The sequence below is a fragment of the Clostridium sp. Cult2 genome (assembly GCF_021655075.1).
Classification (GTDB): domain Bacteria; phylum Bacillota; class Clostridia; order Tissierellales; family Tepidimicrobiaceae; genus Schnuerera.
The window spans coordinates 1-46163 of the sequence record NZ_PPXX01000006.1 but is presented as its reverse complement, the minus strand read 5'-3'; the positions used below and the strand labels follow the sequence as shown (position 1 = coordinate 46163).

40 protein-coding genes and 1 CRISPR repeat array are annotated in these 46163 nt (G+C 30.8%); of the genes, 32 read left to right on the top strand and 8 right to left on the bottom strand.

Going from position 1 to position 46163, the window contains the following annotated elements; translation table 11 throughout:
• The 3 genes from C3E90_RS01125 to C3E90_RS01115 form a co-directional block, all read left to right on the top strand.
• Nucleotides 1-815, top strand: an 815-nt coding sequence (locus C3E90_RS01125) for a flavodoxin domain-containing protein (RefSeq protein ID WP_236913711.1), incomplete at its 5' end; no start/stop codon positions are given.
• 102 nt (nucleotides 816-917) lie between these two features.
• Entirely contained in the window at nucleotides 918-1460 is a 543-nt protein-coding gene (locus tag C3E90_RS01120; RefSeq protein WP_236913710.1) for a LysM peptidoglycan-binding domain-containing protein, read from the top strand.
• Between the two features lie 108 nt (nucleotides 1461-1568).
• On the top strand, nucleotides 1569-2309 hold the full coding sequence (locus C3E90_RS01115; RefSeq protein ID WP_236913709.1) for a LysM peptidoglycan-binding domain-containing protein: 741 nt from the start codon (nucleotides 1569-1571) through the stop codon (nucleotides 2307-2309).
• Between the two features lie 41 nt (nucleotides 2310-2350).
• Here the strand turns inward: C3E90_RS01115 and C3E90_RS01110 are convergent, their stop codons facing one another.
• Entirely contained in the window at nucleotides 2351-3835 is a 1485-nt protein-coding gene (locus tag C3E90_RS01110) for a 4Fe-4S binding protein (RefSeq protein WP_236913708.1), read from the bottom strand.
• Between the two features lie 115 nt (nucleotides 3836-3950).
• Nucleotides 3951-4823, bottom strand: coding sequence for a CPBP family intramembrane glutamic endopeptidase (locus C3E90_RS01105; RefSeq protein ID WP_236913707.1), 873 nt, complete (start codon nucleotides 4821-4823; stop codon nucleotides 3951-3953).
• A 293-nt stretch (nucleotides 4824-5116) separates the two neighbouring features.
• Here C3E90_RS01105 and C3E90_RS01100 point away from each other — a divergent pair, with 293 nt between their 5' ends.
• From C3E90_RS01100 to fni, 6 genes are all read left to right on the top strand, one after another.
• Nucleotides 5117-9382 (top strand): 2-hydroxyacyl-CoA dehydratase, encoded by a 4266-nt coding sequence (locus C3E90_RS01100; RefSeq protein WP_236913706.1) that lies wholly within the window; start codon nucleotides 5117-5119, stop codon nucleotides 9380-9382.
• Between the two features lie 210 nt (nucleotides 9383-9592).
• On the top strand, nucleotides 9593-10582 hold the full coding sequence (locus C3E90_RS01095; protein ID WP_236913705.1) for a hypothetical protein: 990 nt from the start codon (nucleotides 9593-9595) through the stop codon (nucleotides 10580-10582).
• 136 nt (nucleotides 10583-10718) lie between these two features.
• Nucleotides 10719-11294, top strand: a complete 576-nt coding sequence (locus C3E90_RS01090; protein ID WP_236913704.1) for a DJ-1 family glyoxalase III — start codon at nucleotides 10719-10721, stop codon at nucleotides 11292-11294.
• Nucleotides 11295-11390: 96 nt separating this feature from the next.
• On the top strand, nucleotides 11391-11999 hold the full coding sequence (locus C3E90_RS01085) for a DNA-3-methyladenine glycosylase (RefSeq protein ID WP_236913703.1): 609 nt from the start codon (nucleotides 11391-11393) through the stop codon (nucleotides 11997-11999).
• A gap of 76 nt (nucleotides 12000-12075) precedes the next feature.
• Complete coding sequence (locus tag C3E90_RS01080) at nucleotides 12076-13047, top strand: LCP family protein (protein ID WP_236913702.1); 972 nt, start codon at nucleotides 12076-12078, stop codon at nucleotides 13045-13047.
• 12 nt (nucleotides 13048-13059) lie between these two features.
• Nucleotides 13060-14088 (top strand): type 2 isopentenyl-diphosphate Delta-isomerase, encoded by a 1029-nt coding sequence (gene fni / locus C3E90_RS01075; protein ID WP_236913701.1) that lies wholly within the window; start codon nucleotides 13060-13062, stop codon nucleotides 14086-14088.
• A 47-nt stretch (nucleotides 14089-14135) separates the two neighbouring features.
• On the opposite strand, the gene C3E90_RS01070 is transcribed toward fni, so the two are convergent.
• Nucleotides 14136-15929, bottom strand: coding sequence for a DUF2207 family protein (locus C3E90_RS01070; RefSeq protein WP_236913700.1), 1794 nt, complete (start codon nucleotides 15927-15929; stop codon nucleotides 14136-14138).
• 151 nt (nucleotides 15930-16080) lie between these two features.
• Here C3E90_RS01070 and C3E90_RS01065 point away from each other — a divergent pair, with 151 nt between their 5' ends.
• Both C3E90_RS01065 and C3E90_RS01060 read left to right on the top strand, forming a co-directional pair.
• Nucleotides 16081-17064 carry a biotin--[acetyl-CoA-carboxylase] ligase gene (locus tag C3E90_RS01065; RefSeq protein ID WP_236913699.1) on the top strand — a complete coding sequence of 328 codons (984 nt, stop codon included), beginning with the start codon at nucleotides 16081-16083 and terminating at the stop codon, nucleotides 17062-17064.
• Nucleotides 17065-17182: 118 nt separating this feature from the next.
• On the top strand, nucleotides 17183-18220 hold the full coding sequence (locus C3E90_RS01060; RefSeq protein WP_236913698.1) for an HD-GYP domain-containing protein: 1038 nt from the start codon (nucleotides 17183-17185) through the stop codon (nucleotides 18218-18220).
• Nucleotides 18221-18246: 26 nt separating this feature from the next.
• On the opposite strand, the gene C3E90_RS01055 is transcribed toward C3E90_RS01060, so the two are convergent.
• Nucleotides 18247-18801: a biotin transporter BioY gene (locus C3E90_RS01055; RefSeq protein WP_236913697.1), complete on the bottom strand. Its 555-nt coding sequence runs from the start codon at nucleotides 18799-18801 to the stop codon at nucleotides 18247-18249.
• A gap of 233 nt (nucleotides 18802-19034) precedes the next feature.
• Here C3E90_RS01055 and C3E90_RS01050 point away from each other — a divergent pair, with 233 nt between their 5' ends.
• From C3E90_RS01050 to C3E90_RS01035, 4 genes are read left to right on the top strand one after another with little or no spacing between them, the layout of a single operon-like run.
• Complete coding sequence (locus C3E90_RS01050) at nucleotides 19035-19409, top strand: GntR family transcriptional regulator (RefSeq protein ID WP_236913696.1); 375 nt, start codon at nucleotides 19035-19037, stop codon at nucleotides 19407-19409.
• A gap of 2 nt (nucleotides 19410-19411) precedes the next feature.
• Entirely contained in the window at nucleotides 19412-20266 is an 855-nt protein-coding gene (locus C3E90_RS01045) for an ABC transporter ATP-binding protein (RefSeq protein WP_236913695.1), read from the top strand.
• A gap of 4 nt (nucleotides 20267-20270) precedes the next feature.
• On the top strand, nucleotides 20271-20906 hold the full coding sequence (locus C3E90_RS01040) for an ABC-2 transporter permease (RefSeq protein WP_236913694.1): 636 nt from the start codon (nucleotides 20271-20273) through the stop codon (nucleotides 20904-20906).
• Nucleotides 20907-20919: 13 nt separating this feature from the next.
• Nucleotides 20920-21582, top strand: a complete 663-nt coding sequence (locus tag C3E90_RS01035) for an ABC-2 transporter permease (RefSeq protein ID WP_236913693.1) — start codon at nucleotides 20920-20922, stop codon at nucleotides 21580-21582.
• A gap of 27 nt (nucleotides 21583-21609) precedes the next feature.
• Here C3E90_RS01035 and C3E90_RS01030 read toward each other — a convergent pair whose 3' ends face one another.
• Both C3E90_RS01030 and C3E90_RS01025 read right to left on the bottom strand, forming a co-directional pair.
• Nucleotides 21610-22086, bottom strand: a complete 477-nt coding sequence (locus tag C3E90_RS01030; RefSeq protein ID WP_236913692.1) for a DsrE/DsrF/DrsH-like family protein — start codon at nucleotides 22084-22086, stop codon at nucleotides 21610-21612.
• Nucleotides 22087-22104: 18 nt separating this feature from the next.
• Nucleotides 22105-23424: an aminotransferase class V-fold PLP-dependent enzyme gene (locus tag C3E90_RS01025; RefSeq protein ID WP_236913691.1), complete on the bottom strand. Its 1320-nt coding sequence runs from the start codon at nucleotides 23422-23424 to the stop codon at nucleotides 22105-22107.
• Nucleotides 23425-23556: 132 nt separating this feature from the next.
• Between C3E90_RS01025 and C3E90_RS01020 the strand changes: the two genes are divergently transcribed.
• The 4 genes from C3E90_RS01020 (at nucleotide 23557) to C3E90_RS01005 (ending at nucleotide 28049) form a co-directional block, all read left to right on the top strand.
• On the top strand, nucleotides 23557-24468 hold the full coding sequence (locus tag C3E90_RS01020) for a DMT family transporter (protein WP_236913690.1): 912 nt from the start codon (nucleotides 23557-23559) through the stop codon (nucleotides 24466-24468).
• A gap of 8 nt (nucleotides 24469-24476) precedes the next feature.
• A complete protein-coding gene (locus C3E90_RS01015; RefSeq protein WP_236913689.1) occupies nucleotides 24477-25745 on the top strand; it encodes an ATP-binding protein in 1269 nt (422 codons plus the stop codon).
• Entirely contained in the window at nucleotides 25742-26584 is an 843-nt protein-coding gene (locus C3E90_RS01010; RefSeq protein ID WP_236913688.1) for a DNA-binding domain-containing protein, read from the top strand. Before C3E90_RS01015 ends, C3E90_RS01010 begins: the two co-directional genes overlap by 4 nt.
• Before the next feature lie 88 nt (nucleotides 26585-26672).
• Complete coding sequence (locus C3E90_RS01005; RefSeq protein WP_236913687.1) at nucleotides 26673-28049, top strand: alanine/glycine:cation symporter family protein; 1377 nt, start codon at nucleotides 26673-26675, stop codon at nucleotides 28047-28049.
• Nucleotides 28050-28079: 30 nt separating this feature from the next.
• Here the strand turns inward: C3E90_RS01005 and C3E90_RS01000 are convergent, their stop codons facing one another.
• A complete protein-coding gene (locus tag C3E90_RS01000; RefSeq protein ID WP_236913686.1) occupies nucleotides 28080-28763 on the bottom strand; it encodes a hydrolase in 684 nt (227 codons plus the stop codon).
• 179 nt (nucleotides 28764-28942) lie between these two features.
• Here C3E90_RS01000 and C3E90_RS00995 point away from each other — a divergent pair, with 179 nt between their 5' ends.
• The 5 genes from C3E90_RS00995 (at nucleotide 28943) to C3E90_RS00975 (ending at nucleotide 32576) form a co-directional block, all read left to right on the top strand.
• Nucleotides 28943-29644: a DUF1538 domain-containing protein gene (locus C3E90_RS00995; protein ID WP_236913685.1), complete on the top strand. Its 702-nt coding sequence runs from the start codon at nucleotides 28943-28945 to the stop codon at nucleotides 29642-29644.
• Nucleotides 29645-29656: 12 nt separating this feature from the next.
• Nucleotides 29657-29983 (top strand): P-II family nitrogen regulator, encoded by a 327-nt coding sequence (locus C3E90_RS00990; RefSeq protein WP_236913684.1) that lies wholly within the window; start codon nucleotides 29657-29659, stop codon nucleotides 29981-29983.
• 42 nt (nucleotides 29984-30025) lie between these two features.
• The gene (locus C3E90_RS00985; RefSeq protein ID WP_236913683.1) at nucleotides 30026-30439 is read left to right on the top strand and encodes a bacteriohemerythrin; all 414 of its coding nucleotides are present in this window, start codon (nucleotides 30026-30028) and stop codon (nucleotides 30437-30439) included.
• A gap of 35 nt (nucleotides 30440-30474) precedes the next feature.
• Nucleotides 30475-31905, top strand: coding sequence for an MATE family efflux transporter (locus C3E90_RS00980; protein WP_336512987.1), 1431 nt, complete (start codon nucleotides 30475-30477; stop codon nucleotides 31903-31905).
• 179 nt (nucleotides 31906-32084) lie between these two features.
• Nucleotides 32085-32576, top strand: a complete 492-nt coding sequence (locus tag C3E90_RS00975; protein ID WP_236913681.1) for an ECF transporter S component — start codon at nucleotides 32085-32087, stop codon at nucleotides 32574-32576.
• 33 nt (nucleotides 32577-32609) lie between these two features.
• Here the strand turns inward: C3E90_RS00975 and C3E90_RS00970 are convergent, their stop codons facing one another.
• Nucleotides 32610-33845, bottom strand: coding sequence for an aminopeptidase (locus C3E90_RS00970; protein ID WP_236913680.1), 1236 nt, complete (start codon nucleotides 33843-33845; stop codon nucleotides 32610-32612).
• A 257-nt stretch (nucleotides 33846-34102) separates the two neighbouring features.
• On the opposite strand from C3E90_RS00970, the gene cas6 reads away from it, so the two are divergent.
• Genes cas6 through cas2 form a run of 8 tightly spaced genes read left to right on the top strand, consistent with a single transcriptional unit; the run spans nucleotide 34103 to nucleotide 42505 of the window.
• The gene (gene cas6, locus C3E90_RS00965) at nucleotides 34103-34843 is read left to right on the top strand and encodes a CRISPR-associated endoribonuclease Cas6 (RefSeq protein WP_236913679.1); all 741 of its coding nucleotides are present in this window, start codon (nucleotides 34103-34105) and stop codon (nucleotides 34841-34843) included.
• 15 nt (nucleotides 34844-34858) lie between these two features.
• The gene (locus tag C3E90_RS00960; RefSeq protein ID WP_236913678.1) at nucleotides 34859-36793 is read left to right on the top strand and encodes a TIGR02556 family CRISPR-associated protein; all 1935 of its coding nucleotides are present in this window, start codon (nucleotides 34859-34861) and stop codon (nucleotides 36791-36793) included.
• Complete coding sequence (gene cas7b, locus C3E90_RS00955; protein ID WP_236913677.1) at nucleotides 36783-37658, top strand: type I-B CRISPR-associated protein Cas7/Csh2; 876 nt, start codon at nucleotides 36783-36785, stop codon at nucleotides 37656-37658. The genes C3E90_RS00960 and cas7b overlap by 11 nt, the downstream gene beginning before the upstream one ends.
• A 4-nt stretch (nucleotides 37659-37662) precedes the next feature.
• Nucleotides 37663-38385: a type I-B CRISPR-associated protein Cas5b gene (cas5b, locus tag C3E90_RS00950; RefSeq protein ID WP_236913676.1), complete on the top strand. Its 723-nt coding sequence runs from the start codon at nucleotides 37663-37665 to the stop codon at nucleotides 38383-38385.
• Between the two features lie 15 nt (nucleotides 38386-38400).
• Entirely contained in the window at nucleotides 38401-40713 is a 2313-nt protein-coding gene (cas3, locus tag C3E90_RS00945) for a CRISPR-associated helicase Cas3' (protein ID WP_236913675.1), read from the top strand.
• A gap of 10 nt (nucleotides 40714-40723) precedes the next feature.
• On the top strand, nucleotides 40724-41224 hold the full coding sequence (gene cas4, locus C3E90_RS00940; protein WP_236913674.1) for a CRISPR-associated protein Cas4: 501 nt from the start codon (nucleotides 40724-40726) through the stop codon (nucleotides 41222-41224).
• 16 nt (nucleotides 41225-41240) lie between these two features.
• The gene (cas1b, locus tag C3E90_RS00935) at nucleotides 41241-42233 is read left to right on the top strand and encodes a type I-B CRISPR-associated endonuclease Cas1b (protein WP_236913712.1); all 993 of its coding nucleotides are present in this window, start codon (nucleotides 41241-41243) and stop codon (nucleotides 42231-42233) included.
• Between the two features lie 8 nt (nucleotides 42234-42241).
• Nucleotides 42242-42505, top strand: a complete 264-nt coding sequence (gene cas2 / locus C3E90_RS00930; RefSeq protein WP_236913673.1) for a CRISPR-associated endonuclease Cas2 — start codon at nucleotides 42242-42244, stop codon at nucleotides 42503-42505.
• 193 nt (nucleotides 42506-42698) lie between these two features.
• A CRISPR array of direct repeats spans nucleotides 42699-46050; the repeat unit is 30 nt; unit sequence GTTTATAGTCTACCTATAAGGAATTGAAAC.
• Nucleotides 46051-46163: the final 113 nt, after the last annotated feature.

Genomic DNA, 46163 nt, shown 5'->3' with positions numbered 1-46163 from the left:
GAGATGAATTGGAGATTGGAGAAAACAATAAATTAATATTTATTGAAGCTCGAATGTTACATTGGCCAGATAGTATGTTTACCTATATGACTGGAGAAAATATCCTATTTAGTAATGATGCCTTTGGGCAACACTATGCTTCAAACTTACTTTATAATGATTTAGTAGATCAGGCTGAATTATATCAAGAAGCAATAAAATACTATGCAAATATTTTGACTCCCTTTAGCTCTCTTGTAACCAATAAAATAAAAGAAGTATTAGGATTTAATTTGTCTGTAGATGTTATAGCTACCAGCCATGGAATCATTTGGCGGGATAATCCAGCTCAGATTATAGAAAAATATTTAGAATGGGCAGATGCCTATCAGGAAAATCAGATTACCATAGTATATGATACTATGTGGAATGCTACTAGAAAGATGGCTGAGGCAATTGCAGAAGGTATTAAATCTGTAGACAAGGATGTAACGGTTAAACTGTTTAATGCTGCCAATTCTGATAAAAATGATGTAATTACAGAATTGTTTAAATCAAAGGCAATGCTATTTGGGTCCTCTACTGTAAATAAGAGTATAATGCATGCAACTGGCGGTATACTTGATATGATAAAAGGCATAGGGTTTAAGAATAAAAAAGGTGCAGCTTTTGGTTCTTATGGTTGGTCAGGAGAATCTGTAGCCATTTTAGAGGAAAGACTGAAAAATGCAAAGATAGAAATAGTACAAGAAGGAATAAAAGAACTCTGGAACCCAGATGAAGAATCTATAGATAGATGTGTTGAATTTGGTAAAGAGTTTGTAGGTAAATTATAACATAAATTCTTATCAAGGATTAAAAGGCGAATAATTTTCACAGCCTACACCTTTCTAGCATATTATATATTGCATAAAAATAAATTAAGAAAGGTGATTAATATGGATAGTCGTCATGAAACAATGCAGGTCTGCCCTTCTGGGAGCTTTGCTTATACTATAAGATCTGGAGATACCTTCTTTTTATTAGCTCGCAGATTCAATACAACAGTTGAGGCTATAATTAGAATAAATCCAGGGGTTGATCCAAATAGACTTCAAATAGGCCAAAGAATATGTATACCAGGAGTTATGCCACCTCCGGCACCACCATGCCCAAATGGGTTCCTATATACTATAAAGCCAGGGGATACATTCTTTAGACTTAGCCAACAATTTGGGGTTAGTGTAGATGCAATAATTAGGGCTAATCCAGGGGTAGATCCAAATAGACTTCAAATAGGACAAATGATATGTATACCAAGTGCAGTAACCCCAACCCCACCATGTCCGAATGGTTTCCTTTATGTAGTAAGGGCGGGAGACACGTTCTTTAGACTTAGCCAACAATTTGGGGTTAGTGTAGATGCAATAATTAGAGCTAATCCAGGGGTAGATCCAAACAGCTTACAAATAGGTCAAGTAATATGTATACCAACTTTCTAATGAAAAGGAGCTTAAGCTCCTTTTTCTTTTGCTTAAATTATTAACATCTATTATCTTATTTGCATATTATATAGTGCAAATAATTATATGAGGGAAAGGTGATTATGTATGAAAGAAAAACATGAAATAGAACAAAGATGTCCCGCTGGAAGTTTTGCATATACCATTAAATCTGGGGATACTCTTTATGCATTAGCTCGTAAATATAATACTACCGTAGAAGCAATTATTGAAATAAACCCAGGAATTGATCCAAATAATTTACAGATAGGTCAAATAATATGTATACCACAGATGGCGCCACCATTACCACCATGTCCAAATGGATTTTATTATACTATAAGACCAGGAGACACATTCTATAAACTTAGTCAACAATTTGGAGTAAGTGTGGAAGCTATTATGAGAGCCAATCCAGGAGTAGATCCAAATAATTTACAAATAGGCCAAGTAATATGTATACCACAGATGGCACCACCAGTACCACCATGCCCTAATGGATTTTACTATACCATAAGACCAGGAGATACCATATTTGCACTTAGCCAACGATTTGGCGTATCAGTTCAAGCGATAATAAATGCCAACCCAGGAATCGATCCAAATAATTTACAAATAGGTCAAGTAATATGTATACCACAAATGGCACCACCAATACCACCTCTACCACCATGTCCAAATGGATTTTATTACACTATAAGGCCTGGGGATACCTTATTTACAATTGGTCAAAGGTTTAATGTACCAGTTCAAGAGATTATAAATGCAAATCCTGGAATAGATCCAAACAATCTACAAATAGGGCAGGTAATATGTATTCCTAGAAGATGCGTTGTATTTTGCTTCTAAAAAGTTTAAAAAGCCCAAGTTTTTTGGGCTTTTTAAACTTTTTAATTGTTTATTGAGATTTTTTCTTCACTTTCATAGAATATATCTTCTTCTTTAACTCCTCTATCCAGTAAAATATTATAACTATCTATAATCATATTCTTAGATCCACACAAATACACTTTATATCCTTCTAAATCCATGTCTCTTAATACATGGGTTACATAACCTTTTCTTAAGGAACTATTTTTATCTCGAGATACAACAGGAGTATATTGGAATCTATCTTCTTTTTTATCCAAGGATTCAAAATAATCCCTATATAAAAATTCATCTTCATATCTTTGACCATCTAAAAGTTTTACATCTTTTAATGATGGATTATTTATTAGAATATCTCTAGTTAAACCGATAAATGGAGTAATACCTATTCCATTTCCAACAAATAATATCTTCTCAGCTGAATAATCTACCACTAATTCATCTCCAAGAGGACCTTCCAATTCAACCATATCTCCTAACCTAAAATCATTAAATATAATGTTTGTTCCATATCCTTTTTCGACTTTTTTAATTATGACACTTAGTTTAGTATTATCTTCATTGAAAGATGAGATAGTATAGGCTCGAAAGGCTTTTGGTTTATCTTGGATTTTGATTAGGATGAATTGACCTGCTTTATATTCCACTATATTAGGAGATATGAAGGAAAATGTATATTCCTTTATGTTTTTCCCTAAATCCTTAATATCTGTAATTTGTGCTTTTATACTTTGGCCATTTTCATATCCTTTGATAGAGGTACTGTTCATTAACTCAATAGCTTCTTCTTCTGTTCTTAGAGATAATATGTTTGCTGGACAATTTTCAACACAGGTAGAACATTTAATGCAGTTAATACTATCAAATTGATTTTTTTCCGAAAACTCTAAATAAGGAGTCAACTGAAAGGGACATACTCTAGAACATTTTCCACAAGTATGGCATTTGTCCAAACTTTCTATGGTAACCTTTTTTTCAGTTTTTTCAGCGATGCCTATTGTTCTACCTAATTTATGAGATAATTTTTGTATTGTACCCATTGGGCAAAACTGACACCAAGTTCTTGGATTTATCAATACAGCAAACAAACCTCCAGCAATTAAAACCATTAAATAGGTAGTAACAAAAACAAACCCTAATTTATCTAGAAAATCATAGGTTCCCCAAAAATTTGAAACTTTGATTATTTTTTTTGAGAAATTGTACATAAAGAATGCAAAAAAACCTATCATCATAGGTGTAGATTTCATAAATTTAGGGATTTTTTTGTTTAAACTAATAGGCATAGTTATCCTATCAAATAAGGAACCATGGGGACAAAAGTTGCCACACCAATATCTACCTGAAAAAAATGAAGTAGTTGTTAAACCAGCCATAATAAAAATGACTAGCAAACCTAATTTAGGTTTCCACAAGCCCCCTATAGCTACTAAAAGTGTAAATATCCAGGCATTTTTTCTAATGTTAGTAAAAGTCCTATTGGTCTTAATGTAATAATTCTCCATCTAATACCTCCTATGAATTAATATATACCACTGGGGGGTACACTGGTATTATAACCGGTGATGGAGCATTTGTAAAGGGGAAAAATGAAAATACTATAGAAAAATCGAAAACTCCCTAGCTGGGAGTTTTCGATATCAAAGTTATCAATAATATGCTGAATAGAATGAACAAAATAATGCTGATTATTAAAGATGCATTAATAATCTTTTCATCAGATATGTTTTTTTTCTTTTTAAGGTTTACGCCATTAACCTTAGCTAACAAACCTATGAGCATGTATATGACAGCAACGGAAAAGACTACGGACACAAAACAGCTGCTAAAGTTTGGGTTAGAGGCATAACCTATATTTGGATCTGGTGGATATAAATAGTCAATAATTATAGGGAATCCATTATTGATGAAATGGATTATCATTCCAGCGTATATAGAATTTGTGGCAAATACCAGATAACTAGCAATAAAGCCAGCTATGAAGGTATGGAAGAATTGAAAGAAATTTAAATGAAGCATTCCGAATAACAAACCATTCATTAAAGCAGCAACAAAATAACTTTTATTCCTATATCCATCTAATATTATACCTCTCATAAGGATTTCCTCAAATATGGCTGGAGTCACGGCAGTAAATATTATGCTACCTACGAAAGTATTATGGTAATCATAGGCTATAATATCTGCCAATGTACTTCCAAAAAACTTAGTATATAAAGCAACTATAGATACTAGAATTGGCAACATACAAAACCAAATGGCAAATATGATTATTGTGCTTTTAAAATCTAATACATTAGGTTTTAAAATTCTTTCCGCCTTTTCTCTATTGATGAATAAATATATGCTAATAGGTATTAAAAAGGACACATATTGATAAGCATTAAAAGGAATAGGCAAAAACTGCACTATTATAGACCATATGATTACATATAGATAGAAACGGTTGACTTTATGTATTATCCGTTCTTGTTTTAATACTTTACCTTCCATAAATATCTCCTTTAAGTCTTATACTATTATTATACAATAAATATGCTTATTCTCAAACCAAATAAAACATGTAGTATAATATACATAAAAGATATATAATCATACTAATAACTATTAATAGATATAAATACTCAGTTTATTGAAAGATTATATGTATTATCAAGGGATTAACAATATTTGTAATTGAGAATTAACTATGCTATAATTCATTTAATCTATTTTGTAATGTAAATATTAGTTGTTGCTGCTGTGCATATTAAAGACAAGGGGGTAGAGCAGTTAACTGCGAAAACATGATAAATTTACGTTTAGGTTTAGATGTTGGTTCCACTACTGTAAAGTTAGTGGTCTTAAATTCATCTTATGATATTGTTTATAGTACTTATAGGAGACACTATTCTGATGTTAGAAATAGTGTAAAAGACGTAATATTAGATGCTTATAAAAGATTTAAAAATGAAATTGTAACGATTATGGTAACGGGTTCAGGAGGACTCTCTGTTCACAAATGGTTAGGCATTCCCTTTATTCAGGAAGTTGTTGCTTCTACTACTGGTATTAGAAAATTTATTCCACAAACGGATGTAGCTATTGAACTAGGTGGAGAAGATGCAAAGATTACTTATTTAGATGGGAATGTTGAACAGAGGATGAATAGCATCTGTGCTGGTGGAACTGGTGCATTTATAGATCAAATGGCATCATTAATTGAAACAGATGCTCAGGGATTGAATGAATTGGCAGAGAGGCACAAAACCATATATTCTATTGCTTCCAGATGTGGAGTATTTGCCAAAACTGATATTCAAGCATTAATTAACCAAGGGGTATCAAAGGAAGATATAGCAGCATCTGTATTCCAATCTGTGGTAAATCAAACCATTTCTAATCTTGCCTGTGGTAGACCTATTAAGGGAAAGGTTGCTTTTTTAGGAGGACCTTTACATTTCTTACCAGAATTAAGGAAAAGATATGTGGAAACATTGAATTTATCCGAAGATGAGATAATATTTCCAGAAAACTCTCAATTGTTTGTAGCAATAGGGGCAGCAGTTGCTTCTATGGAAGAGAAGGTTATTAGTTTCGAGGAATTAAAGAACAGGTCACTAGACTCAAAAGTGCAAATGGAATCAGAAATTAGAAATTTAAGGCCACTATTTAAAAATGAAGAAGAATTAAAGGAGTTTAAAGAAAATCATATAACTCATAAGATGAAATATAAGAATATTGAAATTCATAGTGGAAAGTGCTATCTTGGAATAGATGCAGGTTCTACCACTACTAAAGCTATTCTAATAGATGAAGATAACAATATTCTATATTCATACTATGGGAATAACAAAGGGAAACCTTTAGATTTAACGATAGAAATTTTAAAGGAGATTTATGACAAGCTCCCAGAAGGAGAGAAAATTAGCTATTCTACTGTTACTGGTTATGGGGAAGAGTTTATTAAAGCTGCATTAAATATAGATGTAGGGGAAGTAGAAACTATGGCTCATTATAAGGCAGCCCTTTTTTTCCAACCTAAGGTAGATTTTATCCTGGACATTGGTGGCCAGGATATGAAATGTATGAAAACAAAGGACGGAGTAATAGATAGTATACTCTTAAATGAGGCATGTTCTTCAGGTTGTGGCTCCTTTTTGGAGACCTTTGCCCATTCGTTAAATATGTCTGTAGAGGATTTCTTAAATGAGGGATTACTAGCTGAGAATCCAGTAGATTTAGGCTCTAGATGTACTGTATTTATGAATTCTAAAGTCAAACAAGCTCAAAAAGAAGGAGCTACCGTTGGCGATATTGCAGCAGGACTTTCTTACTCGGTAATTAAAAATGCAATTCAAAAGGTAATTAAGGTAAGAGACCCAAAGGAATTAGGAGAGAATATAGTAGTTCAAGGGGGAACCTTTTATGGAGATGCAATATTAAGGTCCTTTGAGTTGGTATCAAAAAGAGATGTAGTAAGACCTGATATACCTGGGCTTATGGGGGCTTTAGGTGCAGCATTAATAGCTAAAGAAAGATATGAAGAAGGAATAGAGTCTAATATACTTTTAAAAGAGGAATTGAACAATTTTAGCTATAAGACCAAAAGAGCAAACTGTGGAAGATGTGGTAATAATTGTTCCTTAACTATAAATATATTTTCCGACGGAAAAAGATATATTACAGGAAATAGGTGTGAAAAGGGAGCAGGAATAACAAAGAGCACTAAAAAGATACCGAATCTATATGAATATAAATATAATAGAACCTTTGGATATGAACCTTTGTCTAAAGGAGAAGCTAAAAGGGGCACAGTAGGAATCCCAAGGGTGTTAAATATCTATGAAAATTATCCCTTCTGGTATACTTTCTTTACAGATTTAGGTTTTAGGGTTCAATTATCTACTGAATCCAATAGGGAAGTATATGAGAAAGGTATAAGCTCTATACCAAGTGAAACCGCTTGTTATCCAGCCAAAATATCCCACGGTCATATAATGGATTTAATAGAAAAGGATATAGATTTCATATTTTACCCTGCAGTATTTTATGAACATAAGGAAGATAAAGAGGTAGATAATCACGTAAACTGTCCTGTTGTAATTGGTTACTCTGAGGTTATTAAGCATAATGTAGATGAAGTAATGCATAAGGATGTATTATTTTTAAATCCATTTATATCCTTTGATAGCAAATTAGGATTGAAGAAAAGGTTAAAAGATGAACTAAAGGATTTCGATATACCTTATAGAGAGATAAGGCAGGCTGTAGATAAGGCTTGGGATGAATTGATGGCCTATAAGAAGGATATAGAAAGAAAAGGCGAGGAAACTTTAAAGATCATGGAAGGAGAAGGCATAAAAGGGATAGTACTAGCAGGAAGGCCTTATCATATAGATCCTGAGATTAACCATGGTATACCAGAATTAGTTACATCCTTGGGCATGGCTGTTTTAACAGAGGATTCTATAGCCCATTTAGCAAAACCTGAAAGGCCTTTAAGGGTATTAGACCAATGGGTTTATCATTCCAGATTATATAGAGCAGCTTCTTTTGTGGCTACTCAGAAGAATTTAGAGCTTATACAGTTAAACTCCTTTGGTTGTGGTTTAGACGCAGTTACAACAGATCAAGTAGAAGAAATCCTCCATGGTTATGAAAAGATATATACAGTGCTAAAAATTGATGAAGTTAGCAATTTAGGTGCAGCTAAAATTAGGGTAAGATCCCTTTATGCAGCTTTGGAAGAAAGAGAAAAGAGTGGTTTTAAAATAGAAAAGAAATACCAACCAATAGAAAAAATAGCATTTACTAAAGAAATGAGAGAAAAACATACTATATTAGCTCCTCAAATGGCGCCAATACATTTTAAAATATTACAGGAAGCCTTAAGTTCCTGTGGATATAATCTAGAGTTTTTACCAACAATGGACTTGAAAGCTATTGATGAAGGATTAAAATATGTAAATAATGACGCTTGTTATCCTTCTATAATAACTGTAGGTCAATATATTGCTGCATTAAAATCTGGAAAATATGATTTAAATAATGTATCTCTATTGATGAGCCAAACTGGAGGGGTATGTAGAGCTTCTAATTATATTGGTTTCATACGAAAAGCATTAAAAGATGCGGGCTTTGGTAATATTCCAGTAATTGCAGTATCAGCTCAAGGTATCGAAACCAACCCTGGATTTACTTATTCTTTGGAAATGGGAAGAAAGGGAGTAATGGCTATTTTGTATGGAGATCTTATAATGAGGCTATTATATCGTGTAAGACCTTACGAAAAGATTAAGGGATCTGCAAATGTATTATCGGAACATTGGATTAAAAAATGTTCTGAAGCGGTGAAAGTAGGAGATAAAAAAGAGTATGTAGAGAATATTTATTATATGGTTAAGGATTTTGATGAATTAGAGATAGATGAAAGTTTAATCAAACCTAAAGTAGGAGTTGTAGGAGAAATATTGGTAAAATACCATCCAATGGCTAATAATAATTTAGTAAGCTTATTAGAATCTGAAGGAGCAGAAGCGGTAGTACCAGATTTAACGGATTTTCTATTATATTCTAGCTACAATGCAACCTATAAATATAAATATTTGTCAAAGGGTTTACTGCCTAAGATAGGTAGCGATATTGCTATAAAATATATTGAATATTATAGGAAACCTGTAAGGGAAGCATTAAGAAATTCTAATAGATTCCATGAACCATTAACAGTGGAAGAATTGGTTAAGGAAGCAGAAAGACTGGTTTCCATAGGTAATCAATATGGAGAAGGCTGGCTACTTACTGCAGAAATGTTAGAATTAATCCAAAGTGGTGCAGAAAATATAGTATGTACTCAACCTTTTGCCTGCTTACCAAATCATATAACAGGCAAAGGTGTCATAAAGGCCATTAGGGATATATACCCACAGGCTAATATAGTTGCCATTGATTATGACCCAGGGGCCAGTGAAGTAAATCAGTTAAATAGAATTAAGTTAATGCTTTCAACAGCCCATGATAATGTAGAAGAAAAAAAGGAATACTTAACAAAAACTTATAATATAGAAAGTTAAGATTAAAAGCCTTCCCTTGGTTCAGTGAAAATTAATAATCTGAATCAAAGGGAAGGCTATTAACATTATCGTCATTTTATAGCAATAATATTGTAACTCATTTGTAACGACTTTTTTATGTAGAATTGGTATATTAAATATAGTAATCCATATTATATTTGGATTAATGGATATAATAGGAATAACAAAATAGTGAAAGAGGTAGTGATTATGAATAAAAAACCTATAGCTTTTATATTTATCATCATCCTATTATTTACATCTCTTGTAGGATGTGGAGAAAAAGATGTAGAGAAAAGCAAAGATGAAACTGTAGGCAGATTGGAACCAAAAACAGATACTATAGTTGAAAATGATGAAGAAAAGATAATGAAAGAGTTCGAAACTATGGTTAAAAGTGATAACGAACCTTTTACATTAGTTAAGTTTATAGATAAAAATATTGGAAATGTAAATATGGAATACACCATAGAGATGATAAGAGAATTAGAAGAAGTACAAGAGGAGTATATAGATAGATATACAGACCAGTTATTTATGGAAGAACATCAAATGGAGTTATTAACTTTGTCTGAAGTTCATAATAGTAAAGCTAAAATTGAAGATTACTTGTTCTTTGATAAGACTAAGACAGAAGAAATAAAAAATGAGAGTTTAAAGGAATTGGTTAAAAATATAGTACAGGGGAAATATAAACTTATAAATATGGAAGGTGCTTTTTATCCAATTATAGACTATGAAGCATTAAAGGTTTATAATAATTATCTATCAGATGAAATAAAAGAATATATAGATTTAAAATCAATGGATTCCAATATGCCAACCATATTGGATGCAGGATTAGTGATTTCCTTTGACCAGTTAGCAGAAAGACTTATTAAAACAGAAAATTATATTAATAAATATCCAGATAGCATAAAGTATGAAGAAATATTGAGACTATATGGAGTATATTTAAAATTCTATTTAGAAGGTTCAGATAATACTCTTATATATGATTATGAAACTAAAGAAATAAAAGATGAGGTTCTATCAAGCTACAAAAAGACTAAAAATATAAATGAAACTGTAACATCTAGAGTGGTTTCTAAATATATAGATATTATAGATGAAAACCAAAATATAATAGATGAAAATGTGCTCTCTAAAGTTCCAGAGCTTCATAGTGAAGCCATTGCAACATTGGAAGAGCAAAAATAAGTCCACCAAGGCATAGTTCTACCCCCAGTAATTTGCAGAACTATGCCTTGCTTTTTCATTTAGTAGCAGGTTGGGTTTTTAAACCCCTTATTATTGGTATATAATATATACAAGGAGATATTAAGGAGGTTAAAAAATGAAGAAGGTATTATTATTGCTAGCAGAAGGATTTGAAGAGGTGGAAGCTCTTACAACAGTGGATTATTTAAGGAGAATGGACATAATAGTAGATATTTGCTCTATAACAGAAGAAACCAAGGTAAAAGGAGCTCATAGGATTGTAGTAGAAGCAGATAAGGTATTAAAAGAAATAGACAGTATAAAAAATTATGATGGTATGGTTATACCTGGGGGGCTACCAGGAGCTACCAACCTTAGAGATGATGGCAGAGTAATAGATATGGTAAAAGAGTTTAATGATGGAGGAAAATTAGTAGCAGCTATTTGCGCTGGTCCAATAGTATTAGAAAGAGCAGGAATTATTAAAGGAAAGAAGGTTACATCTTATCCAGGATTTGAAGGAGATTTAAAAGAAAGTGAATATAAGGATGATTTAGTAGTTCAAGATAATAACATTATAACAGCAAGAGGTCCTGCAGTAGCAGTCTATTTTGCATTAAAAATAGTAGAAAATTTAGTAGGGAAAGAGAAAAAAGAAGAGTTAAAAAAGGATATTTTACTAGATATGGTAGAAGAAAACATTTCCAAATAGATGATATCCTTAATGTTAATAAAAATAGGCGATTTTCGCCTATTTTTCTTTTTAATAGATATAATATAGAATGAATAAGTTTAAAGGAGTGAAAGGATGAAGCTAAATAGAAATTTCTATAGCAGAGATACAATAACTGTAGCAAAAGAACTCTTAGGAAAAATATTAATACACAATATAGAAGGGCATAAATTAACAGGAATGATTGTTGAGACAGAGGCTTACCTAGGATTAAAAGATAAAGCAGCCCATTCCTATGGCGGAAGAAAAACTAAAAGAGTAGAAACCATGTATGGAGCTCCTGGTACAGCCTATGTCTATCTTATATACGGGATGTATTATTGCTTAAACATAGTGACAGAAAAAGAAGGCATTCCAGAAGCAGTTTTAATAAGAGCTATAGAACCTATAGAAAATATAAATCAAATGGCTTTACATAGATTTGGGAAGTCCTATGAAGAATTGAGTAAGTATCAAAGAAAGAACCTAACCAACGGCCCGGGAAAGCTATCCATGGCTTTTAACATTGATAAAACACAGGATAAGATAGACCTTTGTGGAGACAGATTATACTTAGAAGACGGTGGAAAAGAAATATTCAATATAATAGAAACTAAAAGAATAGGTATAGATTATGCAGAAGAAGCCAAAGATTTTCCATATAGATTTTACATAGATGGAAACCCATATGTATCCAAATTGTAACCTTATTTACATTGCAAATTACCTTTATATCTAGTATTATTTAAACTATAGGTTAGTACATGTGGGAGGGTTAAGGATGAAGAAAAAGTTCTGGATAACATTTTTAATAGCTTTAGTAGGGTTTTCTGCATTATTTGCGATAACAGGCCATTATATGTTGAATAAGGATTCTATGGCTTATAATGGAGAAGATGAAGATTTAGAGGCAGATGAAGTATTAAAAGATAAAAGCGAAATATTAGTCTTATTAATGGGTATAGATGATCAAGATGGTTCAGGCGGTGTAGCAAAAGTAAAGGAGAAGAAGATAGAAGGAGAAGATAGGCATAAACCTACAGGAAAACGAACTGACACAATGATTCTTTGTAAATACAATTTGGAGACTGGCGATATTACCATGTTGTCCATTCCAAGAGATTCTAGGGTTAATATAAGGGGAAGAAGGGAAAAGGAAAAAATAGCCCATGCCCATTCCTATGGTGGACCTTACTTAGCAATGAAAACGGTGAAGGATTTTTTAAATATAGATTTGGAATACTATGTAACGGTAGACTATTTAGCAGTAAAGAAAATAGTAGAGGCTATTGGTGGAGTGGAAATAGATATACCTAAAAGAATGTACTATAAGGATCCAACGGACAAGCCGCCATTGTTAATTGATTTTCAACCAGGACTACAAACCTTAGATGGTGATGATTCAATAAGATTTTTAAGATACAGGCCTAAGAAAGAGGGAGATGTAGGTAGAGTAGAAAATCAAAAATTATTTATGAAAGAATTCATAAAACAAACCTTGAAGGCTAAAAATATTATAAAATTACCCACGATAATAAAAACTTATTATGATTATGTAGATACTAATATACCTATGAATGCAATATTAAAAGGCGTAGGAACTGTAAATAAAATAGATTTAGAAAACATGAAAACTGCTACAGTACCTGGGGAAGGCGAATATATAGGAGGTGTCTCCTATTTCATATATGATGAGGAAGGAACAAAACAATTAGTTCAAGAGATGTTTGGGGACTTTTTATTGAATGAATAAAGGGAGGTTTCCATGAAAAAAGATATAATGAGGAAGGATAGAAAAAAAGAGCATATTGAACAATATTTAAAGTCCCAATATAGAAATGACACTTTATTAGATGATGTATATATAGAGCACAATTCATTACCGGAGTTAAATTTTGATGAAATCGACACTAGAGTTAAATTTTTAGGAAGAAATATTGAATATCCAATAATGATAAATGCTATGACAGGGGGAACAGAATTTTCCCAGGTAATAAATAGAGATTTGTCAAAAATAGCAAAAAATTATAGAATCCCCATGGCGGTAGGTTCTCAGACTATAGCATTAAGAGATAAAAGTAGCCATAATTCCTTTAAGATAGTAAGGGAAATAGTGGGAGATGAAGGAGTAGTAATTGCTAATCTAAGTGCTCATGCAACTTTAGAAGATGTTAAATTTTCCATAGATTTACTGAAGGCAGATGGTATTCAGCTTCATTTAAACCCTGCTCAAGAGCTGGTAATGAAAGAAGGAGATAGGGGTTTTAAAGGTGTTTTAAAAAACATAGAAAACATTGTATCAAATATAGAAAAACCAGTTATAGTTAAGGAAGTAGGCTTTGGCATATCAAAGGATGTAGCTCAAAGGTTATATGATGTAGGGATAAGGTATATAGATGTATCAGGTAAAGGAGGTACCAATTTTATAGAAATAGAGGATAGAAGAGATGACGAAATAGATTTTAGTGGTATCTATTCTTGGGGGATTCCAACAGCTCTTAGCCTAATCCAATGCAGAATCATATCTAAGGATTTGTTCTTAATAGCTAGTGGTGGTATAAGGACTAGTTTAGACATAATGAAATCTTTAATCTTAGGAGCTAATGTGGTAGGAATAAGCGGACAAATTTTGAAGGAGTTAATAGAAGGTGGATATGAAAGAGCTAATAAATATATGGAAGGCTTAATCTATAAATTGAAGGTACTAATGCTATTAACGGGAAGTAAAAATATTGAAGAATTAAAAAAGACTCCCTATAAGATAAAGGGAGAACTTAAGGATTTACTAGAATAAAGGAACAAAAAGGATAATCCCTTTTGTTCCTTTTTAAATATCAACCGCTAAAACCCTCCAGCTCCGCCACCACCAGCACCACCGCCTCCACCACCAGAGAAACCACCACCACTTCCAGTAGATGAACCACCAGCAGAGAAAGATCTATTCAAACTACTTTCAAAGGAATTTTGTCCTCGATGGCCTATAGCGAAATACCAATAAACCCAGTGATTAGGCATAGTGCTTTCTGGTATTAATATTTTGAACTTTTTCAATGATTTAACATTTACCCCTAAGGCTAGACCATATATTAATGCAGCATCCAATGGGAAATAAGAATTATCAATATCTAGATTATCACTTCTCAATTTTAATTCTTTTTTAAAATCTTGCCATTTTTTGTACTGAATATATCCATAATCAGATTTTCTAAACATAATAATCATTCCATATATAAAAGCAAATATTGAAACTAATAAAAGGATAAATCCATAAAAACCCTCCAAAACTAAAGATATAATTGAAATGCTAAAGGCAATAGATGAAAACAACACCAATAGTCCTCCAATTCTTTTTCTACTATCATCATAATAACCTTTATTTTTTGATTCTTCTTTTACTTTTTTCTGCCAAGCATTATAGGATTTGTAGAACTTTGTACTATGTTTTTTTCCTTCATATTCAATATCCTCTGTTGTTACAGTATTTCCATCACCAATTTCGTAAAATAGCCATTCTAATAAATATCTTTCATGGTCTAATAGAGAATTAGTAGATTTTTCAAGTTTTTTCAATTTAAAATTATTAATATTTCTTTTATATTCACCTTTATCTTCTATGGAGATATATCCTTTTCTGGATAAATCAAAAATGGTAGCCATTATTGTAGTTGTACTTAGAGCATTGTTAGTTAAATAAGCTGCCACTGCAGGTGTACAGTCTTCAGGGTATAGGTTATGGTCCATGGTATCATAGATATCTATATTTCGCCTAAACCTAGAAAATGTAAAAGCAACGCTAACAACTCCTAATCCAGCTATAATGATGGATAAATTATTAAATAAATTTCTATTTTTTTCTCTTCTAATTTGTTTTTCTTCTATTTTATTAATATAGGATAATTCTTCTTCTATTATGTTATCGTATCTATTATTATTGACTGTATTAGTCGAATTAGGAATAAAGCTTGTTGGAAACAATACCCTAGCTTCAATAAAGGTATCTGTAGGTGGATTTTCTACTTCTAATCTTATTAGATTATCACCTTTAAAATTAATAGTACCATTCGCTGGGCCATGAGCAAAAATCTTTACTCTATCCGTTATACTTTTTGGTAGTTTAATATTTACTGCAAAAAAGTTTATTGGTGTATTGTTTTCTCTACCTAAAAATTTATAGTATAGTTCACCTGTATCATTATACTTGACAGCTACATTTTTTATAGTATAGCTTAGACGGAAAGTCTTTTCTTCATCTTTTGAGGGAGAGAAAATTTTAACATTAATATTATCTCCATTATCAACAATTGTAAATACATCACTGTCTCCATTTTCGGCTTTAGAAACTTGAGTATATACTATTTCATTTCCTTTGACCATTTCTCTAACTTGAATATTATTTACACCATCTGTATCCATTAAGACAATTTCTCTAAACACCCCATTAAATTTATCATTGAAGTTAAAAGTAATATCTTCAACAATCTCCAAGTCCCCATTTTCTTCAATTACAGAATCTATTAGCCATCTATTTATTGAAAGAGATTTTTCAGCCTGTCCCTTTATGGGGAAGTTGACTAAGATTAGCATTATTAATAGTAAAATTGCGCCTACCTTTATACATTTTTTAATAGGAATCACCTCTGTTTAAAACTAATGGAATAGTTTTTATTTTATATTAAATATTGTAACTACATGTTAAGATTATATTAATATTATACCCTTATTTATGTTAATGTAAAATAATTGTATAATAGGAGATGAAGAATATAATGGAAGAAGGTGTGATTATATGAGGAAGAAGATTTTATTGATGTTAAAGCAGGCTAAGAATGAGTTTATCTCTGGAGAAAAAATCAGTGATTGCTTAGGAATAAGTCGGTCTGCAGTATGGAAACATATAAAAATATTAAAAGAAGAAGGCTATGAAATTGAGTCTATGCCTAGAAATGGCTATAGACTATTATATAGTCCGGACATACTTACCTTGGAGGAAATAGAAGAATATTTAGATACGGATTTTATTGGGAGAAATATATATTATTTTGACAGTCTATCATCTACCAATATAAAGGCAAAGGAAATGGCCATGAAAGAGAGAGAAGGTACAATAATAATAGCAGAAGAACAGACTGAAGGTAAGGGAAGATTAGGTAGAGATTGGACTTCACCAAAGGGTAAAGGTATTTGGATGAGTATAATATTAAAACCTCAAATATCCCCTTCAGAAGTGGCCAAAATAACTTTAATAGGTGCAGCTGCAGTAAATCAAGGGTTAAAGGATATAGGAATAGAGTCATATATAAAATGGCCTAATGATATTGTAATCCATGGGAGAAAGGTTTGTGGTATTCTTACAGAGATGAGTTGTGAACTAAATATGATTAATTATGTAGTTATGGGAATAGGCATAAACGTTAATTTGGGAAAAGAGGATTTTGGTGAAGAATTAATTGATAAAGCCACATCTTTGAAGGATATTACTGGTACTAAGATAAATAGAAAAGTATTATTAGCCAAGGTTCTTAACCATTTTGAAGGTCTTTACCTTCCTTTTATAGAATTAGGGGATATATCAAAATCTATTCATATATCAAGAAGAAAATCTATTGTAATTGGAAATGAGGTAAAGATTATAAGGGGAGATACTGAAAAGATAGCTAGGGCTATAGATATAGATGAAAATGGTAAATTATTAGTACAATATAAAGATGGAGAGAAAGAAAAAATATTTTCTGGAGAGGTTTCAATTCGAGGATTTGAAGGATATATATAATAGGCAATTATTACTATATATTAATAAAATATCGACAATTGATACTAAAATATGATAGAATTAATCAAAAGAAAGTAAAAATATTTAACAAAACTAACTAGAATAGTGGTGAAAATTATTGGAAACCAAACCTCTTTTTTTAACTGAAAAGGTAATAGATGAAATATTGATTGAAGATATTTTTGATGATGAAGGAAATATATTGATGGGTAAAAATGCTATAATCAATGAATATGCTTTTCACTTTTTGGCAAAATCTAAAGTAAAAAGAGTACCCATTTATCCATCAATGAAAGATAATTATTCTTCAGGAAGTTTTAACTTACCTTTATTTCATAAGGAAAATATTTTAGCTCTGCAGGATATAGTAACAAGACTAGCAGCAGGGAGGGGTGTGGACCCAAATGAATTAGGCAGAGTATCTGAAACATTATCTCTTGAAGTCAATAGAAATAGGCAAATGATTGGGCAAACGGGAAGAATTAAAGATACTGATGAATATACATATAATCACAGTATAAATGTAGCTATATATTCTTTATATATAGGAAAACTTATAGGATTAGATAATGAAAGGATTAAAGAGTTATGTCAAGCTGCTTTGCTTCATGATATTGGAAAAGCTAATGTACCAAAGAATATACTTAACAAAAAAGGAAAGTTAACTGAAGAAGAATTTAGAATAGTAAAAAAACATACCATAGATGGATATTTATTGTCTAAAAGAATACCTTTTTTAAAGGAAGAGGTAAGAGAAGCCATACTTAGCCACCATGAAAGGGAAGACGGAAGCGGTTACCCTCGTGGTATAAAAGGAAGGAAGATTAATTTGTATGCAAGGATACTTGCAATAGCAGATGTATATGATGCACTAACATCGGAAAGGGTTTATAAAGAAAAGAGTACCCCTTTTGAAGCCATAGAAGAGTTTTATAATATGGGGATTAATAAATTTAGTAAACCTATATTAAATATATTTTTTAAAAATACCTTTCAACTTTATGTAAATTCTAAAGTGAAATTAACCGATGGAAGGATTGGTAGAATTCAATTCATTCATCCTAAAAAACCAACTAAGCCTGTAATTCGTGTAGATGGTGAACATATTAACCTGTCAAAATGTCTTTTTTTAAAAATAGAAGAAGTAATAGGATAAACTCATTAGAAAGCTAGTGAGTTTATTTATATTTTTTCAATGCGTAATCTTGCAAGTATTTTTGAAGCTACCAATGAAGACAAAATAGCTTTCAAAATATCCCCAGGTAAAAATATAGCACATCCAGTCTTTAAAGCTATGGGAAAGGTTACGGATTTACCCATTACATTATTCAGGATTATGTACATATAAGGCACTCCAAATAAATAGATAATAATAGTTCCTACCAAAGTGGCTAAAAATATACGCCTTAAACTTATACTATTTCTATGATGAACAATTTTTCCAACTACATAAGCAGCAAATATAAACCCTATCAAAAATCCAAAGCTTGGTTTAAATATTGTTTGAGGTCCGCCTGAAAATCCAGCAAATATTCTCACACCAGAAAGGCCTAATAAAACATAAACTAGCTGAGATAAAGCTCCCAGTTTTGGACCAAGAATAAGTCCAGATAATATAACGAACATACTTTGAAGTGTAATAGGCACATCTCCAATAGGTATACTCAAAAAAGCTCCTATAGCCGTCAAAGCAGTAAATAGAGAGGCTAATATCATTTCTTTTGTAGATAATTTCATCTAATCCCTCCTATATGTAAACTAATAAATATAAAAAGATGACAATAAGATTGTAAAGGATTACGGAGACAATGTCAACCATAGAATAATATTGGTAAACAAACATAAAATCAAATAACAGCAATAAAAATCCAGGTTAAAATTATTGACAAAAAGAAAAATAGAATATATACTGTATATAAACAGCATGAACAGTATATACACGATGAACACCTTAAATTAGGAGGATAGCTATGAAAATTATAGTATCTAATTCTTCAAATGAACCTATATATGAACAAATATCTAACCAGATAAAGGGAATGATTCTTAAGGGAGATCTATATGAAGGGGATTTATTACCTTCCATTAGAGGATTAGCTAGAGACCTTCAGATATCTGTTATCACCACCAAAAGAGCTTATGATGAATTAGAAAAAGAAGGTTTTATTGAAACCATGCAAGGGAAAGGTTCCTATGTAGCAGGGCAGAATAAAGAACTTCTCCGAGAGAAAAAACTTAAAATTATAGAAGAAAAATTATTTGAAGTGGTAGAAGAAAGCAAATTACTAGGATTAAATTACGAAGAGGTAGAAGAAATGTTAAGAATTTTATTTCAGGAGGTATAACCATGGATTATATTTTAGAAGTTAAAAATTTAAGAAAAGAATTTAAAAACTTTACATTAGATAATATTAATTTTAATTTAGAGCCTGGATATATTATGGGGTTTATTGGTCCTAATGGAGCTGGAAAAAGTACGACTATCAAACTAATAATGAATTTACTTAAAAATAACGGTGGAGAGATTAAAGTATTCGGTAAAGACCATATAAAATATGAAAAGAAAATCAAAGATAGAATAGGATTTGTTTATGACGAGAATTACTACTATGAAGATTTGACCATTAACCAGATGAAAAATATTGTTGCCACCTTCTATTCCAAATGGGATGATAATCAGTTTAACTATTATATTAAGGAATTTGATTTAAATCCAAAGGCAAAGATTAAAACCTTATCTAAAGGGATGAAAATGAAATTTTCATTAGCAATAGCTTTATCTCATCATGCAGACCTTATAATTATGGATGAACCTACATCAGGATTGGATCCTGTATTTAGAAGGGAGATACTAGACATTTTATATAGTATTATCCAAGATGATAGTAAGAGTATATTTTTCTCCACTCACATCACTACAGATCTAGAGAAAATAGCGGATTATATAACCTTTATAAATGATGGTAAAATAATATTTTCTAAGTCTAAAGATGAAGTATTAGAAAGCTATTCTATAGTTAAAGGTGGGATAGACCTTTTGGATAGGGATACAAGGAAAGAGTTCATAGGTTTAAGAGAGACCAAAGTTGGATTTGAAGGGTTAACAGATAATGCAGATAAGATGAAAAGGACTTTTGGTAGCAATATATTGATAGAAAAAGCAACTTTAGAAGATATTATGGTTTATAGCGTAAGGGGGTAAGGATATGCTAAAAATAATAAATAAGGATTTAACATTGATGTTTTCAAATACCATGCAGAGAATTCTCATGGTTATGATAGTTCCTATGTTTTTATTAATCATAGATGCTCAGCAAATGGATTGGCTATACTTTTTAATACTTGTTAGCGTTACCTATATATTAATTATGACTCCTTTTTCTTTTGATATTACCAATAAAACTACCAGCATGATGAATTCCTTTCCCATAAAGAGGAGAGAGATTGTAATTTATAGATATTTATCTATATTTGTATATATGTTGATATCTATTGTGTATGTTGGGGTTTATTTGTGGATAATTAATAAAACTGGTTTAATAAATGTGGATTATTTTAATCTGTCTATGGTTGGGAAGGCTATACCCTATGTAATGATATTATCCAGTATAATGTTACCAGCTAACTTCAGATTTGAGCCTAAACTAGCCCAATTAATAAATGCTTTTCTTTATTCAGGGTCTATAGTCATGGCATTTAGTTTAGCTCAAAAGAGTGTAGAAATGTCTTCAAATATAATTGTAAAGCTACTATCAAGTCCTGGTTTTAAAATAATAGCTATTATAGTTTATATATTATCCATGGTCTTATCTATAAAACTATATGAACATAGGGATCTATAGGAGGGATAGAAAAATGTTTAATTTAGTGATGAAGGATTTAAAAATTTCCAGTAAGATGAGTATTTTTGGATTATTTTTTCCTATATTTATATCTCTAGCTGGACTTAAAACCGGAGCTTCAACCTTACAGGTAAATATAATGTATATTCTAGCTATATTTATGATAACATATTTTTCAGTTATGTATTCTAATGGATATGATCAGAAAAATAAGGTGGATATAGTTATAAATAGTTTTCCAATCAATAAAAAAGATGTAGTAAGAAGTAAATATCTATTATTGTTAATATACGTTATTATGTATTCTATAGCCGTTATAGTCATGACTAATATTTTCATTTTAGTAGGTATTGGAAAGGGAGGCAGGGCAGCAGGTATATGGGATTTTATAGTGGCCTTAAATTTACTTTTAATCTTTTATTCCATATATTATCCTATATATTTTAAATCTGAAAATGGCTTGGCAATGTTTAATCAACTAATCTACATGTTAATTATTTTAACTCCTGCTATGTTAGGGAAACTTGGCAAGACATTACAACAAACTAAAATCGTAAATATTTTAATAGAGATGAATATTAAAAAGATAAGTGGAGTTTTATTGATATTCTCAATAATAATATTTTATATATCCTTACAGATATCTAAAATTATATATTTAAGGAAGGAATTTTAGCGAGTCAAAGGATATCCTTTGACTCGCTTAAATAAATAATTGAATATTTGAATCCATAGCATCCATTAAATATTCTTCAGCTGTTACTATTTTTACTTCCTTAATCAATTCTTCCTCCTTAAATCCCATGACTTCACAGGAAAGCTTACAGGCTTTGAATTTTACTCCCTTATTGATGGCTCCCATTAAAAAATCTTTTAATTTTGGAGTTTCATTTTCTTCCATCATCTCTGTTAACATCTTTTTGCCTATTCCTGCAAAGTTCATTTTGGACAAAGGTAAATCTTCAATATGTTTTGGTGTCATATTTGCAAACATCTTTTCATAGGTAGTTTTATCTTCTTCAGATAAATTATTTGGGTCTCTTACCAATAATAATCCCCAGAAGGCAAAGAACATGGTAACATCCATATTTATCTCTTTAGCAGAATTGGCTAGTATAAGAGCAGCTAAGGCTTTATCATATTCTCCACTAAACATAAGTATATTCATCTTTTTATCCATAAAGGAACCTCCTTTACACTATTTTGAGTAGAAAGGAGGATTTCTATACTTAGAATCATAATATTCTATATTATTTCCTATCTGTTTTAATAATTCTATCATGATATTAATTTCTTCATAATCGTTGTAAAGGCCATAACTGATTCTAACGGTACCAGGTCTAAGAAGATTTTCATTATTCTTATATTTTTCTATATCTTCTTTTGATACATTGAGTAATTTTTGAATATAGGGCTGAGCACAAAAACATCCATTTCTTACTCCAATGCCTCCTTCTAAAGAGAGGATTGTTGCTACAGTTCCATGGTATAAGCCATCAATATTGAAAGATATAATAGATACCTTATTTTTTACATCTTCATCATCATACAATTTAATATTTGGAATTGTTTTCATCTTTTCCAAAGTATATCTAGTTAGTTTTCTCTCGTATTCAGCGACTTTTGCTATATGAAGTTTTTTTAATGTACTAATGCTTTCAATTAATGCCACTACTCCAAGAAGGTTAGGAGTTCCTGCCTCTTCTTTTTCAGGGGGAGAAGTCCATAGTACTTCTTCGGATGTTACTAAATCAACAGTACCTCCACCTATATGGTCTGAAAAACCAGATACAAAAGTGGTCTTAGGAGCTATAAGGACTCCAGTACCAAAGGGGGCATACATTTTGTGAGCAGAAAAGGCAATATAATCTATATGGCATGGATCCTTTACAGATTTAATATCTACTGGATGATGAGGAACTAACTGAGCACCATCTACCAATATTTTACTTCCATATCTATGGGCTAGTTTTGCTATTTTATGTATTGGATTTATATAACCTGTTACATTAGAGGCGCCAGTTAGAGCTACTAATTTCACTTTTCCTTGATGCTTTTTTAAGAGGTATTCTAGATGGTCTAAAGATAATCTACCCTTTGCATCTACTTCAACATAATCTACATTGTATCTATATCTCCAAGGCAAATCGTTAGAATGGTGCTCCATATAAGTTGAAAGGACTACTCCATCTTTTATTTCATCCATTAGTCTATAAGAGAGTTTGTTTATTGCTTCTGTTGTATTTTTCACAAATATTGCTGTATAATAATTAGGGTCAGCATTTACAAAATCCATTACAATATTTCTTGCATTATCATAGAAATGGGAAGATACAATGGACTTATATCCTGTTCCTCTGTGTACGGAAGAATAATAGGGGGAAAAATTATTTATTCCGTGAAGAACAGAGAAAAAAGGTGGAGTAGTGGCGGCATTGTCAAAATTTATATAAGGAACTTTGTTGCCATTAAACAATGGAACTAAAGTATTTATGCCATAAACTAACTTTTTATACATAAAATCACCTATATTATTAATGATATTACCATTATATTTTAATAAAACAAAAAAGTTCCAATTATTAATTAAAACATACAGTAAATTTATGATACAATATGTATAGTAATTCTAGTTAATAGGAGGAAGTATATGAAAAATAAATCAAGTGTATATGCAGATTTTTCATTATTAATAGTTGCAATTATATGGGGAAGCGGATTTGTTGTTACAAAAAACTCATTGGATTATATTACACCCTACTATCTACTAGCCTATAGATTTATAATTTCTTTTTTACTGATGAGTATAGTTTTTTTCAATAGATTGAAAAAGGCTAAACTTAAAGATTGGAAGGCAGGACTATTAATAGGTATTTTTTTATTTGGTGGATTTGCTACTCAAACTGTAGGGCTTAAATATACAACTGTTGGGAAACAAGCCTTTATTACTGCTAGCAACGTTGTTATGGTACCATTTATATATTGGGGGATTAGCAAAAAGAAACCAGATATATATGAGGTAATAGCAGTAATTCTTTGTTTCACTGGTATAGGAATATTGAGTTTCGAAAGTAATTTAAGATTTGGATATGGAGAGTTTTTAACCTTCGTTTGTGCAATATTTTTTGCCTTCCATATAGCAACTATTGGTTATTTTTCGAAAGAACATGACCCAATTGTCCTATCTGTGATTCAAATTTTAGTCGCAGGTATATTTTCTACCATATTTGCATTAACATTAGAGCCTAAGATGGGGAAGATGTCAAATGAAACCATTTATTCAATATTATATCTGGCAATATTTAGCACCTTGATAGCTTTTTTAGTTCAAAACATTGCCCAAAAATATACTACATCTACCCATGCTGCTATAATATTAAGTTTAGAAGCTGTATTTGGAGGTATAATGTCCTTAATATTTTTAAAAGAACCCTTCACAATTAGATTTTTGATAGGATGTATTTCCATATTGGTGTCCATTATAACTACTGAAACTAAATGGAGCTTTTTGAGAAAAAAAGTTAATGATAACAATAATTCTAGCAAAACCCATAAGGTTTAGGTGATAATATGAGAAAGCATAAAGAAATTGTGATTGCTTCTTTGGTAGTAGGTTTATCTTCTCTTTTATATATCGATTTCTATGTTAAAAATTTTAAATTTTCCTTTGCAGGTGTTATGTTTCCATTATTGCTATTTATGTATAATGAATTTAATCCCATATTATTTGGGGTTTTGTCAGGTTCTTCACTAGTGTTATTTAGAGGAATATTTTATGGAATTATACAAGGACCTTTTGTCGAAACCATTCTTTATTCTATGCCAGAAAACATCTTTTATATAGTTTATGGTTTATTGTTTTATGGCATTAAGAGAAAGTTTCAACCTATTACTCATAATAAAATGTTTATTATCGCCGCTTTAAGCGATACTTTTTCCAATATAATAGAAGTATATATTAGAATAGGGAGAAATTTGTTTACTACGGATTATGGAATGATAAAAATATTATTATTAGTAGGGTTATTGAGAGCTGGGTTAGTATGGTTGATGATAACAGGATACAAATACTATAAATTATTATTGATAAAAGAAGAACATGATAAAAGATATAGAAATCTATTAAGATTAACATCTCAATTAAAAACGGAAGTCTATTGGATGGAAAAGAACATGGCTCATATTGAGAAGGTAATGTCCAATGCCTATGAGTTATTTTCTAATATTAATGAAAATATAAATAGAGAAAATTGGAGTGATGTGGCTTTAGAAATAGCTAAGGACGTCCATGAAATAAAAAAGGAATATGGATTGGTCGTAATGGGCATAGAAGAAATAATGGAAAATAGGTTAGATAATACAGGCATGTATTTTTCAGAACTTATGATTATATTAAAGGAGACATTGGAAAGGGATATAAAAAAACAAAATAAGAATATTTCCATAGAATATAAGACAGGAAAAAACTTTTATACAGAAAAACATTATTACCTAATGTCCATATTGAGAAATATTGTAATGAATGCCATAGATTCAATTGAAAACGAGGGAAATATTGTCCTAACTCATACTATTGAAAATAATAATCATCAATTTACTATTATAGATAATGGATGTGGAATTGATGATGAAGATTTGCCCCATATTTTTTCCCCAGGATATTCTACTAAAATTGATTATAATACAGGACAAATTAATAGGGGACTAGGTCTTACTCTTATAGAAAAACTTCTTCAAGTTCAATTAAAAGGTAGTATACATGTAAAATCAAAAGTTGGACAAGGAAGTACTTTTACCATATCTATTCCAGTGAGAGAATTGGAGGGTATTAATGAATGAAATTTTTTATATTAGACGATGACATTAATGTCATTCGTATTTTAAAGAAGATAATTGATGACAAAGAATTGGGAACAATAATAGGGGAAGAAAGGGATGGGAAAAAAGGAATAGCTAGGATTAGAACCACTATTCCAGATATTGTTTTAATTGATTTATTGATGCCAGGAATAGATGGGTTAAGGGTTGTCAAGCAACTAAAGGAGGAGTACCCTAATATTGAATTTATAATGATATCTCAAGTTTCCTCAAAAAATATGGTTGAAAAAGCTTATAGGTATGGTGTAGAATACTATATATATAAACCAATAAACGCTATAGAAGTTGAAATGATAATTAGAAAGGTAATAGAACGGATTGAAATAAATAGAACTATTTTAAAGATGCAACAGATATTTAACAATAAACCAGAAAAAGAAATAGTGAGATTAGAGGGAGTTTGTGAACAATGTATCAACAATGTATTAGTGGAATTGGGAATTATTAGTGAAAAAGGTAGCGAAGAAATAATAAAAGTAGTTAAATATGTGATGAAAAAGGGTATAAACTTAAATAATGTAACTATCCGAGAACTTTGTAGTTATTTTACAGACAATCCAAAATCTATGGAGCAAAGGATGAGAAGAGCTATTAGTATAGCCATGACAAATATTGCAAATTTAGGCATTGAAGACTATATGAATGAAACATTTATTCAGTACTCTAATAGCCTATTTAATTTTGAACAGGTGCGTAGGGAAATGGAATATATAAGAGGTAAGTTGGATAGAGGGGGTTCCACTAATATTAAAAAATTTTTAGTAGGGTTGATATCATTTTGTGAATATTTGGACAATTAAAAATTTTCAGAAAACTTTTCTATGTTTTTTGTAGTTTCTTGAAGTTCATATTATATACTTCTAATAAAAATATTAAGGAGGTATATGTATGGGCTTTTTTATTAGACTCAATGACATTGTTAATAACTTTGTTTGGGGTCCTATAATGTTAATCTTATTAGTAGGAACTGGAGTTTACTTAACTGTTCGGACTAATTTTATGTCTTTAACAAAACTTGGCTATATTTTAAAAAACACATTATTGAAGATGTTTGATAAAGAAACTACTGGAGAGGGAGAAATTACAGCTTTTCAAGCTGTTGCAACTGCTTTAGCTGCTACAGTAGGTACAGGAAATATTGCTGGAGTTGCTACAGCAATAGCTATAGGGGGCCCGGGAGCAATATTTTGGATGTGGCTTTCCGCTCTATTTGGAATGGCAACAAAATTTGCTGAGGTTGTTCTTAGTATAGAGTATAGGGAGAGAACAGAAGATGGAAGATTTGTCGGTGGGCCAATGTATTATATTGCCAATGGTCTTAATGCAAATTGGTTAGCCTATATTTTTGCAATATTTGCAGCTATGGCAGCCTTTGGTATAGGAAATATGGTTCAATCTAACTCCGTTGCAGCTTCTCTTGAGGTGACTTTTGGAGTTAATAAATGGATTACAGGTATTGTTTTAGCAGTATTGGCTGCTTTGGTTATGTTTGGTGGACTTAAAAGAATTGCTACTGTAACTGAAATGTTAGTTCCATTTATGGCTGGATTTTATATTTTAGGTGGAATAGTAATATTGATTATAAATATATCAAGTATTCCAGCAGCTTTTGGATTAATATTTAGAAGTGCTTTTTCAGGTTCTGCTGCAGTAGGAGGATTTGTAGGCTCTACAATGGCTTTAGCTGCTAGAATGGGTGTAGCTCGCGGAGTATTTTCCAACGAAGCAGGTCTTGGTAGTGCTCCAATAGCCCATGCAGCAGCAACTACAGATCATCCTGTACGTCAAGGATTATGGGGAGTTTTTGAAGTGTTTATGGATACTTTAATTATCTGTACCATAACAGCATTGGCAATTATAGTAACTGGTGTATGGAATACTGGTGAAACGGGGGCAGCACTTACTACAATGGCATTTAACACATCTATCCCAACAATTGGAGGCTATATCGTTTCAATTGGAATATTATTATTTGCTTTTTCTACCTTATTAAGCTGGTCTTACTATGGAGAGCGTTCTGCAGAGTTCATACTTGGACCTAAAGTCATTACTCCCTATAGAATCATATGGATCCCTTTTATTGTTATAGGTGCAGTAGGTGGACTTGAAACCCTTTGGGAGATTGCAGATACATTAAATGGTTTAATGGCTATTCCAAACTTAATAGGTATTTTAGGATTAAGTGGAGTAGTTATTAAGCTTACTAGAGATTTCTTTGGAACAAAATATATTGAAGAATTGGGTTATGTAACTGAAAAAGAATAATAATCTAAACAAAAATAAAGCCCTAGGGCTTTATTTTTGTTCTTTATCTTTTCGATATTTGCTCATAACCTCAGCAAATATATCCGCAGTACAAGGAGGAGTATAGGTAATTGAATTAGCGCCAGCTTCTATTGTTGCTAGGATACTATTATCAGTTGGGCCTCCTGTAGCAATAATAGGCAGTTCTTTACCATATTCATCACGAATTTTTTTAACTATCTGGGCAGTTTTAGCACCACCAGATATATTCAAAATCCGAGCACCAGCATCTAATTTTGCTTTATAGTCATCGTATTCCGTTACAACTGTTGCAATAATAGGAATATCAATTCTATTGTACATTTTACTGATAACTTCAGGGGCTGTAGGGGCATTAATTACTACTCCATAAGCCCCCATTAGTTCTGCTTGAAGGGCAATATCTACAGATCTTTTACCTGTAGTAAGGCCACCCCCCACTCCTGCAAAAACTGGAACAGGAGCAACCTCTAAAATGGCTTGAGTAATAGAAAGCTGTGGAGTAAAGGGATAAACAGCAATTATGGAATTGGCATTTGTATTTTTAATTATAGCTACATCGGTAGAAAACAATAAAGATTTAATTCTAGTACCCAATATTTTGATACCACTAGCTTTATATATTACAGACGGAACTTCTATGATTCTAGACCTTAGTTGGGACTTTACCTCAGGAATGTATTTTTCTTTTTCCATTTTTTAACCTCCTATTCATAAGAAACTAGAGAAATATTTAATCGTATATTTATACCCTGGAAATATGGAAACAAATCAAATATAAGTTAAATAAAAACAAATACTTCGAAACCTTTAATAAGTAGTATAACTATAGTATAATGATATTATTATATATAACATCAAAGGGGGCTTAATATATGCGAGGATTAGAAATACTAAATGCCCTATGGGAAACTTTAAGAAGTATTTTACCATTGACGGCTATTCTTATGTTTTTTCAGCTAATAATATTGAAAAAACCAATTGAAAATGTTAAGGAATTTGGTATTGGATTTTTACTTAGTGTACTTGGATTACACTTTTTTCTAAAAGGGGTTTCTATGAGCCTTTTTCCTTTAGGAGATTCAGTAGGTAGTAATCTGGTGGTTTTAGAAAAAAAATGGCTTATAGTAATTGTGGCCTTTATTATAGGATATTTTGGGACTTTAGTAGAACCAGCTTTGAAGGCTTTAGCTTTAGAAGTAGAAGAAATATCTATAGGAGCAATACCTCATAGAGTATTGATACACGCTGTTGCCATTGGATTTGGAACTGGAATGGGAATTGGTATATATAAGATATTAAATGGAATATCCTATATGAAGATTATTATACCCCTACTTGGATTAATAATTGGACTGTCCTTTTTTGCACCAGAAGAATTCGTATCTATTGCCATGGATTCAGCTAGTGCAACTACTGGACCTGTAAATATACCCCTTAATATGGCCTTGGCAATAGGGCTTGCTAAAATAGTTGAAAGTGCAGACCCACTTTTATCTGGATTTGGAATTGTTGGACTTACTTCCATAGGGGCAATGATTTCGGTATTAACATTGGGTATATTAACTAAGATATAGGGAGGGATATTTATGGATGAAGTTAAATGTATAGTTGCTATTGTTGAAAGAGGAAAAGCAGACAAGATAGTTGATAAAGCAAAAAAATCAGGGGCTAAAGGAGCTACCATTATATATGGAAGAGGTACAGGAGAAAGTGAAGTAATGAAATTCTTAAATATACATATTGAAGCTTCAAAGGAGATTATTATCGTATTAAGTGAAGAAGACAAATATAAACCTATATATGATACAATAATTGAAGCGGGAAGGCTTAAAGAACCTGGAACAGGTATTATATTTACTTTACCTGTATATAACTTAGTTGGGTTGCATCATAGAAGAGAGTTTGAAAAATAGAGAAAAGCTTAGCTAAGATAGATTCTTGAAAGGATGAGATATATGTTTAAATGGAAAGAAGATTTTAGCGTGAATATAAATGATATAGATGAACAACATAAAGAGTTATTCAGAATAGGTAATTACCTTTATGAAATTGTTTCTATTAAAGATGGCATAGATAGATATGATGAAATACTTGAAGGCCGACACAAATTGATGGATTATGCAGTTTACCATTTTAGCTTTGAAGAAAAAATGATGAAAGATAATGGATACCCTAAACTTCAGCAACATAAAAGACAACATGATTCCTTTATTTCGAAAGTAAAATCCATAGATGAAGAAGAAATAGACGAAAGGCAGAAGAAAATAGGAATGGATTTAATCATATTTGTTGCAAACTGGATAGAGAATCATATATTAAAAACGGATATGGAATATAAGGAATTTCTAAATAATAAGGGAATATATTAATCTATGATGAAAAAAACCTCCCTATATGTTAACATATTATATGTGACATAATATACAGGAGGTTTTTTTATGGGGTAAATGATAAATTATTTGCAGAAGGGAAAGTAGGAAAAGTTTTATTAAAGTTTTCAATACCAGCTATAATCTCCCTGTTAGTGGCAGAGTTATATAATATGGTGGATACCATATTTGTAGGTAGGGTTATTGGAGGTAATGGAATAGGGGCTTTAGTAGTAGTTTTTCCCATTCAAAGGATAGTAGCAGCTATTAGTATGATGTTAGCTATAGGTTCGTCCACTTCTGTAGCTAGAAAAAATGGAGAAAAGAATAAAAAGGCTATTATTAATGTTATAAAAAATGGTATAACATTAGCTTTTGTAATAATAATACCTTTAATGGTTTTCACATATTTATTTAGGGATAATATATTGACCATGTTAGGAGCTAGTGAAAATATATTACCTTATGCTCATGATTACCTATCTATTATTATATTTGGTAGTTTATTTATATGTTTGACTACTGTAATGAACTATATAATGATGTCCTTAGGAAATAGGAAGGTAACATTAATAAGTACAACCTTAGGAGCTACACTAAATATTATTATTGATTATATTTTGGTTGTAGGCTTATCCTATGGAGTGAAAGGAGCAGCAATTGCAACTGTAGTTTCACAATTTATAGCATTTTTATATTCTGCATGCAAATTTAAGAAGATAAAAGATACTTTTAACTTATCCCTAGGATTTCAATTGAAAAAAGAAATAGGCCTAGGAATAATAGGAGTAGGTTTTTCAGCTTTTATTGTAGAAGCAGAAGACGGTATACTCCTTGCTATACTCAACAATCTATTACTAAACCATGTAGGAGATACAGGAGTAATTATACTAGGGGTTATATCAAAAGTGTCCATGTTTATGTTTATTACTATGCTGGGCATCAGTTCAGCCATGCAACCTATAGCAGCCTATAATTTAGGGGCTAAAAGCTATAAAAGATTAAAAAAAGTGGTTAAAGAAACTATGATTTTTGCCTTAATTACTTCAACGGTTTTATGGCTAATTGCCATAACTTTTTCTAAAGCGATAATTTCATTATTTGTAAAAGAACCCTACTTAGTTGTGGAATCCGCTAAGGCTTTTAGGGTCATGGTAACAGTATTTCCATTACTAAGCATTTATTATGTAACCATATATTATTATCAATCCTTAGGAAGAGCTAAAACATCATTTTTAGTATCTATATTTAGACAGATAATAGTAATGTTACCTGTATCTTTAATATTAGTTAAAATACTTGATTTAGGTGCATTAGGAGTTTGGTTGTCCTATCCTATAGCAGATTTAATATCAAGTGTATCTTCAATATTTTTAATGAAGAAAGCATTTGGGAATTTAGATGTTAAGGTAGAGGAAAATAAACAAAAACGTTTAAAAAAGCAATTACATTATGAAACTATGTAAAAACATTATCCAGACTAGAAAATGTCAATAGGTGACTTCTAGGTCTGGATTATTTTTTACAAAAATATAAAAAGTATTGAATAAGTGTGATTTAAGTGTTATTATATAAATAGATACACTTAGGCAAATAAGCATAACTGTATCCATACATAATCTAGTTTATAAGGGGGGTCTATATTATGGAAAAGAATAATTTGAAATTATTAGTAAGATATGCAGTACTCATAGCTTTAACAACTATAATGACCATGGTTATCCATATACCTACTGTTGGCACAGAAGGGTATTTAAATTTAGGGGATATGGTTGTGTTTTTAGCAGCTCTAACTTTAGGTAAGAAGGGTGGATTTATTGTAGGCGGATTTGGTTCAGCTATGGCGGATTTATTGCTAGGATATACTCATTATGCACCTATTACATTTATAGTGAAAGGATTAGAAGGATATATAGCAGGAAGCTTATTGGAAACAAAGGTAGGAAAAGAAAAACCAATAATTGCTACATCAATAGGGGGAATATTTATGGCTTTTGGATATTTTATCCCAGAGATATTTATGTATGGTAAAGGAGCTATAGCCTCTATTCCAGGAAATATTATGCAAGGATTGTTAGGAGCAATAACCTCTGTAGTACTATATACAGCATTAAAAAGAACTAATGCATTTAATTAAAAAGTAGCGGTGAATTTCCGCTACTTTTATTATTTAAAAAGCCCAGTTACCATTTTCAAATATTTGAACCTTTTCTCCATCTTTAGTTTCTCCAACAATATTTAAATCCTTTGAACCAACCATAAAATCCACATGAGTCAAAGAATCGTTAACTCCTGCCTTTTCTAACTCTTCATCAGTCATATTTTCTCCACCTTTGAGATTAGTTGGATAAGCCTTACCTAAGGCAAAATGACAAGAAGCATTTTCATCAAACAATGTATTCAAGAATATAGTATTAGATTGGGATATTGGAGAATTATAAGGTACCAAAGCTACTTCCCCTAAGTGTTGAGCACCTTCATCTAAAGCAAATAGGTCCTTTAAAATTTCGTAGCCTTTCTCAGCTTCAAAATCCACTACTTTTCCATCTTTAAAAGTTAATTTGAAATTATCGATTAAATTTCCACCATAGTTCAATGGTTTTGTACTATGGACTACTCCATTAACACCAGTTTTCAATGGCATTGTAAAGACTTCTTCCGTTGGCATATTAGCTACAAAGAAAACTCCTTTTGAGTTTTTGCCTCCTCCACCAGCCCATATATGGCCTTCTGGTAGTTGAACTTCTAAATCTGTACCATTGCAAGATTTGTAATATAGTTTTTCAAACTTCTTTTCGTTTAAAAACTTAACCTTAGCTTCAAGATTTTTAAGATGGTCTTCCCAAGCTTTAACTGGGTCTTCCAAATCCATACGAGTAGCTTTAAATATTGCTTCCCAAAGTTTTTCCATAGCTTCTTCTTCTGTAACATCAGGGAAAACCTTTTTGGCCCAGCCTTTAGTTGGAATAGAAACTACACACCAAGAATTTATATCGTTCATTGTATATTTCATAAATCCCTTTAAAGCCATAGAGGAAGATTTATTGTGAGCAGCAATTTTTTTAGAATCTATTTCTTTAAGTAATTCTGGGTCTTCTGAATATATGGACAAAAAACCTGCTCCATCTTCTGCAAATTCTTCTAAACCATTGGCATACCATTTAGGAAAGTTTTCAAACACTTCCATAGGGGCATTTTCATATTTCATCTTAGTTAGAGCTTCATCATTCCAGTTAACATGGACTTGTTTAGCTCCAATTTCATAGGCATGTTTAGCTACTAGTCGAACAAATTCAGCTCCTTCAACGGGAGCGTTAATTACCAATGGTTGCCCCTTTTGAAGATTAATACCTACTTCCACGCAAAGCCTTGCATATTGTTCTAATGTTTCATTAAAGTTTTTCATATTATCACCTTCCAATATGTGTATTATTTATAGTTTATATGATTTGTTAATAGATGTAAATAAAATTTACAGATATTAACTAAGTATTAGACGATTATTGTATAATAATTTGATAAATTTTACATAAATTATGGGAAAAAGAAGGGTTAATGGAAATTATGTAGAATTAATATTAGTATAAAGTATTATTATTACAGATAGAAGTTGAATTAACATTAATCTGCTATTATTAAAAGGTTTAAATTGGAGGTAATTTGATGAAGGAAACTGTAACTTTCCAATCCATAGATAAAAAGGATGAAATCGTACTACCTATTCATTATAACCATATGATCCAAGCAATGATATACAGCCAATTGGATGAAGAAGTAGCAGAATTTTTACACGAAGAAGGGTTTCGGAAAGAAAAGAGAACCTATAAGTTGTTTACATTTTCAAGATTACTAGGTAGATTTAATTTGGATAAACAAAGAGAACAAATAAAATTTAATGGCCCTGTGAAATTAATTATTTCTTCATCTTATAGTGAGTTTAGTAATTCAATAGGAAACAGTTTATTATCTGCTAAAACCATTAGACTTGGAAATAATAGGTTAGAAGCAAAAGAGTTGGCAGTTGAAAGGGAAACTGTGAATAAAGATGAGATAATAATCGAAACTTTGTCCCCTATAACTACTTATAGCACTTTATTAAGAAAGGATGGAAAAAGGTTTACATATTACTTTAGCCCTGAGGAAAGAGAATTTTCTGAAATAATAAGTAATAATCTAAAAAATAAATATAAGGCTTTTTATCTAAAAGATGCACCAGATGAAGATGTAAGCATACAACCTATAGGGTATGCTAAGCTATCCATTCTTAAGTACAAAGGTTTTATAATAAAAGGCTATATGGGAAAGTTTCGTATGAAGGGACCTATTCCCTTATTGCAAATGGGGGTGGAAGCAGGGATAGGAAGTAAAAACAGTCAAGGTTTGGGATGTGTAAAAATAATTTAAGAGGGGGGTGAGAAGATGTTAGAGGGAGTAATACAAGCAGGGGATGCATTACTAAAATCCGATGATTTAATCTCAAATTTTATTCTTGAATTACAACCTGAAAGAAGAAATAAGCAGCTAAATGTTCTAAAATTTAAATTTGATACAAATAATGGGAGTATGGAAATAGACGTAAGTGAAGAGATGGACAATAGAACAGCTGAAAAGTATAGATATGTTGGTTCTGCAGATGGACCTAATTCTCCCCAGTGGTATGCATCTAGTACATCTAGTAATTACCATCTTACAGAAACTTTTTATAATTTAACTAATATTGACTTTGGTAAAGACTTAAATTTAAAAATAAAGCAAATTTTTGAGAATTTTTATGTAGATTTTGGAGAGAAATTGAGACCTAAGTATAGATACGCTATAGATCTGAATAAATTAGGAATTATTGATACAACAATGGACGAATTATTGCAGAAGATTAAAGATGATGTGGAAAACGAAAAAGACTTAGGCAAAAAATTATTGGATAAAATTAAGAATGAGTTTGAAAATTACCTTAATGAGAAGATGAATATTAGTCCTAGAGATATAGGTCTTTATACTATATTTGTCAATGAAGAACCCTTAGCCAACATTAAAAAATATGAAAACATGGTAGTTGAAGCAAAAAAATCCAAAACAAAAAAGTCAAAATCAAAAAATAGAGGAATCTGTAATATTTGTGGAACTAACGAAAATGTCTCCTCAGATATGACTAAAATGAAAATAAAATATTATACAACAAATCAAGTAATATTTGCCAGCAATGTTGATAAGAAAAATTATAATAAAAATATGCAAATGTGCGCCGATTGCATGTTTAAATATCTTGCAGGAGAAAACTATATTTTAAATAATATGAGAACAAAACTTGCAACCTTTGATGTTTATATTATTCCACAGTTTATATATGGGGAACCATTAGATGAAGAGGAATTAAATATAGCAGCAAAGGAAATTATGAACTCTTTTAATACTGTTAAATCAGCAGAGGGAATAGAAAAGTTTAGAAATGAAATAGCAGGTTCTTTAGAATTAAGGAACGAAGATAGTTATTTTCTATTAAACTTTATATTTTTTAAAAGTAGCCAACAAGCTACTAAAATCCAAAGATTAGTCAAGGATGTAAACCCATCTATATTCGAGAAGATAAGGCTAGCATCAAATAATGCTATGGCTGATTTTACTAGTATCTTAGGACATAAGTTTAGTGGGTCTATTACACTATCTACGGTTTATTACATGAACCCAGTGAGACAAAGCAAGGGAGAAGCTACAAAATATAGAGATGTTTTAGAAACATATGATGCAGTATTAACGGGAAAAAATCTTAACAAAAATCATCTAATTAATAATTTGAATCAATGCGTAAAGATAATTAGATTTGAAAAACAATCCTATAATATCAATCCTGATAAAGAAAGATTAGAATTTTTTATAATGAGGGCAAATATGTATATTAAGTTTCTTGAATATTTAGGTTGTCTAAAGGAGGGAAAGAGTTTGGATGTGTCATCATTGAATGTTAAAGATCATATAAAGAAATATATTGAAAAAGTTGGCTACGGCGAACAGGAAACGGCTATGTTTTTACTAGGCTATTTGATTGGCGAAATAGGAAATAAACAATACAAAAGACCTGGAGGAGAAGGCAATAAACCAATATTAAACAAGATCAACTTTAATGGTATAGACAAATCAAAGATAAAAAGATTGGTCAACGATGTATTCAATAAATTAAATCAAGAAAAAATCCGTAGTTTCAATGAAGTTACATTTTTTGAAATGAAAAGGCTTTTAGATTCAAATATTGATAGTTGGAACTTAAATAAAGATGAAAGCTTGTTTTATTTGTTATCCGGTTATTCCTATGCTACTACATTACCAATGTTAAAGGAGGATGGTTCAAATGACAAATAATGAAATATTATACTTGTATGATGCTAAGCTGACAAATCCTAATGGGGATCCAGATGAAGAAAATCGTCCTAGGATGGACTATGAAAGGGAAATTAATTTAGTTACAGACTTAAGATTGAAAAGATATATCAGGGATTATCTAGCTATGCAGGGTCATGATATTTTTGTTAGAAGGGTTGATGACAAACCTGTAACAGCTGATAGAAGAATAAAGGATTTAAAAGATTCCTCGGAGGATTGGATATTAGAGAATTTAACAGATGTAAGGATGTTTGGCGCTACAATGACAGTGAAGGGCGATAATAAGACATTTATAGGGCCAGTGCAATTTAACTGGGGATATTCATTGAATAAGGTTGAACTTTTAGAAGCCAGCATAACGTCTCATTTCGCATCTAGAGAAAAAACAGATCAAGGTACAATAGGTAAGGACTATAGGGTTAAATATTCTTTGATTGCATTTTCTGGAGTAGTAAGTGGGAATAGAGCAATCAAAACTCGATTAAGTGAGGAGGACCTAGCTCTATTAGATAAATCTATGGTACATGCTATTCCTAATCTAGCTACAAGGAGCAAAATAGGTCAATATCCAAGATTATATATGAGAGTAGAATATGTAGATAATGAAACTATATTAGGCGATTATAGGGACTATATTAACTTAAAAGGAGAAGTAGCTAATATTAGGGATATAAATGAATGCCTACTAGAAATAGACAATCTTGTTGAGCTGCTAGAAAACAACAAAAATAAGATAAAGAATATCTATTATTTTGAAGATGGAAATTTACGTTTAACTTTAAACGGAGATAAGGTAAACTTTGAGGAGGCTTTTAGTAATTTTTCATTAAAACAGGTAGAGTAGGGTGATGAGAGTGAAGATTATAGCTTTTGATATATACGGCAAATTTGCACATTTCAGAAAGTTTTATACAAATTCATCATCCCTAACTTATTCTGTACCACCAAGGACTACCATTGAAGGGATGATAGCTGCGCTACTAGGTTATGAAAGAGATAGTTATTATGAACTTTTAGGCGCGGACAAACTTAATATAGCTGTAAAGAAAATAGGAGCAACGAGAAAAATAATGCAATCTTTAAACTACATGAAGGCAGATAGTCCGGGCAAACTAAACTCTCCAACGGAACATACTCAAATTCCCTTTGAAATTTTAACTGGAGATAGAAATTTAAGATATAGAATTTTTCTCTATCATATAGATGATGCGATACAGGATGAAATTAAAAAAAGGACAAAAAATAATAGACCGGTTTTTCCATTATATTTTGGGTGTGCACCTTTTAGTTGTTATATAGAATATATAGATGAATATGAATGGGAATGGGCAATTAGTTCAGAATATAAAAATATTACTACAGTAATTGATACATCAAGAATTAGTAAAATAAACATAGAAAGCATGGATGGCTCTCTCATTAAGGAGAGAATGACAAGGGATTTTAGTGTTGGAAGAACTATTAAAGAAGTTTGTTCTTATATTTATGAACAAGAGGGAAGGTCATTAAACGTTATAATAGAAGGAGGGTTTTGTCGTCTTTCTAATGGTGAAAATATTATGTTTTTATAAAATGCAGGTGATAATATGAACTTTGATTCACATCCAGGAAAGCCCCTGGTACAACATTTAGTTGAAGTTAGAGACTATTCAATACACCAAGTGCCATTTGAGTATAAAAAGGCCTATGAGATGATTGCTCTATGTCATGATTTTGGCAAATATACTTCATTTTTTCAAAGGTATCTAAAAGATAATGAAAAATCCAGCCTATCAAATCACGGTTTTATTTCTGCTATATTTGGTGCTTATTTAAGCCTACTACGATTAGGGGAAGAGAGCATTCTTCCCTTAATCGTATATAATACAATAATTCATCATCATGGAAACTTAGAAAACCCATCGTCAAATTTGCCCAATAGTTTTAAAAATATATCGATAAATAATTTACCCCCAAAAATATTTGAAAAAGTTGATATAGGGTATATCCAAATCCAAGATATAAGAAATAATATAAAATCAATAAAGGAGGATATGAATTATTTAAATATTTCATTGGAATTTGAAGAGTTTATAGGCAAACAAAATGTAATAGAAGATACATTGGGGAAACTCAAAAGGTTAGAATTATTGTCAAAGCGAAATTTAAAATCTGAAAAAAACTATTTTATACATCAATTATTATATTCATTCCTTATTTCTGCAGATAAAATTAGTGCTTCTAATACTCCCATATTTGGAGAAAAGTATGTTGAATTTGAAGAAATGGAAAAGGCGAGGATAGATAAGTTTGGCAAACCTAGGAATTTAATAGATAGTATGAGAACAGAAATATTTACAAATGTAATAGATACTATTGAAAAAGAGTATAAGAACGGGAAAATATTTTCAATAACAGCTCCAACAGGTACAGGGAAGACTATGACTGGCTTTTTTGCAGCATTAAAACTTAAGAAGCTGATTGGTGGAGATAGAAAAATTATATATTCACTACCATTTACATCTATAATTGAACAAAATTATGATGCAATATATGGATTATTTAACATTATAGAAGATTTTCAAAAAAATTTTAGTAGCTATATAATTAAACACCATAATCTTTCTACAGTAGAGTATGAAAGTGAGTATAGGGATTATTCCAAAACAGAGGCTGAACTTCTAATTGAAAATTGGTCTAGTGGCGTTATAATTACGACTTTTGTTCAGCTCTTAGAGACTCTAGTAGGTTCAAGAAATAGGATGCTTAAAAAATTTAGCTCAATTAGAAGTTCAATTATTATATTAGATGAAGTTCAAGCCATAGATATAAAATATTTTGAATTAGTAGATTATATATTGAAAAAAGCTTGTGAATATTTAGATGTGAGAATAATTGTTATGACAGCTACAAAACCAATAATTTTAACAGAGGCTATAGAATTATTAGAAAACAATAATTTATATTTTGAACAATTTAATAGAACTAAGCTTATGCCCAATGTAGAGTATAAGACTTTAAACGAATTCATAGATGATTTTACCGATGAATTAGAAGAAAAGTCATATATGATTGTTTGTAATACTATCAAACAGTCCTTAAAGATCTATGAAGAGCTAAAAACTTTAGATAGAGATGTGTATTATTTATCAACTAATATTTTACCTATACATCGCCGACAACGAATTGAAGAAATAAAAGATAGGTTGTTTGAAGGAGATAAGATAATTCTAGTATCTACACAAGTAGTTGAAGCAGGTGTAGATTTAGATTTTGATGTAGTAGTTAGAGATATGGGGCCTATTGATTCTATTATTCAGTGTGCAGGTAGATGTAATAGAAATAACAAGAACGAAATAGGAGAGGTATATGTATATTCTATTATTGATGATACAGGAAGATCTTATGGAAGCTATGTATATGGCCACACCTTAATGGATATTACTAGGAGTTTACTTAAAAAGGAAGAAACAATTTATGAAAAAGATTATTACGAGTTAATTAATAAATATTTTAAAAAAATAAAAGAAAACAAATCTCAGCAGATATCGAGAAACTATATTGAATCTATTGAAAAGCTTGATTTCTCAGATGGAGAGTATCCTTTAGCCAAATTTTCTTTAATTCAAAACAATCCTGGATATATTGATGTTTTCTTCATATATGATGATGTGGCAGAGTTAACTTATGAAAAGTATAGAGCATTATCATCTATTAAAAACTATAAGGAAAAAAGGGAAAAATATTTAGATATACAAAAGAACATAAAGGATTATACAATATCTGTACCTGCAAAATATTTTAGGACATTCACTTCGGATAGTGGAATGATTTTTTTACCCAGAGAAGGTATTGATCAATTTTATAATTTTGAAACAGGGTTCATAAGAGAAGATGATAATGAATGTATAATCTTTTAGGGGGGATTTTTTGAATGATTTAACAATAAATGGGACTTTAGTTTGGTACTATTTTATATGTAAAAGGGAAGTATGGCTTATGGCCCATAATATAATTCCAGATCAGGATGATCCAAATATAGATTTAGGAAGATTTATACATGAAAATTCGTATTCTAGAGAGAAAAAGGAATTATCTCTAGGGAATGTTAAATTAGATATTCTCAACAAAAGGGAAGGAAGATTACTGATCGGAGAAGTTAAAAAGAGTTCGAAGTATTTAGAAAGTGCAAAGATGCAATTGAGTTATTATTTGTTAGAACTTAAAAGGCATGGCTTAGAAGGAACTGGTATTTTGATGTTTCCTAAGGAAAGAAAACGAATAGAAATTAAATTAGATGACGAATTAATAGAAAAATTAGAAGAGATAGAGAGGGATATTTTGAGAATCTGCTATGAGCCTTTTCCTCAGAAACCTAAGAAGATAAATTTTTGCAATAAATGTGGATATAGGGAGTTTTGCTGGGCATAGAAAGGAGGTAGACGCTATCAAAAAAAATGTATACATTTTTAATGATGGAGAACTAAGAAGAAAAGATAATACCTTTTATTTTAAAACGGAACAGGGTAAAAAATATTTACCAATAGAAGATTTAAAAGAAATATATGTTTTTGGCGAAGTTACTGTGAGTAAAAAATTTTTAGAGTATGTATCACAGAAAGAAATATTAATTCACTTTTTCAATTATTATGGATATTACGTGGGAACATATTATCCCAGAGAACATTTAAATTCTGGGTATATGATATTAAAACAAGCTGAACATTATTTATGTGAAGAGAAAAGATTAGTACTAGCAAGGAAATTTGTTGAGGGGAGTGCCAAAAATATTTTCAATGTTGTTAGATATTACAAAAATAGAGGAAAAGGTTTAGATGATATAGAAGATCAAATATTGAATTTTAGTAAAACTATTGAGCAATGCAGCAGTACTCCAGAATTAATGGGTATAGAAGGAAATATTCGTGATATATATTACCAAAGTTTTGATGAGATAATAGATAATGATGATTTTATATTTGACAAAAGGACAAGAAGACCGCCTAAAAATCACCTCAATGCCCTTATAAGCTTTGGTAACTCAATGCTCTACGTTCTTATATTATCGGAAATATATAAGACTCACTTAGATCCAAGGATAGGTTTTCTTCATTCCACTAACTTTAGAAGATTTACATTAAATTTAGATGTAGCAGAAATATTTAAACCAATTATAGTAGACCGAGTTATTTTTACTTTAATAGGAAGAAATATGATTAATATTGAAGATTTTGATGAGGACATGGAAGGAGTTTTACTTAAAGAAAAAGGTAGAAAAATTTTTGTGGAAGAATTTGACAAAAAGTTAAAAAGCACTATTAAGCACAGGGATCTAGGAAGAAATGTATCATATAATAGATTAATACGAATGGAATTATATAAATTGCAGAAACATCTAATGGCTGAAAAGGATTATTTTCCTTATGTATCACGCTGGTAGGTGAAGAGATGTTTGTTATATTAGTATATGATATTGAACAAAAGCGTGTAGGTAAAGTTCTTAAAACATGCAGAAAATATTTATACTGGGTGCAAAACTCTGTTTTCGAAGGGGAAATATCAGAGGCTAATTTAATTAAATTAAAGATAGAGTTAAAAGGAATAATCGACAAAGATAAGGATTCGGTAATTATATATAGTTTTAGAACTACCAGGTACTCTTCTATAGAAATAATTGGGATTAAGAAAGGTGGAGAAGATACATTTTTATAAATTATCATAATTTTTGTGTCGTCGACCTACAATAGTGTAAAAACCCCTGGAGGTCGACGACAATTTTCCTTTATTACCAAATGTAGTATTGGTAAGAGATACATGGATTTTAAGGAAATAAATTTTCAATATAACTTATAGTTCCTAGGTTTGACAAGAAAAGGAAAATGTAGTATTATCAATATGTCTAGTTGTTTATAGTCTACCTATAAGGAATTGAAACCCTTTTCTACATTTACATAGTTTTCTAATGCATCAGGTTTATAGTCTACCTATAAGGAATTGAAACTGCGAAGTAACAAAAACAGGTCGTTTGAAACGTCTTGTTTATAGTCTACCTATAAGGAATTGAAACTTTGATATAGAAGATAGAAAGTGGTAAAGAAACATTGTTTATAGTCTACCTATAAGGAATTGAAACAACTATGTCCTATCAATGCACAAGTAACTTTGTTTCGTTTATAGTCTACCTATAAGGAATTGAAACCTTCTTCCCATTCTTCAAAACCTATTAAATCAATCCTGTTTATAGTCTACCTATAAGGAATTGAAACTATAGATGGTGGTTTTAGTGGTGCGAATCTGGAGAGGGTTTATAGTCTACCTATAAGGAATTGAAACCCATGTTTTTGGCAAAACCAAGTCAGTTTATGATTGCGTTTATAGTCTACCTATAAGGAATTGAAACCTGTGACAGAAACTTTAGGAGGAGTCAAAACAGATTAGTTTATAGTCTACCTATAAGGAATTGAAACATGATAAAAAAAGAAAAGCAATTGGCCATTAGGTTAGGTTTATAGTCTACCTATAAGGAATTGAAACTAATAAGAGTATAAAGTCTTAGAAATTAAGAACTAGGTTTATAGTCTACCTATAAGGAATTGAAACCAATAAACTTACTAAATCTACCTTTTTTCTTATTTGGTTTATAGTCTACCTATAAGGAATTGAAACACAAAATATATGATAGAACTAGATTTGATAACAATGAGTTTATAGTCTACCTATAAGGAATTGAAACGATTGTAGGAAAGGAAATATAATAATTGTAGATCGGGTTTATAGTCTACCTATAAGGAATTGAAACCAGCAGAACAGTATAAAGAAATTACGGGGGTCGAATAGTTTATAGTCTACCTATAAGGAATTGAAACTGGGTACAAAACCCCTAGAATTTTTTATAGAGGAAAAGTTTATAGTCTACCTATAAGGAATTGAAACTCTAATCCTTGTAATTCTATTTCTTGTAAAACTTTCGTTTATAGTCTACCTATAAGGAATTGAAACTATATATCATTTTCAGCTTGAAGTATTATTGTCCCAGTTTATAGTCTACCTATAAGGAATTGAAACATCTAAAAGTTGAGAAAAGTCAACAATACAAATAAAGTTTATAGTCTACCTATAAGGAATTGAAACAAAAAGCCCAGCCCATTAAAGAGCCGAGCCTTTTCTAGTTTATAGTCTACCTATAAGGAATTGAAACAGATATTACCATTGGGAGGATTATGAAGCTTTGATAGTTTATAGTCTACCTATAAGGAATTGAAACTCATTATACTTTCTGATGCTATAATAATTATAGTAGTTTATAGTCTACCTATAAGGAATTGAAACGATTCTGTAAATGCTCTAAGGGATATAATTGGTGATTGTTTATAGTCTACCTATAAGGAATTGAAACACCTTATCGAAACTCCACAAAGAGCAGATATTAATATGTTTATAGTCTACCTATAAGGAATTGAAACATATCTAAGTGGAGGTCGTAAAAAGAAGGTGCTATTAGGTTTATAGTCTACCTATAAGGAATTGAAACTAGACCAGTCTATTAATATAGATATAAATGACAAAAGTTTATAGTCTACCTATAAGGAATTGAAACGAAGAGAGACGGTCCGTAGTAAAATCTAAATGGAGGTTTATAGTCTACCTATAAGGAATTGAAACTATTTTATAAATTTCTACCCTTTTTATGTCTTCCTTAGTTTATAGTCTACCTATAAGGAATTGAAACAAGATAAAGTATTAATAGATGTTGAATATATAGATAGTTTATAGTCTACCTATAAGGAATTGAAACTCCTCCCATATACAGCATCTTCACTGATGCCATATAGTTTATAGTCTACCTATAAGGAATTGAAACTTGTAATAACTATAAATTATGGAAAAGGGAAAGAGAGGTTTATAGTCTACCTATAAGGAATTGAAACCAGGTTTAGAAGAAGGGAAAGCAGAAGAAATAATCACGTTTATAGTCTACCTATAAGGAATTGAAACTATTAGGTTTGATGATGGGACGCAAATATGTATAAAGTTTATAGTCTACCTATAAGGAATTGAAACTTCCTGCTCTCATGTTGACCATAGATTTTTCTTCTACGTTTATAGTCTACCTATAAGGAATTGAAACTGATTGAATTTTTCATTATATGGGGTAACGTCAATAAGTTTATAGTCTACCTATAAGGAATTGAAACGGTCAAATAGCTGCTGGGACTCCTATACTTGCAGAGCGTTTATAGTCTACCTATAAGGAATTGAAACTCGCTTAGTTTATCTAAGTATTTGAGTGTGATTGTTTGTTTATAGTCTACCTATAAGGAATTGAAACTTTCAAACTGTTGTCGAACTTCTCTGCAATCTGCTTTGTTTATAGTCTACCTATAAGGAATTGAAACAAAGATATAAGACAAGAAAAGAAAAAGACCTTTCAAGTTTATAGTCTACCTATAAGGAATTGAAACTGTAAATAGTAGAGGTAGAAAGGAGAATAAAAATGTCGTTTATAGTCTACCTATAAGGAATTGAAACTTCCTAATAATATTCTATAATTTGTCGAGGATTACTCGTTTATAGTCTACCTATAAGGAATTGAAACTAAAAAAAGAAGAAAAAAAAATACATTTGTATGGAAGTTTATAGTCTACCTATAAGGAATTGAAACAAATTTGTCATAATATATATTCTATTTCCATATCTTGTTTATAGTCTACCTATAAGGAATTGAAACCAATTTACACAATAATGAGTTAATTCCCTAAATACCTGTTTATAGTCTACCTATAAGGAATTGAAACTAAGATGTTTGAATTTCAAGAACAATTGATAATTACGTTTATAGTCTACCTATAAGGAATTGAAACAAAAATGGAACCTACTTCATTAGTAATAACTTCTGAGTTTATAGTCTACCTATAAGGAATTGAAACATGCTACCTATATATTATATATAGACCGTCCAAAGTGTTTATAGTCTACCTATAAGGAATTGAAACTAACATCAGTATAATTTATATCATAATCCCAATGTAAGTTTATAGTCTACCTATAAGGAATTGAAACTCTTTATCTAACTTTCCAAACAGGAATTCAGTTAAGTTTATAGTCTACCTATAAGGAATTGAAACAGTAAAGTAAAAAGTCAAATATCAGTTTCAAAATATGTTTATAGTCTACCTATAAGGAATTGAAACTAAAAGTTCTGATGATGGGATTACATGGGTTGAGGGGTTTATAGTCTACCTATAAGGAATTGAAACGGTATAAAGAAGGTGTTGTATTTGTCAACTGAAAACTATACCATATTTTAATCGAAAACTGGGCCAGTTGAAATAAAAAAAATTAATTACTTTTCTCTAACCACTCTTTAGTT

Excerpts from the sequence above, each read along its gene's own strand:
- C3E90_RS01120 (WP_236913710.1), top strand. The coding sequence starts at position 918 with ATGGATAGTCGTCATGAAACAATGCAGGTCTGCCCTTCTGGGAGCTTT.
- C3E90_RS01115 (WP_236913709.1), top strand. The coding sequence starts at position 1,569 with ATGAAAGAAAAACATGAAATAGAACAAAGATGTCCCGCTGGAAGTTTT.
- C3E90_RS01110 (WP_236913708.1), bottom strand. The coding sequence starts at position 3,835 with ATGGAGAATTATTACATTAAGACCAATAGGACTTTTACTAACATTAGA.
- C3E90_RS01105 (WP_236913707.1), bottom strand. The coding sequence starts at position 4,823 with ATGGAAGGTAAAGTATTAAAACAAGAACGGATAATACATAAAGTCAAC.
- C3E90_RS01100 (WP_236913706.1), top strand. The coding sequence starts at position 5,117 with ATGATAAATTTACGTTTAGGTTTAGATGTTGGTTCCACTACTGTAAAG.
- C3E90_RS01095 (WP_236913705.1), top strand. The coding sequence starts at position 9,593 with ATGAATAAAAAACCTATAGCTTTTATATTTATCATCATCCTATTATTT.
- C3E90_RS01090 (WP_236913704.1), top strand. The coding sequence starts at position 10,719 with ATGAAGAAGGTATTATTATTGCTAGCAGAAGGATTTGAAGAGGTGGAA.
- C3E90_RS01085 (WP_236913703.1), top strand. The coding sequence starts at position 11,391 with ATGAAGCTAAATAGAAATTTCTATAGCAGAGATACAATAACTGTAGCA.
- C3E90_RS01080 (WP_236913702.1), top strand. The coding sequence starts at position 12,076 with ATGAAGAAAAAGTTCTGGATAACATTTTTAATAGCTTTAGTAGGGTTT.
- fni (WP_236913701.1), top strand. The coding sequence starts at position 13,060 with ATGAAAAAAGATATAATGAGGAAGGATAGAAAAAAAGAGCATATTGAA.
- C3E90_RS01065 (WP_236913699.1), top strand. The coding sequence starts at position 16,081 with ATGAGGAAGAAGATTTTATTGATGTTAAAGCAGGCTAAGAATGAGTTT.
- C3E90_RS01055 (WP_236913697.1), bottom strand. The coding sequence starts at position 18,801 with ATGAAATTATCTACAAAAGAAATGATATTAGCCTCTCTATTTACTGCT.
- C3E90_RS01050 (WP_236913696.1), top strand. The coding sequence starts at position 19,035 with ATGAAAATTATAGTATCTAATTCTTCAAATGAACCTATATATGAACAA.
- C3E90_RS01045 (WP_236913695.1), top strand. The coding sequence starts at position 19,412 with ATGGATTATATTTTAGAAGTTAAAAATTTAAGAAAAGAATTTAAAAAC.
- C3E90_RS01040 (WP_236913694.1), top strand. The coding sequence starts at position 20,271 with ATGCTAAAAATAATAAATAAGGATTTAACATTGATGTTTTCAAATACC.
- C3E90_RS01035 (WP_236913693.1), top strand. The coding sequence starts at position 20,920 with ATGTTTAATTTAGTGATGAAGGATTTAAAAATTTCCAGTAAGATGAGT.
- C3E90_RS01030 (WP_236913692.1), bottom strand. The coding sequence starts at position 22,086 with ATGGATAAAAAGATGAATATACTTATGTTTAGTGGAGAATATGATAAA.
- C3E90_RS01025 (WP_236913691.1), bottom strand. The coding sequence starts at position 23,424 with ATGTATAAAAAGTTAGTTTATGGCATAAATACTTTAGTTCCATTGTTT.
- C3E90_RS01020 (WP_236913690.1), top strand. The coding sequence starts at position 23,557 with ATGAAAAATAAATCAAGTGTATATGCAGATTTTTCATTATTAATAGTT.
- C3E90_RS01015 (WP_236913689.1), top strand. The coding sequence starts at position 24,477 with ATGAGAAAGCATAAAGAAATTGTGATTGCTTCTTTGGTAGTAGGTTTA.
- C3E90_RS01010 (WP_236913688.1), top strand. The coding sequence starts at position 25,742 with ATGAAATTTTTTATATTAGACGATGACATTAATGTCATTCGTATTTTA.
- C3E90_RS01005 (WP_236913687.1), top strand. The coding sequence starts at position 26,673 with ATGGGCTTTTTTATTAGACTCAATGACATTGTTAATAACTTTGTTTGG.
- C3E90_RS01000 (WP_236913686.1), bottom strand. The coding sequence starts at position 28,763 with ATGGAAAAAGAAAAATACATTCCTGAGGTAAAGTCCCAACTAAGGTCT.
- C3E90_RS00995 (WP_236913685.1), top strand. The coding sequence starts at position 28,943 with ATGCGAGGATTAGAAATACTAAATGCCCTATGGGAAACTTTAAGAAGT.
- C3E90_RS00990 (WP_236913684.1), top strand. The coding sequence starts at position 29,657 with ATGGATGAAGTTAAATGTATAGTTGCTATTGTTGAAAGAGGAAAAGCA.
- C3E90_RS00985 (WP_236913683.1), top strand. The coding sequence starts at position 30,026 with ATGTTTAAATGGAAAGAAGATTTTAGCGTGAATATAAATGATATAGAT.
- C3E90_RS00975 (WP_236913681.1), top strand. The coding sequence starts at position 32,085 with ATGGAAAAGAATAATTTGAAATTATTAGTAAGATATGCAGTACTCATA.
- C3E90_RS00970 (WP_236913680.1), bottom strand. The coding sequence starts at position 33,845 with ATGAAAAACTTTAATGAAACATTAGAACAATATGCAAGGCTTTGCGTG.
- cas6 (WP_236913679.1), top strand. The coding sequence starts at position 34,103 with ATGAAGGAAACTGTAACTTTCCAATCCATAGATAAAAAGGATGAAATC.
- C3E90_RS00960 (WP_236913678.1), top strand. The coding sequence starts at position 34,859 with ATGTTAGAGGGAGTAATACAAGCAGGGGATGCATTACTAAAATCCGAT.
- cas7b (WP_236913677.1), top strand. The coding sequence starts at position 36,783 with ATGACAAATAATGAAATATTATACTTGTATGATGCTAAGCTGACAAAT.
- cas5b (WP_236913676.1), top strand. The coding sequence starts at position 37,663 with ATGAGAGTGAAGATTATAGCTTTTGATATATACGGCAAATTTGCACAT.
- cas3 (WP_236913675.1), top strand. The coding sequence starts at position 38,401 with ATGAACTTTGATTCACATCCAGGAAAGCCCCTGGTACAACATTTAGTT.
- cas2 (WP_236913673.1), top strand. The coding sequence starts at position 42,242 with ATGTTTGTTATATTAGTATATGATATTGAACAAAAGCGTGTAGGTAAA.